The sequence below is a fragment of the Bacillota bacterium genome (genome assembly GCA_029961055.1).
In the GTDB taxonomy this organism is placed as follows: domain Bacteria; phylum Bacillota; class Sulfobacillia; order JAIMAT01; family JAIMAT01; genus JAIMAT01.
Genome location: JASBVM010000031.1, coordinates 1 through 44,047, shown reverse-complemented (window position 1 = coordinate 44,047; position 44,047 = coordinate 1). Strand labels below are relative to the sequence as shown.

Annotated in this window: 37 protein-coding genes and 1 pseudogene; 25 read left to right on the top strand and 13 right to left on the bottom strand. The window is 72.5% G+C overall.

Annotation, left to right across the window (positions count from 1 at the left end; genetic code table 11):
• From QJR14_08220 to QJR14_08145, 16 genes and pseudogenes are all read left to right on the top strand, one after another.
• Nucleotides 1–1,001 (top strand): DUF4097 family beta strand repeat-containing protein (locus tag QJR14_08220; GenBank protein ID MDI3317582.1); only part of this gene is annotated, 1,001 nt, incomplete at its 5' end.
• A gap of 49 nt (nt 1,002–1,050) precedes the next feature.
• On the top strand, nt 1,051–2,451 hold the full coding sequence (locus QJR14_08215; GenBank protein ID MDI3317581.1) for an MFS transporter: 1,401 nt from the start codon (nt 1,051–1,053) through the stop codon (nt 2,449–2,451).
• 378 nt (nt 2,452–2,829) lie between these two features.
• Nucleotides 2,830–4,068 carry a branched-chain amino acid ABC transporter substrate-binding protein gene (locus QJR14_08210; GenBank protein ID MDI3317580.1) on the top strand — a complete coding sequence of 413 codons (1,239 nt, stop codon included), beginning with the start codon at nt 2,830–2,832 and terminating at the stop codon, nt 4,066–4,068.
• A 117-nt stretch (nt 4,069–4,185) separates the two neighbouring features.
• Nucleotides 4,186–5,130, top strand: a complete 945-nt coding sequence (locus QJR14_08205) for a branched-chain amino acid ABC transporter permease (protein MDI3317579.1) — start codon at nt 4,186–4,188, stop codon at nt 5,128–5,130.
• Nucleotides 5,131–5,143: 13 nt separating this feature from the next.
• The gene (locus tag QJR14_08200) at nt 5,144–7,297 is read left to right on the top strand and encodes an ATP-binding cassette domain-containing protein (GenBank protein ID MDI3317578.1); all 2,154 of its coding nucleotides are present in this window, start codon (nt 5,144–5,146) and stop codon (nt 7,295–7,297) included.
• A gap of 13 nt (nt 7,298–7,310) precedes the next feature.
• Nucleotides 7,311–8,044 (top strand): annotated as a pseudogene (locus tag QJR14_08195) (ABC transporter ATP-binding protein).
• Between the two features lie 105 nt (nt 8,045–8,149).
• Entirely contained in the window at nt 8,150–9,484 is a 1,335-nt protein-coding gene (locus QJR14_08190; GenBank protein ID MDI3317577.1) for an aminotransferase class III-fold pyridoxal phosphate-dependent enzyme, read from the top strand.
• A 121-nt stretch (nt 9,485–9,605) separates the two neighbouring features.
• Entirely contained in the window at nt 9,606–10,211 is a 606-nt protein-coding gene (locus QJR14_08185) for an ECF transporter S component (protein ID MDI3317576.1), read from the top strand.
• The gene (locus QJR14_08180; protein MDI3317575.1) at nt 10,208–10,999 is read left to right on the top strand and encodes an energy-coupling factor transporter transmembrane component T; all 792 of its coding nucleotides are present in this window, start codon (nt 10,208–10,210) and stop codon (nt 10,997–10,999) included. The genes QJR14_08185 and QJR14_08180 overlap by 4 nt, the downstream gene beginning before the upstream one ends.
• Nucleotides 10,990–12,819: an ABC transporter ATP-binding protein gene (locus QJR14_08175; GenBank protein MDI3317574.1), complete on the top strand. Its 1,830-nt coding sequence runs from the start codon at nt 10,990–10,992 to the stop codon at nt 12,817–12,819. The genes QJR14_08180 and QJR14_08175 overlap by 10 nt, the downstream gene beginning before the upstream one ends.
• A gap of 338 nt (nt 12,820–13,157) precedes the next feature.
• Complete coding sequence (locus QJR14_08170; protein ID MDI3317573.1) at nt 13,158–14,414, top strand: ABC transporter substrate-binding protein; 1,257 nt, start codon at nt 13,158–13,160, stop codon at nt 14,412–14,414.
• Nucleotides 14,415–14,529: 115 nt separating this feature from the next.
• The gene (locus tag QJR14_08165) at nt 14,530–15,198 is read left to right on the top strand and encodes a DUF5668 domain-containing protein (GenBank protein ID MDI3317572.1); all 669 of its coding nucleotides are present in this window, start codon (nt 14,530–14,532) and stop codon (nt 15,196–15,198) included.
• A 52-nt stretch (nt 15,199–15,250) separates the two neighbouring features.
• Nucleotides 15,251–16,114 (top strand): branched-chain amino acid ABC transporter permease, encoded by an 864-nt coding sequence (locus QJR14_08160; GenBank protein MDI3317571.1) that lies wholly within the window; start codon nt 15,251–15,253, stop codon nt 16,112–16,114.
• Nucleotides 16,111–17,127, top strand: coding sequence for a branched-chain amino acid ABC transporter permease (locus QJR14_08155; protein ID MDI3317570.1), 1,017 nt, complete (start codon nt 16,111–16,113; stop codon nt 17,125–17,127). Before QJR14_08160 ends, QJR14_08155 begins: the two co-directional genes overlap by 4 nt.
• The gene (locus tag QJR14_08150) at nt 17,124–17,840 is read left to right on the top strand and encodes an ABC transporter ATP-binding protein (GenBank protein MDI3317569.1); all 717 of its coding nucleotides are present in this window, start codon (nt 17,124–17,126) and stop codon (nt 17,838–17,840) included. The genes QJR14_08155 and QJR14_08150 overlap by 4 nt, the downstream gene beginning before the upstream one ends.
• A 59-nt stretch (nt 17,841–17,899) precedes the next feature.
• On the top strand, nt 17,900–18,595 hold the full coding sequence (locus QJR14_08145) for an ABC transporter ATP-binding protein (protein MDI3317568.1): 696 nt from the start codon (nt 17,900–17,902) through the stop codon (nt 18,593–18,595).
• A gap of 265 nt (nt 18,596–18,860) precedes the next feature.
• Here the strand turns inward: QJR14_08145 and QJR14_08140 are convergent, their stop codons facing one another.
• Together QJR14_08140 and QJR14_08135 are read right to left on the bottom strand one after the other, a co-directional pair.
• Complete coding sequence (locus tag QJR14_08140; protein MDI3317567.1) at nt 18,861–19,823, bottom strand: trypsin-like peptidase domain-containing protein; 963 nt, start codon at nt 19,821–19,823, stop codon at nt 18,861–18,863.
• A gap of 180 nt (nt 19,824–20,003) precedes the next feature.
• Entirely contained in the window at nt 20,004–21,230 is a 1,227-nt protein-coding gene (locus QJR14_08135) for an MFS transporter (GenBank protein ID MDI3317566.1), read from the bottom strand.
• Nucleotides 21,231–21,453: 223 nt separating this feature from the next.
• On the opposite strand from QJR14_08135, the gene QJR14_08130 reads away from it, so the two are divergent.
• Nucleotides 21,454–25,011 carry a pyruvate carboxylase gene (locus QJR14_08130; GenBank protein ID MDI3317565.1) on the top strand — a complete coding sequence of 1,186 codons (3,558 nt, stop codon included), beginning with the start codon at nt 21,454–21,456 and terminating at the stop codon, nt 25,009–25,011.
• Here the strand turns inward: QJR14_08130 and QJR14_08125 are convergent.
• From QJR14_08125 to ribD, 9 genes are all read right to left on the bottom strand, one after another.
• Entirely contained in the window at nt 24,947–25,843 is an 897-nt protein-coding gene (locus QJR14_08125; GenBank protein MDI3317564.1) for a universal stress protein, read from the bottom strand. The genes QJR14_08130 and QJR14_08125 overlap by 65 nt on opposite strands.
• A 362-nt stretch (nt 25,844–26,205) precedes the next feature.
• Nucleotides 26,206–26,505 (bottom strand): MoaD/ThiS family protein, encoded by a 300-nt coding sequence (locus tag QJR14_08120; protein MDI3317563.1) that lies wholly within the window; start codon nt 26,503–26,505, stop codon nt 26,206–26,208.
• A gap of 56 nt (nt 26,506–26,561) precedes the next feature.
• The gene (locus QJR14_08115) at nt 26,562–28,412 is read right to left on the bottom strand and encodes an aldehyde ferredoxin oxidoreductase family protein (GenBank protein ID MDI3317562.1); all 1,851 of its coding nucleotides are present in this window, start codon (nt 28,410–28,412) and stop codon (nt 26,562–26,564) included.
• A 22-nt stretch (nt 28,413–28,434) separates the two neighbouring features.
• On the bottom strand, nt 28,435–29,538 hold the full coding sequence (locus QJR14_08110) for a Zn-dependent alcohol dehydrogenase (protein MDI3317561.1): 1,104 nt from the start codon (nt 29,536–29,538) through the stop codon (nt 28,435–28,437).
• 324 nt (nt 29,539–29,862) lie between these two features.
• Nucleotides 29,863–30,345 (bottom strand): hypothetical protein, encoded by a 483-nt coding sequence (locus tag QJR14_08105; protein MDI3317560.1) that lies wholly within the window; start codon nt 30,343–30,345, stop codon nt 29,863–29,865.
• Nucleotides 30,346–30,480: 135 nt separating this feature from the next.
• Nucleotides 30,481–30,978 carry a 6,7-dimethyl-8-ribityllumazine synthase gene (ribH, locus tag QJR14_08100; GenBank protein ID MDI3317559.1) on the bottom strand — a complete coding sequence of 166 codons (498 nt, stop codon included), beginning with the start codon at nt 30,976–30,978 and terminating at the stop codon, nt 30,481–30,483.
• Nucleotides 30,979–31,216: 238 nt separating this feature from the next.
• Nucleotides 31,217–32,395, bottom strand: coding sequence for a GTP cyclohydrolase II (gene ribA / locus QJR14_08095; GenBank protein MDI3317558.1), 1,179 nt, complete (start codon nt 32,393–32,395; stop codon nt 31,217–31,219).
• Between the two features lie 38 nt (nt 32,396–32,433).
• A complete protein-coding gene (locus QJR14_08090; protein MDI3317557.1) occupies nt 32,434–33,033 on the bottom strand; it encodes a riboflavin synthase in 600 nt (199 codons plus the stop codon).
• Nucleotides 33,018–34,199, bottom strand: coding sequence for a bifunctional diaminohydroxyphosphoribosylaminopyrimidine deaminase/5-amino-6-(5-phosphoribosylamino)uracil reductase RibD (ribD, locus tag QJR14_08085; GenBank protein ID MDI3317556.1), 1,182 nt, complete (start codon nt 34,197–34,199; stop codon nt 33,018–33,020). The genes QJR14_08090 and ribD overlap by 16 nt, the downstream gene beginning before the upstream one ends.
• Before the next feature lie 520 nt (nt 34,200–34,719).
• Between ribD and QJR14_08080 the strand changes: the two genes are divergently transcribed.
• From QJR14_08080 to QJR14_08045, 8 genes are all read left to right on the top strand, one after another.
• Nucleotides 34,720–36,420 (top strand): peptide ABC transporter substrate-binding protein, encoded by a 1,701-nt coding sequence (locus QJR14_08080; protein ID MDI3317555.1) that lies wholly within the window; start codon nt 34,720–34,722, stop codon nt 36,418–36,420.
• A 112-nt stretch (nt 36,421–36,532) separates the two neighbouring features.
• A complete protein-coding gene (locus QJR14_08075) occupies nt 36,533–37,486 on the top strand; it encodes an ABC transporter permease (GenBank protein ID MDI3317554.1) in 954 nt (317 codons plus the stop codon).
• Between the two features lie 75 nt (nt 37,487–37,561).
• Entirely contained in the window at nt 37,562–38,497 is a 936-nt protein-coding gene (locus tag QJR14_08070; GenBank protein ID MDI3317553.1) for an ABC transporter permease, read from the top strand.
• 145 nt (nt 38,498–38,642) lie between these two features.
• A complete protein-coding gene (locus QJR14_08065; GenBank protein ID MDI3317552.1) occupies nt 38,643–39,260 on the top strand; it encodes a hypothetical protein in 618 nt (205 codons plus the stop codon).
• A 236-nt stretch (nt 39,261–39,496) separates the two neighbouring features.
• Nucleotides 39,497–39,922 carry a nickel-responsive transcriptional regulator NikR gene (gene nikR, locus QJR14_08060; protein MDI3317551.1) on the top strand — a complete coding sequence of 142 codons (426 nt, stop codon included), beginning with the start codon at nt 39,497–39,499 and terminating at the stop codon, nt 39,920–39,922.
• Between the two features lie 43 nt (nt 39,923–39,965).
• On the top strand, nt 39,966–40,979 hold the full coding sequence (gene cbiM / locus QJR14_08055) for a cobalt transporter CbiM (GenBank protein ID MDI3317550.1): 1,014 nt from the start codon (nt 39,966–39,968) through the stop codon (nt 40,977–40,979).
• Nucleotides 40,976–41,884, top strand: coding sequence for a CbiQ family ECF transporter T component (locus QJR14_08050; GenBank protein ID MDI3317549.1), 909 nt, complete (start codon nt 40,976–40,978; stop codon nt 41,882–41,884). The genes cbiM and QJR14_08050 overlap by 4 nt, the downstream gene beginning before the upstream one ends.
• A 29-nt stretch (nt 41,885–41,913) precedes the next feature.
• On the top strand, nt 41,914–42,990 hold the full coding sequence (locus QJR14_08045; protein MDI3317548.1) for an ATP-binding cassette domain-containing protein: 1,077 nt from the start codon (nt 41,914–41,916) through the stop codon (nt 42,988–42,990).
• A 25-nt stretch (nt 42,991–43,015) separates the two neighbouring features.
• Here the strand turns inward: QJR14_08045 and QJR14_08040 are convergent, their stop codons facing one another.
• Nucleotides 43,016–43,258: a type II toxin-antitoxin system prevent-host-death family antitoxin gene (locus QJR14_08040; GenBank protein MDI3317547.1), complete on the bottom strand. Its 243-nt coding sequence runs from the start codon at nt 43,256–43,258 to the stop codon at nt 43,016–43,018.
• A gap of 227 nt (nt 43,259–43,485) precedes the next feature.
• Nucleotides 43,486–44,047 (bottom strand): hypothetical protein (locus QJR14_08035; GenBank protein ID MDI3317546.1); only part of this gene is annotated, 562 nt, incomplete at its 5' end.

Below are 44,047 nucleotides of genomic sequence, written 5' to 3'. Positions count from 1 at the left end.
GCGACCTGATGGCGGAACAGCCTGCCGCGTACGGAATCCATGGAGAGGTCCGCGAACTCGAGATCCGGGCCGGCCGCGCCGACGTGCGGGTGCGCGCGGGCGATGCGTGGCGCCTGGACCTCCCGCCCCAGGCCGAGGTGTCCCAGGAGGGCTCCAGGGTCCGGATCCAGATGCCGCGGCGCGCAGGCCTCCTCTTCGCGGCCTTGCAGGCGGCGGAGCTGGAGGTGACGGTGCCCGCCACGCTCGCCGGCTACTACGTCCGGACCACGGGCGACGTGGGGCTGACCGGGTTGGCCGCCTCGGGGCGCGTCGAGGTGAAGGCCGGCGACGTGCGGGCGGACTCCTGCTCGGGGGAGCTGGTGATCCAGAGCGGCGCCGGCGACGTGGAGGTGGTCGGTCACCGCGGATCGCTCACCATCCAGAGCGGCGCCGGCGACATCGAGGTGCGGGACGGGACCCTCGAGACGCTGAAGCTCCGCTCGGGCGCCGGCGACGTCGACTGCGCGGCGCGCATCTCCCGGCAGGCGACGATCCATACCGGGGCGGGCAGCGTCACGCTTCGGCCCGAGACGGACGGTGACGCCGAGATCGAGGTGCAGTCGGGGTTCGGCGACATCTCGCTCCACCTGGACGGGGTCCGGGGCGGCCGTCTCGAGATGCAGACGGGGGCGGGAAGCATCGACGGAGACGTCGGGATCCGCTTCGGCCGCCGGGGCGGGATCGGCGTCCACTCGGCGGACGTCCTCGGCCCCGGGTCCGGGCGCATCCGGCTGACGACCGGTGCGGGCAGCATCCGGCTCCACGGCGAGCCGCGGGCGGCGGAGGCTGCGCCGGCTCGGCCGGCCGGGCCGCCGGGACCGGCCGCAGAGGCCGGGCCGACCGGACCACGGGCACCGGCTGCGCCCGCCAGGCGCTTCGGCGACGCCCGCGAGGTCCTGGAGGCCCTGGCCCGCGGCGAGATCACGACCGACGAGGCGGACCGCCTCCTGCGGGAGATGTAGGCCGAGGTCGCTCAGGCGCGTCCAGGCGTCCGGAGGGGTGGGCAGGCCCATGTCGGTCCTCAGGCACCGGAACTTCGCCGTCCTCTTTGCGGGCCAGCTGGTCTCGCAGGCCGGTGACAACCTCTTCGTCATCGCCCTGCCGTGGTACGTCTACACGCGCACGGGTTCGAAGGCCGCGCTGGCGCTGGCCGGTCTGGCGGCGACCCTGCCCCGCCTGGCCGGGCTGGTCACGGGCGTCTGGGTCGACCGCTGGCCCAAGCGCCGTACCATGATCGCCGCAGACGTCCTCCGCGGCCTCCTCTGCGTCGTCCTGTTCGGCGCGACGGCCGGGGCGGCCCCGGTGGCCGGCATCCTCGCCCTCGTCCTCGGCCTGCAGCTGGTGGGCGCCTTCGCCACGCCGGCGTTCGGCGCCTTCCTGCCACGGGTGGTGCCCGCCGGGGAGCTCCCGGCGGCCACGGGGCTCTTCCAGTCCGGCACGGCGCTGGCGCAGCTGGGCGGGATGCTGGCGGGCGGGGTGCTGGTGGACGTCCTCGGGGCGCCGCTCCTCTTCCTCTTGGACGGGATCTCGTTCCTGGTCTTCGCCGGCAGCCTGCTCTTCCTCCGGGTGGACGAGGCAGGTGGGACGGCGCGCGGCGCGGGCGGCCTGCTGGCCGAGTGGCTGGAGGGGTTCGGGGTCGTGGCCCGGTCCCGCATGGTCCGGCGCTTCCTCTTGGCGGCGATGGTGAGCAACTTCGCCCTGGCGCCGACGGACCTCCTTCTGACCGCCTGGGTCAGGGGGCCCCTCCACGGGAGCGCCTCGCTCCTCGGCGTGATGAGCGGCGGCTTCTTCGCCGGCATGATGGCCGGCGGGGTGCTCTTGGGCCGGCTGGCCAGGCGCCGGAGCACCAGGAGCCTGGTGGCGGCCGGCCTGCTGGCGGTCGGCGTCTTCTCCGCAGCCTTGGGGGCGTGGGCCGACGCCGTCTGGGGGACGGGGGCGACCGTCGGCGTCGGGGTGGGGGCCGGTCTCGCGAGCGGGGCGCTGTCCGCCTGGTTCTTGCGCGCCGTCCCCCAGGCGATGCTGGGCAGGATGACCGGCATCGTCAACGGGTTGAGCACCGCCATGGTGCCCCTGGGCGTGGCGGTCTTCGGCGCGCTCATGGTCCGTCTGCCGCTGCCGCTGCTCTGGCTCGTCCTCGGTGCCATCCCGGCGGCGGCGGGGCTCGGCCTGGTCGCCCCGGTGGAGGACGATCTGGAGCGGGTCGTGAACAGCCAGGCGCCCGGGGTCAGGCTGGCGGCTCTGGGCAGGAGCCGCCGGAACGGGACGTCCTCCTGGAGGCCGGCTCCGGACGGGGCGGGGCCAGGGCTGCCTGCTGCGGATGCCGCCGGGCCCGTGCCCACCCGGGCGGTGCGGTCCGGCGCCGCGGACTTGCGGGCGCGCCACGGCTTCCTCTGGCTGCGCCCGCCCTGCTGAGGCGACGGCGGAAGCCGCCGCTCATCACGCCGAGGAGCGAAGCGCTCCTGAGAGGCCTCACGAAGCCCAGGCGGTCGGAAAGGAGGTCCGTCGGCGCCAGGGCGAAGTTTAGCCATCGCCGCCCAGAGGAAGCAGGACCATGCAGGACTGGGCGCAACCCCGTCGCGACAGGCGAAACGGCATTCACGCAAAGCGTCAATGGAGAGGTCCAAGCGGACGAATCAGACGGGTTTCAACACAAGGCGTTGCAGGAAAAAGCTCAACCCCGCCGTATATGCCACGCCAATACCGGCTCAGCAGGCGCACAAGGGAGCAAGACCCTGGGCGCGGGCCCCGGTTAGAACAGCAGTTCCACATCGTTGGGAGGATGGTGACTTCATGCCTCACCTTCGCTGGAACCGCGCCTTCGGCGCCGCCGGCCTTCTCGCCGCCCTGCTGCTGGCGGCCGCCTGTGGGGGCGGCGCACAGTCGGCCAACGGCGGCGGGAATTCAGGGCTCCAGGTGATCCAGATCGCCACCCAGAGCCCGCTCTCCGGCGACGAGTCGGTGCAGGGGATCGCGCTCAAGAACGGCGCTGCGCTCAAGCTGAAGCAGGAGTACGACCAGTTCAAGGCGATGGGCTTCGACGTCCGGCTCGACCCGCAGGACGACAAGGGTGACCCCAACACGGGCGTGGCCAACGCCCAGAAGCTGGCGGCCGATCCGCAGGTGCTGGCGGTGGTCGGGCACCTCGACTCCGGCGTGATGATCCCCTCGGAGGCGCAGTACCATCCGGCCCAGCTGCCCATCGTCTCGCCGGCCAACACCAACCCCGACGTGACGAGCAAGTACAAGTACCCCGAGATCAGCCGGATCTGCGGCCGGGACGACGTCCAGGGACCCGTGGGCGCCATCTTCGCGAAGGACCAGCTGGGCGTGAAGACGGTCTTCGTCATCGACAACATCACGGCCTACGGGACCGGCGTGGCCAACGCCTTCAAGCAGAAGGCCCAGGAGCTGGGCCTGCAGGTGGTCGGCTCCCAGTCGGTGGACAAGAGCGAGACCGACTACTCCAACGTGCTCACCCAGATCCAGCAGAAGAAGCCCGACCTGGTCTACTACGGCGGTCTCTACCAGGGCTTCGCCCTGATGCTCAACCAGGCGGCGGCCAAGGGGATCCACACCAAGTGGATGGGACCGGACGGCGTCTTCTCCAACGGTCTCGTGGCCACGGCGAAGGAGAACGCGATCGGCGTCTACGCCACCTCGGTGGCGGCGCCCACCGACCTGACGCCCGGCGGGAAGCAGTTCATCGACGCCTACAAGGCGGAGTACGGCGACAACCCCGACCCCTACGCCATCTACGGCTATGACGCCATGGGCGTCGTCCTCCAGGGGCTGAAGGACGCCATCCAGAAGAATGGCGGCAAGCTCCCCACCCGGGCCCAGGTGCGCGATGCGATCCGGGCCATCAAGGACTACCAGGGTGCGCTGGTCAAGGTCGGCTTCGACGACATCGGCGACAACATGTACGCGGGCTACTACGTCTACCAGATCACCAGCGCCAACGCCTCCACGACCGGAGACGCCAAGCTGCTGGCCCAGTACGACCCGAAAGGCCATCGGGTCGGCCAGTAGGGGGATGAGGCCGGGCGGCCTGCGGGAGGAGGCCGGGCGACGTTCCGGCCCCCTTCCGCAGGCCCCCGGCGTGGTCCCCGCATCGACGGGGGATCGATGGGAGGCGATCGGTTCGCAATGTCCACCACACTGCAGACGCTGCCGCAGCTGGTGCTCGACGGGCTCGTGGTCGGCTTCGTCTACGCCCTGATCGCGGTCGGCTACACCATGGTCTACGGGGTGCTCAAGCTGATCAACTTCGCCCACGGGGACGTCTTCATGGTCGGCGCCTTCGTGGGCACCGAAGTGCTCCAGGCGCTCACCGCGGGCGGGCACCCGCTCTCGCCCTGGCTCCTTCTCCTGGCCGCGGTGGTCCCTGCCGCGGTGGTGACGGCGATATTGGGCGTGGGCATCGAGCGCATCGCCTATCGCCCGCTCCGGCACGCACCCACGCTGATCGTGCTGGTCTCCGCCATCGGCGTCTCCTTCGTCCTGGAAGATCTCGTCCGGCTGGTGGAGAGCATCCATCTGGGGAAGTTCGTCCTCCCCGTCCCCACCGTCTTCGCCACCGTCTACCGCTTTCACCTCGCCGGGCTGTCCAACCCCCTCACCCTCCGCCTGAACAGCATCGTGGTGGTGGTGGCCGCCATCCTCATGATGGTCGGGCTGACGCTCTTCGTGGGGCGGACGCGGCCGGGGAAGGCGATGCGCGCGGTGGCGGAGGATCAGGCCACGGCGGCGCTGCAGGGGGTCGACGTCAACGCCATCATCGCCCTCACCTTCCTGGTCGGGTCGGCCATGGGGGGCGCCGCCGGCGCGCTCTTCGCCACCCAGTACACCCTGGTGACGCCCTACATGGGCTTCCAGATCGGCATCAAGGCGTTCACCGCGGCCGTGGTGGGCGGGATCGGCAACATCCCCGGCGCCTTCCTGGGCGGGATCCTGCTCGGCGTGCTGGAACAGGTGGGCGGCGGCTTCATCGGCACGAAGTTCCAGAACGTGGTCGCCTTCAGCGTGCTGGTGCTGGTGCTGGTCCTGCTGCCGTCCGGCCTGCTGGGCGAGCGGGTCCAGGAGAGGACGTGAGGTCGTGGCCGAGATGCGCCGTTCCCTCGGACGCTACCGGCTGCCGCTTCCCGGCGGCCGCACCGGGCAGCTGGTGACGCTCGCCGCCTACCTGGCGCTGAGCACCTTCCTGCTGCAGGTCTTCCCGCAGTCGATCATCGCCTTTCTGCTCTTCCTGGCCAACCTGGCGCTGGTCTTCGGCGCCCGCGCGCTGCCCGCCGGCTGGCAGGTCGGCATCGCGGCGGTGGAGATGGCGGTCGTCTTCCCGCTGGTCGCCGGGGCCAACCCCTTCTTCGTCGGCGTCGCCACCACCGTCGCCATCTACGTGGCTCTGGCGCTCGGGCTCAACATCGTGGTCGGGCTGGCCGGGCTCCTCGACCTCGGCTACGTCGCCTTCTACGCCACCGGCTCCTACCTCTGGGCGATCTTCTCCACGGGCCAGGCGGCCCACTTCCTGCCCTTCATCCACGGGCCGCTGGGCGGCGGCTGGTTCTGGCCCTTCCTGCTCTTCGGGCTGGCCGTGGGGGCGCTGATGGGGACGGCGCTGGGCATCCCCGTGCTCCGCCTGCACGGCGACTACCTGGCCATCGTCACCCTCGGCTTCGGGGAGATCATCCGGCTCCTGGCGGCCGGGCTGAACAAGATCACCAACGGCTCCATCGGTCTCCCCGGGGTCCGGCCGCCCCAGCTCTTCTCGGTCCAGCTGGGGCAGCCCATCGACTACTACTTCATCACGCTGGTGCTGGTGGGCGTCATCATCCTGGTGGCCCAGCGCCTGGAGGAGTCGCGCATCGGGCGCGCCTGGACCGCCATGCGCGAAGACGAGCCGGCGGCGCGGGCCATGGGCATCCCCCTGGTCGCCACCAAGCTGCTCGCCTTCGCCTCCGGCGCCTCCTTCGCCGGCGTGATGGGCGTCATCTTCGCCGCCAAGCAGGGGTACGTCGACCCGACCAGCTTCACGTTCATGGAGTCGATCGGCGTCGTCGCCATGATCGTGCTGGGCGGCATGGGGAGTCTCCCGGGCGTCGCCCTGGGGGCTGCGATCGTCACGCTCCTCAACGTCCAGGTGCTGGGCGGTCTCTCGGACTGGCTCAACGGCCTGGGTGCGCGCTTCGGCTTCACGATCCCGCCGGAGCTGAACCCGGCGCAGTACCACCAGCTGGTCTTCGGCCTGATCCTGGTGGTGATGGCCATCCTGCGTCCCTCGGGCCTCATCCCGGCCCGCCGCCGCCACGTCCGGCTGACCGCGGCCGGCGCCGCGACGGCGGGCGGAGCGACCGCCCCGCTCGAGGCGGCCGGGGCGGTGCTGGCCGACCCGCCGGCGCCCGCGCCGGCCGGTTCGCGCCGGCCGGCCGCCGGCGCGGAGGCGCATCCCCGAGGCGGGCGCGGGCAGGAGGAGAGCCCCCAGGGGGCCGGGGAGGAGGTCCTCCTGGATGCCCGCGGCGTGACCAAGCGCTTCGGCGGACTGGTCGCCATCGACGCGGTGGACATGGTGATCCGGGAAGGGCAGATCCACAGCCTGATCGGGCCCAACGGGGCGGGGAAGACCACCTTCTTCAACATGATCACCGGGGTCTATCGGCCCGACGCGGGCCAGATCCTCTTCCAGGGGCGGCCCGTCGCCGGCCTCCAGCCGGAGGAGGTGGCGCTCCGCGGCATCAGCCGCACCTTCCAGAACATCCGCCTCTTCCGCGAGATGACGGCGCTGGAGAACGTGCTGGTCGGCCGCCACATCCATCTCCGCTCCGGCCTGGTGGACGTCCTCTTCCGCACCCCCCGCATGCGCCGGGAGGAGTCGGAGGCGGTCGACCGGGCGGCGGAGCTCCTCCGCTACGTCGGCCTGGCGGGTCTGGAGAACGAGCTGGCCCGGAACCTGCCCTACGGGAGCCAGCGACGGCTCGAGATCGCCCGCGCCCTCGCCTCGGAGCCGCGGCTGCTCCTGTTGGACGAGCCGGCGGCGGGCATGAACCCGCGCGAGACCGGCTCGCTCCTGGAGCTGATCGAGGAGCTCCGCTCGGGGATGGGGCTGACGATCCTGCTGATCGAGCACGACATGAAGGTGGTCATGAGCATCTCGGACGTGGTGACCGTCCTGGACCACGGCGCCAAGATCTGCGAGGGGACGCCCGACGAAGTGCGGCGAGACCCGCGGGTGATCGAGGCCTACCTCGGGCGGAGCGCGGGTTGAGGCGGCGGGCGAGATGAGGAGGTGGCGGGTCATCGCAAGGCGTCCTGTGCTCGAGTTGGAAGACGTCCATACGTTCTACGGTCCCATCGAGGCGCTGAAGGGGATCTCCCTGCAGGTGGGGGAGAGATCGTCACCCTCATCGGCTCCAACGGCGCGGGGAAGACGACCACGCTCCGCTCCATCTCCGGGACGGTCCAGCCCCGGCGCGGCCGCATCCTCTTCCTGGGGGAGCCGATCCAGAGCCTTCCGCCGCACCGGATCGCGGCGCTGGGCGTGGCCCACGTGCCGGAGGGGCGCCACGTCTTCGCCCGCCTGACGGTGCAGGAGAACCTGGAGATGGGCGCCTACCTGGTCCGGGACCGCGCGCAGATCCGCCGACGGCTGGAGTACGTCTACGCCATGTTCCCGCGGCTGGTGGAGCGGCGACGCCAGGCGGCCGGCACCATGTCCGGCGGCGAGCAGCAGATGCTGGCCATCGGCCGGGCCCTGATGAGCGGGCCGCGGCTGCTGCTGCTGGACGAGCCCTCCATGGGCCTCGCGCCGGTGCTGGTGGAGCAGATCTTCGAGACGATCCTGCAGCTGAAGCGGGACGGGATCACCATCCTCCTGGTGGAGCAGAACGCCAACCAGGCGTTGCGCGTCGCCGACCGCGGCTACGTGCTCCAGACGGGCCGGATCACCCTGGCCGACGAGGCCGCCCGGCTCCTGGACAACCCCGAGGTGCAGGAGATGTACCTGGGCGCCTGAAGGGGTGCGCGGGCAGGTGTCCGAGCCGGTGCCTGAGAAGGTGCCCGAGCGGGCGCCCGGACCGAGCGGGTGCCCCCATCCTGAGGGAAGGAAGGTGGAAGAGCCTTGTCCTTCTTCTCCGAGCGCTACCGGGAGATGACCCCCGGTTCGAGGCGGCTCTACGAGCGCGCGCGCCGCGTGACGCCGGGCGGCGTCAGCCACAACCTGCGCTACTTCGCCCCCTACCCGCTCTTCGTCGAGCGGGCGGACGGCGCCTACGTCTGGGACGTGGACGGCAACCGCTACGTCGATCTCTGGATGGGCCACTACGCCCACATCCTGGGCCACCGGCCGCGGCCGGTGATGGAGCGCTTCCTCGCCCAGGCGGCGGAGGGGGCGCACTGGGGGATCGTCCACCCGCTCCAGGTGGAGCTGGCGGAGACGCTGGTCCGGTTGCTTCCTGCCGCCGAGGAGGTCCGCTTCTGCGTCAGCGGGACGGAGGCGACCATGTACGCGGTCCGCCTCGCCCGGGCCTTCACCGGCAGGAAGGTGGTCCTCAAGGCCCGCGGCGGCTGGCACGGCGGCAACAGCGACCTGGCCCGGGCGGTCCACGCGCCCATGGAGCTGCCGGAGAGCGCGGGCCTGCCGCCGGGCGTGGACGAGGCGGTGGACGCCTTCTCGTACAACGACTTCGAGGACACCCGGCGCGCCGTGGAGCGGTACGGCTCGGAGCTGGCGGCGGTGATCCTCGAGCCGGTCCAGAACGCCTTCGTCCCGCCCGAGCCCGGGTACCTCCAGCGGGTCCGGGAGCTGACCGAGCGCGCCGGGGCCCTCCTCATCCTGGACGAGGTGATCACCGGCTTCCGCCTCGGCCTGACCGGCGCCCAGGGGCGCTACGGGGTGAGGCCCGACCTCTTCACGCTGGGGAAGGTGGTCGGCGGCGGCATGCCGGTGGCGGCGATCGCCGGGCGGCGAGAGATCCTGGAGCTGGCCAGCCCGACCAGCGGCCGCCGGAAGGGGGAGGCGGTCCTGGCGGGGGGCGGCACCTTCTCCGCCATGCCGGCGGCCATGGCGGCCGGCTTGGCCATGGTCCGCCACCTGGAGGAGCGCGCGCCGGCGCTCTACGAGGAGCTGGAGGCGAAGGGGGAGCGCCTCCGCCGCGGCCTCGAGGAAGCCTTCGCCGCCGCCGGCCTCCCGGCGCGCGTCTTCGGCGTCGGCTCGCTCTTCTCGGTGGCCTTCCCCGACCCGCCCGAGGCCGAGATCCGGAACAACGAGGACGTGGAGCGGAGGACGGACCTCTTCCGCCGCGACCACGCGTTCCGCCTGGGCATGCTCGCCCATGGGGTCTACCTGGTCAACGGGGGCGGCGCGCTCTCGGCGGCGCACGGCGAGGAGGAGATCGAGCGGGTGGTGGAGGCGGCCGCCCGGGTGGCCGAGGAGATGGTGCTCCACGGCGAGTAGCCGGAGCCGGCGGGGCGGGGGAGACCGCAAGGGAACGGGGCGGCGTCCGGCCAATACTCCCTCTCAAATCAGGGCAGGCGGGCCGAGCCGAGCCGGCCCGGCGCCCAGGGGGTGCCCGCGCATGGCCCAGGAAGGCAAGGTCTGGTCGTTTCGCCTGACCACGCTCTCGCTCGCCCTCATCCCCGTGGCGGTGGGGATCAACTACGTGGGCAAGCTCTTCGCCGCCACCCTCAAGCTTCCGCTCTGGCTGGACTCCGTCGGCACCATCCTCTCCGGCATGCTGGCCGGGCCCTGGATCGGCGCCCTCTCCGGAGCCGTCAACAACGCGATCTACGGCCTGACCGCGGACCCCGTCTCCTTCTGGTACCTGATCACGAGCCTCGGCATCGGCCTTGCCGCCGGCTACCTGGCCTTCGCCGGCTGGATCCGGACGCCGGCCCGGGCGCTGGTGACCGGCCTGATCGTGGCCGCGGTGGCGGCGGTCGTCTCCACGCCGATCAACGTCCTCCTCTGGCACGGCCAGACCGGCAACGTCTGGGGGGACGCGATCTACGCCGTCCTGGTCCGGTCGGGCTGGCCGGTCTGGCTGGCTTCCTTCGTCGATGAGGCGGCGGTCGACCTGCCCGACAAGGTGGTGACGGTCTTCGTCGCCTACCTGGTCTACCGGGCCCTGCCGGAGCGCTTCGTCCGGTCGTTCGGACCGGTCCGCGAGATCGAGCGGCTGTGAGGGCGCGCGGCTCGAGCCTCTACGTCCCCGGCGACAGCTGGCTCCACCGGCTCGACCCCCTGACCAAGCTGGGGCTGGCGCTGGCGGCCGTGGCGCTGGTCTTCGTGCTGCCGGCCCCGCCGGCCAGTCTCGGCCTGTGGCTCCTTCTGGCGGCGGTCCTGGGCTCGGCCGGCCTCCTGCGCGCGCTCCTGCCCGTCCTGGCCGGCGCCGGTTTCCTGGCGGTGACGTTCTTCGTCGTCCAGGGGCTGGTCTACCCGGGCAACCTCCACCCCGTCCTCCGGGCCGGGCCGCTCGTCCTCTACCGCGAGGGGCTCCTCCTCGGGCTCCTCCTGGCGCTCCGCCTCTTCGACATCCTGACCGCGACCGCCCTCCTGGTGATGGCGACGCGGCCCTCGGACCTGGTGGAGGCGCTGGTCCGGCGCGGTCTCTCGCCGCGCCTGGGCTACGTGATCGTGGCGGTGCTGCAGGTGATCCCGGCCATGGTGGCCACCGCCTCCACCATCCTCGACGCGCAGCGCTCGCGCGGCATGGAGACGGAAGGAAGCCTCGCCGTCCGCCTCCGCGCCCTGCTTCCTCTCGTCACGCCGCTCGTCACCGGCTCGCTCCTCGCCGCCCACGAGCGCGCGCTGGCGCTGGAGGTGCGCGGCTTCTCCGCCCGGGGCCCGCGGACGTTCCTGCGCGAGGAAGCGGTGGGGCGCGGGGCGCTCCTCCTCCGCGGCCTGGCGGCGCTCTTCCTTCTCCTGGCGCTCCTGCTGCGGGTGGCGGGCGGGGTGGGCCGATGGCCGTAGAGGCCGTGGTCGAGGTCCGCGACCTCCGCTACCGGTACCCGGGCGCCGCGAAGCCGGCGCTCGACGGCGTCAGCCTCCAGCTCCGCCGCGGCGAGGTGGTCGGCCTGATCGGCCCCACCGGCGCCGGCAAGTCGACGCTCTGCCAGGCGCTGGTGGGGCTGGTGCCGCAGTTCTACCGGGGTGCCGTGGGCGGCAGCGTCCGCCTCCTCGGGCGTGACGCCCAGACCACGCCCGTCGCCGAACTCAGCCGCCACGCCGGCCTCGTCTTCCAGAATCCCTTCACCCAGATCACCGGCGCCCGCTTGACCGTCTACGAGGAAGTCGCCTTCGGCCTCGAGAACGCGGGCATCCCCCGCGAGGCCATGCGCCGGCGGATCGACCGGGTGCTGCGCCTGCTCGGCCTCGACCGCCTGGCCGAGCGCAACCCCTTCACCCTTTCGGGCGGCCAGATGCAGCGCCTGGCCATCGCCTCGGTGCTGGTCCTGGAGCCCGAGGTGCTGGTGCTGGACGAGCCCACCTCCCAGCTCGACCCCGCCGGGACGCGCGAGGTTTTCGAGGCGCTGGAGACCATCCGCCGCGGCGGGACCACCGTGCTCATCGCCGAGCAGAAGGTCGAGCGCCTGGCCGCCTGGGCCGACCGGCTGCTCCTCCTCGACGCGGGGCGGCTGGTGGCGGAGGGGAGTCCCCGCCAGCTCTTCTCCCGCGAGGACCTGGAGGCGCGGGGCGTCGCCCGCCCACCGGTGACCGCCGCCTGCCGGGCCCTGGGCTGGCGCGCGCGGGACGGGCTCTACCCGGTGACGGTGGAGGAGGCGGCGGACCTGGGAAGGGAGGTTCTGGGCGAGGCTCCGGCAGCCGGCGCCGGCGCCGGCGCCGCCGGCGTTTCCCGTGCGGGTCCCGCCGGGGCCGGGGAGGCGCGGGCGGGGGAGGGCCAGCCGGACGGCTCCGGCCTGGTCATCCGGCTCCGCGGCCTCCGCTTCCATTACGACCCGTCCGAGCCCGTCCTCGACGGCCTCGAACTGGAGTTCGGCCCCGGCGCCACCGCGCTCGTCGGCCAGAACGGCGCCGGCAAGTCGACGCTCCTCCGCCTCCTCAACGGTCTCCTCAAGCCGGTGGCCGGGACGGTGGAGGTGGGGGGCGTCGACACGCGCACCACCACCGTCGCCCGCCTGGCCCGCCGGGTCGGCCTCGTCTTCCAGAACCCCTCGGACCAGCTGTTCAAGCCCCGGGTCCTGGACGAGGTGATGTTCGGCCCGCTCAACCTGGGCGTGGCGCCTTCCGAGGCCCGCCGCCGCGCCCGCGACGCGCTGGCCTCCCTGGGCCTGGAGTGGGCGGCCGAGCTCAACCCCTACGACCTCGGCCTCGGGGAGCAGAAGCTGGTCGCCATCGCCTCGGTCCTCGCCATGGAGACGCCCGCCCTGCTCCTGGACGAGCCGACCATCGGCCAGGACTTCCGCGGGCTCGAACGGCTGTTCGCCCTGATCGGGGGGCTGGTCCGGGCGGGGCGGACCGTGCTGCTCGTCAGCCACGACATGGAGTTCGTGGCCCGCTGCGCGCAGCGGGTGGTGGTGCTCCACCGGGGCCGGGTGCTGGCCGACGGCTCCGCCGAGGCGCTGCTGGGCGAGGCGGAGCTCCTGGCCCGGGCCGGCCTGGAGCCGCCCCAGCCGGCGATCCTGGGCGCGCGGCTCGGGCTCGCGGCGCCGACGCCGACCGTGGCCCGGCTGGTGGAGGAGGTGACGGGCCTCCTGCGCGGTGGAGGGCGCCCCGGGCATGTCTCTCCTGGAAAAGGTCCGTGTCCCGGGAGAGGCCAAGGTGGGGGGTAGGGGACGGTGTCGCCGCCCGGGGGGCTCTGCGGCGACCATGCCCGGTAGCGGGTTCCTTCGTCCGTCTTCCGCATACCCGTGGGTGGCCGGCGGCCGAAACCAGCACCCGTCGAGCGATCCTGGCCTTTACCACCCACGTCTTCCTCACCCGGCGGTGGCCCCCGCTTCGTTGGAAGCGATGCCGCGGGGCGCCGGGGAACGCCGCGGGGCGCCCCGAAGGGAACCGCACAACCTGCGCCGCGTTCCAAGGCGAAACGGGCTTGCTGCGGGAGGAAAGAGACGGAAAGTGTCCAATCAGCGCTTGTACGCCACGTCGTCCATCCGGGAGGGATGCGCGCTTGCTCCGACACGCCCGTCTTGCGGGGGTCGTCCTCGTCGCCGCGGCGCTCCTCGCCGCCTCGTGCGGCGGCCAGGGCGGATCGAAGCCCTCGTCCTCTGCGTCCCCGGCTTCGTCCTCCTCGAGTTCCGCCGGAGCCTCCGGGGGCACCATCAAGATCGGCTTCATCACCTCCGAGACCGGCTCGCAGGCCGCCTTCGGCCAGGCGCATATACGCGGCTACGAGATCGCGCTCGAAGAGATCAACGCCAAGGGCGGTGTGCTCGGCAAGAAGATCGAGCTGGACAAGTGCGACGACACGTCCAAGCCCGACCAGGCGGTCCAGTGCGTCTCCAAGCTGGTCGACCAGGACCACGTGCCGCTCATCATGGGGTCCTACTCGAGCGAGAGCACGTACGCGATCGTCCCGGTCATGACCCAGAAGCAGATCCCCCTGATCATCCCGACCGCGGTCGCGGACAACGTGATGCAGAGCGGCTCGCCCTGGATCTTCCGCATCTGCGCCGGGTCGGGCGACTACGCGCGGGCCATGGTCGACTTCCTCAAGCATAACGGCGATCCCAAGACCATGGCGATCATCTACGAGAACACCAACTTCGGGCAGTCCAACGACAAGTCCATGCGGAAGGCGGCGGCCGACGGGGGCATCCGGGTGATCGACGAGGAAGGGTACAACGCCGGCTCCCCCGACTACAAGGCGATGCTCCAGAAGGTGAAGGCGAAGCATCCGGACGCCATCTACTTCGCCAGCTACCTCCTCGACGCGGTGACGCTGATGCACCAGGCGCGCCAGGTGGACCTGAACGCGAAGTACTTCACGGCGGCCGGCACCGGCTTCAGCGCGGCCGAGTTCCCGACGCCGGACAAGGGTGCCGGGAAGGACGCCGAGTACACCTTCTCGGTCAACCAGTGGCTGCCGGACGTCAGCTGGCCCGGCGCCAAGGAGTTCGACCAGAAGTTCTTCGCGAAGTACGGCTCGCACCCGGCCTACCACGCCACCGAGGCGTACGCCTCGCTTTACGCGGCGGCGGCGGCCATCGAGAAGGCCGGCTCGCTCGACCCGGCCAAGATCCAGCAGGCGTTGCACCAGATCGACATCCAGACGGCCTTCGGTCCGGTCCGCTTCGGCGAGAGCGGCCAGAACCCGCACCCGGTCCTGATCTCGCAGGTGCAGAACGGGAAGTTCGCAACCGTCTGGCCGACCGACGCGGCTTCGGCCAAGCCGATCTACCCGACGCCGGCCTGGAACCAGCGCTGACGCGCGGGCCGAGGAGAGTGGGTGGCGCCGGCGGAAGGGGTCCGGAGCGCCACCCGCTTCCTCTGTGGTTCGGGAAGGAAGGCGCGGGCGTGCGAGGGAGGCGTTGACGGCGTCGATGACGACAAGGCGATGGATCGGCCTCTTCCTGCTGGCCCTCGGAGTCGGCTACCTTCTCGACGCGCTCGGGGTCTGGGACTTCGGCGTGGTCTTCCGAACCTACTGGCCGTCGGCCGTCGTCCTCTTCGGCCTCGTCCAGTTGGTGACGCGGCCAGCCTCGCGAGGGTTGTCGCTCATCCTGATCGCCGTCGGCCTCTACCTGCAGGTCGACGCGCTGCACCTCCTGGGCGTCGACGTGGGCCGCCTCTTCTGGGCGGCGGTCCTGGTCGTCGCCGGGCTCTGGCTGCTGGCGGGGCGCGGGGGGTCGCGCCGATGGGCCGGCCTCGCGCTCGACACGGTGGACCTGATCGGCTTCTTCGGAAGCACCGAAACCCCGATCCTGTCGCAGGCGTTTCGGGGAGGCAGCGTGACCGCGATCTTCGGAGGCTCGGTGCTGGATCTCCGCCGCGCCCGGCTCGCCGCCGAGGGGGCGGAGATGGACCTGGTGGCCGTCTTCGGCAGGGTCAGGCTCCTGGTTCCGGAATCGTGGCGGGTGGTGGCCGACGGGCTCCAGGTCTTCGGAGGGTGGCGGAACGAGACCCGTCTCGCCGACCAGCCGGGGACCGCCGGTGCCACGCTGCGGGTGACCTGCTTCCCGGTCTTCGGCCGGATCGTGATCCAGAACTGAGAAGCACCCGGCGGGACGGAGACTCCGAGCCGGGCGCGGGGGAGGCGGGCGTTTGGTCATCCTTCAGACCGTGCTCAACGGGCTGTTGACCGGCGGGCTCTACGCGCTGATCGGCATCGGCATGGCGGTCGTCTTCGGCGTCATGCGCATCGTCAACTTCGCGCACGGCGCGCTGGTCATGGTCGGGATGTACGCGGCCTACTTCGCCTTCACGCTCCTGGGCATCAACCCCTACTGGGGCTGGCTCCTCGCGGCGCTGGCGCTCTTCGCCCTCGGCTGGCTCCTCTACCGGGGGCTGGTCCGGCCGGTGATGGGCCAGTCCGACTTCATGCAGATCCTGCTCACCACCGGGATCTGGCTGGCGCTGGTGGACCTGGCGCAGCTCCTCTTCGGCGCGGACTACCGCCAGATCAACCTCGCCATGGCCAACGCCGTCGTCCGCGTCGGGACGCTCCGGCTGAGCGCGGGCTATCTCCTCTCCTTCGCCGTGGCGGCGGTGGTGATCGGCCTCGTCTACGTCGTGCTCTACCGCACGGAGCTGGGGCGGGACATCCGCGCGGTGGCGCAGAACCGCGACGTGGCGCCGCTGATGGGGATCGACGTGGAGCGGGTCTCGGCGGCCGCCTTCGGCCTGGGGGCGGCCTGCGCCGGCGCCGGCGGGGCGCTCCTCCTGCCCCTCTTCTACCTCTACCCGACGGTGGGCGACCCGCTGCTGCTCCGCTCCTTCGTGATGGTGGTCCTGGGCGGCATGGGCAGCGTGGAGGGGGCGGCGCTGGGCGGCCTCATCCTGGGCGTGGCGGAGGGCCTGACCGGCTACTTCTGGACCGACAGCTACTCGCAGGTGGTCGACTTCGTCCTCTTCCTGGCCATCCTCCTGCTGCGGCCGAGCGGGCTGCTGGGGAGGCAGCGGGCATGAGCGGCGGGCGGCGGCGGCTCTACCTGGGCAGCCTGGTGGCCTTGCTGTTGCTGCTGCTCGTCCCCTTCGGGGTGCAGAACAGCTACTACCTCCAGGTCCTCTTCCGCATCTTCGTCTTCGCGGCGCTCGGCCTGGCCTGGAACCTGGTGGGCGGCTACGCGGGGCAGCTGAGCCTCGGACACGTGGCCTACTTCGGCGTGGGCGCCTACGCCTTCACCCTGCTCGTCCGGGACCTCCACTGGAACCCGTGGTGGAGCGTGCTGGGCGGGGTGGGCTTCTCGGTGGTGGCCGCTCTCCTGATCGGCTCGATCACCTTCCGCCTGCGCGGCCCCTACTTCACGCTGGCGACCATCGCCACGGCGGAGATCCTCCGCCTGCTCGTCCTCAACCTGAAGGACCTGACCGGGGGCGCCGTCGGCCTGCCCACGCCGGCCCTCTTCGCCGGCGCGTCGACCGACCGGGCCTTCTACGCGGCGGCGGTGCTGCTGGCGGCGGTGGCCTACGCCCTCAACCTCTGGGCGGACCGCTCCCGCTTCGGCTACTACCTGATGGCCATCCGCGAAGACGAGGACACGGCCATGGCGGTGGGCGTCAACCCGGCGCGGACCAAGCTGCTGGCGCTGCTGCCGAGCGCCGCCATCACCTCGCTGGCGGGCTCGCTCTACGCCAGCTCGTTCCACTACATCCAGGCCGACTACATCTTCTCCATCGACATCTCGAACCAGGCGGCCATCGTGGCCATGCTGGGAGGCGCCGGCACCGCCCTCGGGCCGGTGCTCGGCTCGGTCATCCTGACCACCGCCTCCGAGCTCTTCAAGGAAGTCTTCCAGACGGCGCACCTCCTGATCTACGGGATCCTGATCATCCTCGTCGTCCTCTTCCTGCCCGGGGGGGTGATCGGCTTCTTCGGGAGGCGGAGCCGGCGGCGCGCGCAGAGGGAGCCCGGCCCCTTCGCCGGAAGCCTGAGTGGGGAGGAGGGATCGCCACGCCATTCCTCGAGCTCGAGCACGTGACGAAGCGCTTCGGCGGCCTCGTCGCCACCCACGACGTCAGCTTCACCGTCGAGCGGGGCGAGGTGGTCTTCATCATCGGGCCCAACGGGGCCGGGAAGACGACGCTCTTCAACCTGATCACCGGCTACCTCCGTCCGGACGCCGGCGTGATCCGCTTCCGCGGCCTGCCGATCCAGGGGCTGCCCCCCTACCGGATCACGGCCATGGGGGTGGGGCGCACCTTCCAGATCCCGAAGCCGCTGGCCCACCTGAGCGTGGTCGAGAACGTGATGCTGGGCGCCTTCCTGCGCGCCGGCACCTACGCGGAGGCGGAGCGGCGGGCGCTGGAGGTCCTGGAACGGCTGGAGATGCGGGAGCTGGCCCGGGTGGAGGCGGGCAGCCTGCCCGTCGCCTCGCTCAAGCGGCTGGAGGTGGCCCGGGCGCTGGCCACCGGCGCGGAGCTCCTCCTCCTGGACGAGGTGGTGGCGGGGCTGAGCCCCGCCGAGGCCGACGCCTTCGTCGGCATCCTGCGCCGCCTCCCCGAGATGGGCGTCACCGCCGTGGGCGGGGTGGAGCACATCATGCGCGTGGTCGTCTCCATCGCCGACCGTGTCATCGTCCTCGACCACGGGACGCGGCTCGCCGCCGGCCGCCCCGAGGAAGTGGTCCGCGACCCGGCCGTCGTCGAGGCCTACCTCGGCACCAAGTTCGCCCGGAGGGAGGAAGCGCCGTGACCCTCTCGACTCCGACCCCGCCCCCGTCGGCGACCTCGCGGCCGGGCCCGCTCCTCTCGGTGCGCGGCGTCACCGCCTTCTACGACGAGTTCCAGGCGCTCTGGGGCGTCGACCTGGAGGTGCGCGAGGGCGAGGTGGTGACGCTCCTGGGCGCCAACGGCGCCGGCAAGACGACCACGCTCCGGGTCATCTCCGGCCTCCTCCGCCCGCCCTCGGGCGGCGTTCGCTTCGCGGGCCGGGAGATCACGGGCCTTCCTGCCCACCGCATCGTCGAGCTGGGCATCGCCCACGTCCCCGAGGGGCGGCAGCTCTTCCCGCAGATGAGCGTGGAGGAGAACCTGCTCCTCGGCGGCCGCATCGCGCGGGTCCGCCCGCGGCGCCAGGCCAACCTCGAGCGGATGGTGGACCTCTTCCCGATCCTGGGCGAGCGGCGGCACCAGGCGGCCGGCACCCTCTCCGGCGGCGAGCAGCAGATGCTGGCCATCGCCCGGGCGCTCATGTCGGAGCCGCGGCTCCTCCTCCTGGACGAGCCGTCGCTCGGCCTCGCCCCCCGGGTGACCGAGGAAGTCTTCGCCACCGTCCGCTCCATCGCCGCCCGCGGCGTCACCGTCCTGCTCGTCGAGCAGAACGTGCTCGAGGCGCTGGAGATCTCGGACCGGGGCTACGTCATCGAGCACGGGCGGATCGTCCGTTCCGGCCCGGCCGCCGAGCTGGCCGGCGACCCGGGCATCCGGGAGGCGTACCTGGGGTTGTAGGGGCTGCAGGGGTTGTAGGGCCGGCGGCGGCCGGGTGGAGCGTGTTGGAGCGCGTGCGGGCCTGTGTCCCGGAACCTGGGGGGCGGCGCGTGCCCGCGGAGTCGGGGGGTAGGGGGCGGTCCGGGCCGGGTGCGCAACAGGTGCGGTGGTCGTGGGGTACGGGGTTCTTCCTGCCGCTCCGAACCTACCGGTACGTCCAGACCGTCGGAACGCAGCTTGCCTGAACCACCCCCGGCGCCCCCAAGCCGCTCGGACCCGCCCGCCTTCAGCGCGCCATCGGCAGCTCGGCGAGGCGCACCTCGCGCCGCAGGACCGTCCCGTCGCGGAGCAGCTCCAGCTCCACGCGCTCGCCGGCGGCCCGGCCGTAGAGGAGCGCCCGGATCTCGGCGGCCGAGGAGACGGCCCGCCCGTCGGCCTTGTAGATCAGGTCCCCCGGCATCAGCCCCGCCTCGTCGGCCGGGCTGCCCGGCAGGACGGTCAGCACCTGGGCGCCGCGGTGCGCGGGAAGCCCCAGGGCGCGCGCGACGGCGGGGGGAAGGACCGCTTCCTCCGCCTCCACGCCGAGCCAGGGGTGGAAGGCGCGGCCGCGGCGGATCAGCTGTTCGGCCAGGGGGAGGGCGATGTCCGAGGGGATGGCGAAGCCGAGCCCCTGGCCGGCGGCGAGGATCGCCGTGTTGACGCCCACGACCCGCCCGTCCAGCGTGGCCAGCGCGCCGCCCGAGTTGCCGGGGTTGATGGCGGCGTCGGTCTGGAGGAGGCCGTCGAGGAAGACGCCGCGCGCGACCGGGAGCGACCGCCCGGCGGCGCTGATCACGCCCGAGGTGACGGTCCAGGAGAGACCGAAGGGGTTGCCGACGGCGACCACCAGGCGGCCGGGCCGAAGGTGGGCGGCGGAGGCGAAGTCCGCCAGGGGCAGCGGCTCCAGGGCGCCCTGCAGGCGGACGACCGCCAGGTCGTAGAGCGGGTCGGCGCCCAGCACCTGCCCGGCGAAGCCCTGGCCGTCGTGGAGCTTCACCTCCAGCGAGCGCGCGTTCTCCACCACGTGGGCGTTGGTCAGCACGAGCCCCGGTTCGCGCCAGAGGATGCCCGAGCCCAGGCCCTCGCCGCTCCGGCCGCCCGCCCGCAGGAAGCGGTTCCGGATCTGGACGACGGCCGGGCCGACGCGCTCGGCGGCGCCGCTGATCGCCTGCGAGAGCTCGTCGAGCTCGGGATCGGGGAGGGAGGTCATGGAGAGGGTCACTTCCTTTCGTCACGTGTCGTCACGTGCCGTTCACGGAGCCGGTCGGGGCCTCCATGTGCTCCCATCCTGGACCGGCGGCCGATGAAAGTCAAGGAAGGTCAAAGGCCTGCGGCGCGGCGCCCGCGTGCTCCGTGAAGGCGCCCGCGGCCGGTCGCCCGGCCGGGCACGTCACGCTGCCCCGGCCAGCGTCCGGTCGTGCGGGAGCGGCAGGGTGAGAAGGGCGCCGGCCACGGGCAGCCAGGCCAGGACGGTGAAGACGGCGCCGAGGCCGGCGCGGTCGGCGAGCGAGCCGAGGAGCATGGCACCGAGGCCGCCCATGCCGGCGCTGAAGCCGACCATCAGGCCGGAGGCGAGGCCGACGTTGGAGGGCAGGAGCATCTGCCCGTAGACCACCGTGACGGCGAACGAGGAGAGGATGCTGAAGCCGAAGGCGACCAGCGTCGCCACCGCCAGCAGACCGCTGGCCTGCGGCACCAGCCAGGCGAAGGGGATCGAGAGGAGCATCGAGCCGAGGAGAAGCCACTTCCTGCCGATCCGGTCGGAGAGGAGTCCGCCCAGGTAGGTGCCGGCGGCGCCCGCCAGGAGGAAGACGAAGGTGAGGAGCTCGCCCCGCGCCAGCGGGATGTGGCGCTGGCTGTAGAGCATGGGCAGGAAGCCGGCGACGCCGATCTGGGACCAGGAGCGCATCACCACCACCAGCACCAGGAGCGCCAGCGCCCAGGGCCGGTTCCGGCCGGCGCGGGCGGCGGGCTGCAGCGCCTCCCGGTGGAGCAGCCGGCCGTACCAGGGGAGGACCGCGCCGGTGAGGAGGAGCGCGGCCAGGGCGAGGATCAGGAAGCCCAGCAGGCCGCGGAGCCCCGTCCGCAGGATGAGGAGCGAGACCGCCAGCGGGCCCAGCGCCATCCCCAGGTTGCCGCCCACCTGGAGGACGGCCTGGGCGGCGCCCCGGGCGGGGCCGGCCGCCAGGTGGGTGGCCCGGGAGGCCTCCGGGTGGAAGAGGCCCGAGCCGAGCCCCGCCAGCGTCACCAGGGCGAGCACCCAGCCGTAGGAGGGCGCGGCCCCGGTCAGCGCCACCCCCGCCACGCAGAGGGAGACCCCCAGCGGCAGGAACCAGCTTCTCGGCAGGCGATCGGTCACGTAGCCGAAGAGCGGCTGCATCACCGACGAGGTCAGGTTGGAGACGAGGAGGACCGCGCCCGCCTGCGCGTAGCTCAGGTGGAAGGCGGACCGGTAGAGGGGGAGGAGCGCCGGCACGACGCCGGCGAGCATCAGGTCGTTGAGCAGGTGGGCGCCGCTCAGCGCCCAGACGGCGCGCGGCACCCGGGTCGCGGGCAGGGGCCGGTCGACGGCGGCCGAGGTGGCGTTCGTAGGCTCGCTTCCTTCCGCGGGGAGCACCGGTTGGCCGCCGGGCTCCGTCCAGGTGATGGCACAGGTCGCACGAGTTCCAGTGAAAGAGTAGGAAGTAACGTACACCGGCCGCCGGCTTCCCGGCAAGGGCGCGCGGTGCCTCGGAGACGGAGCCGGAGGAGCGGGGGGTATTGACTTGGAGTAAGGTGACCCGCGAGAATCCGGGCAACCGGAACCGGACTTCCGCGGTTCGTCGCGAGGGGGCGGAGGGGTGGAGAGGAAGCGCGACTTCCACCGGGTCCTGGTGGCCAACCGCGGGGAGATCGCCACCCGCGTCTTCCAGGCCTGCACGGAGCTGGGCAAGAGGACCGTCGCCATCTACGCCGAGGCGGATCTCGCCTCGCTCCACCGGGTCAAGGCGGACGAGGCCTATCCCCTGGGCGCGGGGCGCTCGCCCGTGGCGGCCTACCTGGACATCGAGGGGATCGTCCGCCTGGCGCGGGAGAAGCGGGTGGACGCCATCCATCCGGGATATGGCTTCCTGTCGGAGAACGCCGACTTCGCCCGCGCCTGCCGCCGGGAGGGGATCGCCTTCATCGGGCCGGAGCCCGGGCACCTGGAGCTCTTCGGCGACAAGCTGGCCGCCCGGCGCCTGGCCCGGGAGGCGGGGGTGCCCGTCCTTCCCGGCACGGAGGAGCCGGTGACGGGCGACGGGGAGGCGCTCGCCTTCGCCCGGGAACATGGCTTCCCGCTCATGGTCAAGGCGGTGGCGGGCGGGGGCGGGCGCGGAATCCGCCTGGTGCGGACGCCGGAGGAGCTGCGCGAGGCGCTCGCCGCCGCGCGCCGGGAGGCGGCCGGCGCCTTCGGGCGCGCCGACCTCTACCTCGAGGTGGCGCTGGAGCGGCCGAAGCACGTGGAGGTCCAGATCCTGGCGGACGCCTCCGGCGCGGTGATCGACCTGGGCGAGCGCGACTGCTCGGTCCAGCGGCGCCACCAGAAGATGGTGGAGATGGCGCCGGCGGTCGGCCTCGACCCGGGGCTGCGGCGCGAGCTCCGGCAGGCGGCGGTGGAGCTGATGCGGCGCGCGCGTTACGTCAACGCCGGCACGGTCGAGTTCCTGGTCGGCGCGGACGGCCGCTTCGCCTTCCTCGAGGTGAACCCGCGCATCCAGGTGGAGCACACGGTGACCGAGCTGGTGACCGGCGTCGACCTGGTCCAGGCGCAGATCCGCATCGCCGAGGGCTGGAGGCTGGGCGAGCTGGGCGGCATCCTGCCCGACCCCGAGCGGGTCGAGCCGCGCGGGGTGGCGATCCAGTGCCGGGTGACCAGCGAGGATCCGGCCCGGGACTTCCTGCCCGACACGGGGCGGATCACCGCCTTCCGCGCGCCGGGCGGCTTCGGCGTCCGCCTGGACGTGGGCGCGGGGCATCCCGGGGCGGAGGTCACCCCCTGGTACGACCCGCTCCTGGTCAAGGTGAGCACCTGGGGGAGCAGCCTGGAGCAGGCGGCGGCCAAGATGGACCGGGCGCTGCGCGAGTTCCGCGTGCGCGGGGTGCGCACCAACCTGCCCTTCCTGGAGAACGTGGTCCGGCATCCCGACTTCCTCGCCGGGCGGGCGACGGTCGACTTCGTCGAGAGCCACCCGGAGCTCTTCCGCTTCCCGGTCCGGCGCGACCGGGGCTCGAAGCTCCTCCGGTACATCGGCGAGGTGACGGTCAACGGCGCCGCCTTCGCCGGCGTGCCGGCGGGCGCTCCCCGCCCGCGGGCGGGGAGCGCGGGCGCCGCGGGCCCCGGGGAGGCCGGCCGCGCCCGCACCCCCGGCGCCGCGCGCGAGGAATCCACGCGCTCCCCGCGCCGGCTCCTGGAGGAAGAGGGCCCGGAGGCGCTCGCCCGCTGGGCGCGGGAGCGGCGGGAGCTGCTCCTCTGCGAGACCAGCCTGCGCGACGGCCACCAGTCGCTCCTGGCCACCCGGGTGCGGACGCGCGACCTGGTGGCGCTGGCGCGGGCGGCGGCGCCGGCGGCGGGCCGCCTCTTCGCCATGGAGGTCTGGGGCGGCGCCACCTTCGACAGCGCCTACCGCTTCCTGCGCGAGGATCCCTGGGCGCGGCTGGAGGCGCTCCGCCGCGAGCTGCCCGAGACGCTCTTCATGATGCTCCTGCGCGGGCAGAGCCTGGTGGGCTACGGCGCCTACCCCGACAACCTGGTCCGCGCCTTCGTCCGCGAGGCGGCCGGGGCGGGGGTCGACCTCTTCCGGATCTTCGACAGCCTGAACGACCTGGAGAACATCCGCGTCGCCGTGGAGGCGGTGCGCGAGGCGGGCAAGGTGGCCGAGGTGGCGATCTGCACCACGGGCGACCTGCTGGAGGAGGGAAGGCGGCGCTACGACCTCGCCTACTACGTCCGCCTGGCGCGGGAGGCGGAGCGGGCGGGGGCGCACTTCCTCGCCATCAAGGACATGGCCGGGCTGCTCAAGCCCGAGGCCGCGCGGCGGCTGGTCACCGCCCTGCGCGAGGCGGTCGACCTGCCCATCCACCTCCACACCCACGACACGGCGGGGACCGGCGTGGCGACGGTGCTGGCCGCGGCCGGGGCCGGCCTCGACCTGGCCGACGCGGCCGTGGGCGCCATGGCGGGCGGCAGCTCGCAGCCCAGCCTCCAGGCGATCCTGGCCGGGCTGGAAGGAAGCGGGCGCCACCCCGGCCTCTCGCCCCGCGACCTGGAGGCCTGGGACGGCACCTGGCGGAGCGTCCGCCGCGCCTACGCCCCCTTCGAGGCGGAGCCGGGCGGCCCCGACGCCTCCGTCTACCGCTTCCAGGTGCCGGGCGGCCAGCTGACCAACCTGCGACAGCAGGCCCAGGCGCTCGGCCTGGGCGACCGCTGGCAGGAGGTGCTGGAGGCCTACGCGGCCGTCGACCGGCTCCTGGGCGAACCGGTCAAGGTGACGCCCAGCTCCAAGATGGTGGGCGACTTCGCCCTCTGGCTGGTCCAGCGGGGCATCCGGCCCGAGGAGCTGGAGGAGCGGGCGGAGGAGCTGGACTTCCCCGCCTCGGTGGTCGACTACTTCCGCGGCCTCCTGGGCCGGCCGCCGTACGGCTACCCGGAGCGCCTCCGCCGCGCGGTGCTCAAGGGCCAGCCGCCGCTGGAGGAGCGGCCCGGCGCGGCGCTGCCGCCGGCCGACCTCGAGGCGGCCTCGCGCCGGCTCGCCCGCCTGATGGGGCGGATCCCCACCTCCCGCGAGGTGCTCTCCTGGCTCCTCTTCCCGCAGGTCTTCGAGGAGTTCGTGGCCCACCAGCAGCGCTACGGCGAGACCTCCGTCCTGGAGACGCCCGTCTTCTTCTACGGCCTCGCCCCGGGCGAGGCGACCACCGCCGAGATCGAGCCGGGGAAGCTCCTCGCCATCCGCCTCAACGCCGTGGGCGAGGCGGACGACCGGGGGGAGCGGACGCTCTTCTTCGAGCTGAACGGCTCGCCCCGCGAGACGCGGGTGACCGACCTGCAGCGCGCGCCCGCCCGGACCCCGCGGGCCAAGGCGGACCCGGCCGACCCCGCCCAGGTGGGCGCCGCCCTGCGCGGCCGGCTCGCCCGCCTGCGCGTCCAGCCGGGCGACCGCGTCCACCGCGGCCAGCCGCTGCTCGTCCTCGAGGCGATGAAGATGGAGACCACGCTGACCGCGCCCATGGACGGGCGCGTCGCCCGGGTCGAACTCCGGGAGGGCGAGGAAGTCGAGCCCGGCGACCTCCTCCTCCTGCTCCAGCCGGAGGAAGCTACGCGCGCCGAGCCGGCACCACCAGCACCGGCGTCGGGCAGCGCTGCAGGACCGCGTAGGTGACGCTGCCCAGGACCAGGCTCGCCAGCTCACCGGTGCCCCGGCTCCCGAGCACCAGGAGGTCGGCGCCCCAGCCGGTGGCGAAGTCCACCAGCGTCTCGGCCACGGAGGCCTCGCGCAGCTCCAGGGCGTGCACCTCGGCGGGAGGATGGCCCTCGCCGAAGGCCCGGGCCGCCTCCTGCGCGGCCTCGCCCGCGCGCCGGAGCGCCCGCCGGTGGGCCTCCTCCCAGGCCTCGTAGCCGGCCAGGCCCGAGGCGACGGTAGGGCCGGCGAAGCGGGCGACCGAGACGACCGCCGCCTCCGCGCCGGTCAGGTGGTCCGCCGCCCAGCGGGCGGCCGCCAGGGAGGTGGGGGACCCGTCGCTGGCGACCACCAGGCGGAGGCGCTCCGGCGTCCCGCCGGCCTGCGCGGCCGCGGCCGGCCGCGCCCCCGCCGCCTCCGCCGAGAGCGGCAGGACCAGGACCGGCACCGGGCTCCGCTGCACGACGCCGTGGGAGATGCTGCCCAGCATCAGCCCCTGCAGCTCGCTCAGCCCCCGGCTGCCCATCACCACCAGCTCGGCCGAGTGCGCCCGCACCGCCTCGAGGATGGCGCCCACGACGCCGGGAAGCGCCCGCGCCTGCCTCGTCTCCGTCTTCACGCGGCCGGGCAGCCGCGCCTCCAGCGGCGCCGCCGCCGCCTCCACCGCGGCCCGCGCCACCTCCGGCAGCGTCCGCCAGACGGAGAGCACCACCGCCTCGTCCAGGTCCGGGAGGCGGAGAGCCGCCCACCTCGCCGCGGCCAGCGCCGTCTCCGAGCCGTCGGTGGCGACCAGGATGCGCATGGCGATCCCCACCTCCTCCGTGTCCCTGCCAACGTACACTACGGCCGGCCGGGCGGGAAGCGGGCCCGACGGATGCGCCCGCAGCCGCCACGGACCCAATCCCATGCGGCCTTTCAGGCCCGCGCCGCTACGCCTGCTGGGGCCGGCCGTACGCCGGTCCCGGCCATCCCGCCCCCGTCAGGCGGCGGGCGGCGCCGTCCTGCGCAGGAGGGGCACCCCATCGGGGATTGCTGGTGCCATCGCGGCGGGGTTCGCGGATCCGGTGGGCGAGCTTGCCGCATCGAAGGCGAGCGGCGGACGCACACTACTGCCCCGGGACCAGCCGCGTGGAAGCCCGGGGCAGCATTCTTGCATGGGGAGCGGGCATTCTGTCGTCAACCACCTGCCAAGGCCATCAGGAGGTCGACTCGGTCCCCGTCCGCCAGGGGCATCCCCAAGTCCGAACCGGTGAGCCACCGCCCGTTCACCATGACGCGGGCTGCGTCGTGGCCCGCTCCGGTCAGGAGCTCGGAGATCGGTTCAGACGCCTGCTCGTCGAGCCTGAGAAGGAGGCCGCGCACATCCGTACCTGCCGGAACGTCGCAGACGGTCGACCGGAATCCGGCCCGGGCGCGGAAGGCACCATGCAGGTAGACCGTGACCTGCATCACAGCCGGCGGGATCCGATCGTCCATCCCAGGCAGCCCCCCCGAGAGCTCGCACCCGAAGACCACCGGCGTCGGCGCTCACCCTAGGCGCGTGCCGCCGCCAAGGCCTCGGCCACGTCCGTCATGCCGAGCTGCGCAAGCTTCTCCCGCGTGGGCACCCCGAACTTGTCCCAGCCGCGGGCGGCATAGTACTCGTCCAGCATGAGATCCATGTTCTCCACCCGATGCCCCTCGGCGGGTCCTCTCTGCAGCGGTTCGGTACGGAGCCGCTGCGGGAGGTAGTCATCCTGACGCCCGAACCCCTCGCGGACGTTGAACGCCCGCTCCAGGTTGCAGATGCGTTCGCCGACCTGCCACAGGAAGGACTCTTCGGCGAATTCCTCGATCCCTGTAGCCGCCTTCATCAGGCGACCGAAGATGGGAACGTCGATCCAGCCGAAGGAGACCGGAAAGGTGCAGGCGATGCCGGTTTCGAACAGGGCGGTCATGTCCTGGTTGAACTTGGTGAGGGCACCTTTCCCCGACTCCTCGAAGCGGTCCACCGCGTAGGGGACGGGGACGCCAAACACCTCCTGGGACGCGTATCCCATGTTGTGGTTGGCACCGGTGGCGGCCGTGGCCAGGTTGAGGCCATGGGCCTTGGCGCCCCGTGGGTCGTAGGCGGGGAGCTCTTGGCCTTTCACATGCATGGCGTAGGACTCGGCTCCGCGGCCGATCCTGCGCGCAGCCCGCAGCGAGCCCTCCGCCAGGAGGTCGCCCAGACCCCTCCGTTCGCCGATCTGGCGGATCAGCTCGATCATCACCTCGTGGTTGCCCCAAGTCAGTTCGAGGCCGCCCGTGTCCTCCGGCGTGAGGATGCCGCGTTCGTAAAGCTCGAAGGCGAATGCGATGGTCGCGCCGGTGCTGATGGTATCCAGGCCGTAGTCGTCGCAGAGCTGGTCGGCCAGGATGGTGGCCTCCGGGTTGTCCGCGCCGACCATGCCGCTGAACGCCCAGATCGACTCATACTCCGGACCCTCGCTGACGGCTCCGGCGTACGGCCCCGACGTGACCTCGAAGACGTTCCCGCACTGGATCGCGCACGACAGGCATCCACTGTTGCCCCTCTTGTAGGGCACGTAGTTGGGGCCAGCGATGGTCTGCTCGTAGTTCGGGAGCTGGCCCTCACGGAAGTTCTTCACGGGGAAGATTCCGGTCACGTTGGTGAACTCCGCCATGCATGTACCCATCTCGGAGAACTGTTCAAACACCTCGCCCGTATAGTGGGCGAGCTGCTCCTTGACAGCCGACGTAAACTCCGGCCGGTCCTGGACCTTCGGAGTCTCTCCCCGGTGGAGGACGATCGCCTTGAGGTTCTTCGAACCCATGACGGTACCCACACCGTTGCGGCCGGCGATCCTCCGGTCGCTGACGATGCCGGCGAACCGCACGAGCCGCTCTGCGGCCGGACCGATGCATGCGATCCGTACTTCCTTGCCGTGCCGATCGCGCAGGAGCTGCTGGGCCTCGGTCGTGCTCTTGCCCCAGAGATCCGCGGCGTCGTGGATCCGGACGTGGGTGCCGTCGATCTCGACGTAGCACGGGCGCTCCGCCCGACCCTCGACGATGACGAGGTCGTACCCGTTGCGCCTGAGGTAACCGCCGAAGTCACCGCCGCCGGAGGACCGACCATAACCTCCCGTGAGAGGGCTCTTGGTCACCGCCATCCACCGGGAGGATGACGATGCGCTCGTTCCCGCCAGCGGACCGGCTGCAAAGAGAAGCTTGTTCCCGGGTCCCAGAGGATCCGTGCCCGGCTTGACCTCGTCGAAGAGGAAACGGGCGGCGAGTCCTCTTCCCCCGACGTATTGGCGGAGATAGCGCTCCGGAACCTCCGAGATCTCGGTCTGCCCGGTACCGAGGTCGACCCGTAGATAGCGACGCGCGTGGCTCATGCCTCGAGACCTCCTTGAGATTCTAGAACACGATGACACTGCGTGCGACTTCACCGTGGTGCATGGCTTCGAACGCGTCGTTGATCTCGCTGAGCGAATACCTGCGGCTGACGAGACGATCCAGAGGAAGCTTCCCATTCATGTACAGGTTGACGAACCGCGGTATGTCGACCGTCGGCCGCGTGAACCCGCCCACCACACCGTGTACGTTCTTTCCAAAAAGAAAGCCCAACGCATCCGCGCTGAAGCGCGTTCCTACAGGCGCGCCGCCGACGATGTAGGCGTGCCCGCCGGGGTGGATGGCCTCGATCACTTGCTCCATGGTATCCTTGCGGCCTATGAACTCGAAGGCATAGTCCACGCCGAAGCCATGGGTCAGATCGCGTATCTGCTGGACAGGGTCGGCCTGAGCCGCATTGACCAGGTGAGTAGCGCCGAATGAGGCTGCCATCTCGAGCTTGTTCGGCAGAACGTCGACGGCAATGATCGGATCGGCGCCGGCAAGGCGTGCGGCCATGATGCCGCTCAAGCCCACCCCACCGCACCCGAACACGGCCACACTGGCACCGGGTTCGACATGCGCGGCGTTCAGGACCGCGCCGATCCCGGTAGATGCTCCACAGGCCAGCGGTGCAACAACGTCGAGAGGGGCGTCGTCACGGACTTTGGCGGCTCCCAGCTCGGTCACGACCGCATATTCGGCAAAGGAGGACTGCGCGAAGAAGTGATTGACAGCGCTGCCGTCCTGCCTCAGCCTGTATGTCCCGTCGAGCATCTTCCCTGCAAACAGGACGGGAGCCGCTACCTGGCAGAGCCACGGCTGTCCGGTGACACAGCTTGCACACTTGCCGCAGGACGGCATGACCGAGAGGACCACGTGATCCCCCACGTGGAGAGTGGTCACGCCGGGGCCCACCGCATCGACGACTCCGGCGCCCTCGTGCCCCAGCACGATGGGCATGGGAACGGGAATCGCACCGGAGATGGCACTGGCGTCTGTGTGACAGACGCCTGTGGCCACCATGCGGACCCGGACCTCGCCCGGACCCGGATCAGCCAAGTCGAGGTCCTCGATTTGCAGCGATGTGTTGGGTTCCCTCAGAACAGCGGCTTTCACAGGCTGCACCTCCCTGCTTTTGAGTGGGAGCGGTGAAGTGCGACAATCTGTTGCCTACAACCAGAAGCCGTGCCGTGAGGAGGTCACCGCTCCGTACGAGGTGGAGGGCGATTGGCGACGACCGCGCACATTCGTCAGGTTATTGCTATCATGTGGTAGATCTTTTCGTCAAGCGGTCAACAGCTGTAGGGCTGTAGGCTTGAACCTGTGGGGGAGCGTGGGTCAAGAGGAAAAGAGAGGGAACCCGTCCAACGCCGGTGCGGTTCAGGCCTCGCGCCGCGTGCCGCGGGACGGCGTCGACCCTGTGCAGCCACGCGCGGGCAGGACTGCAGGCTACGGTTCCTCCGACCTGCCCGACCCCGTGAATCCGAAGAGCCGCGCCAGCCGCCCTGTCGCCAGCGTCTCCACTTCGCCGGGCTGCCAGGATGGCCGGCGCTCGGCGCGGCGGAGGATCTCGGCGACCTCCTGCGGCGCCACCGGCCCCTCGGGGTGGCCGAGGAAGGGCGCGCAGAACGAGTACCAGCCCAGCCGGACCAGGCGGAGGGCGGCCACCCGCGCCCCGTTTCCGTTCCGGCCCAGCAGGCTGTTGACGTCCAGTGCCAGCCAACCGCCGGCCTGGCGCAGGTAGCGGCTCAGCTCCGCCTGCCGACGGACCTCCGGGTGCCGCTCCGGAGCGAAGAGGAACGGCTGCCAGCCGCCGCGCCGCAGGTCGCCGATGCGCCGCGCCGGCGCCTTCAGGTCGTGGGAGAAGGGCAGGTCGAGCAGCAGGAAGCGCGTCCCCGGCAGCACGGCGCCCGCGCGCCGATCCGCCTCCATCCCAGCCGCCTGCGCCAGAGGAAGGCACACGGCCTTCCGCACCTCCACGCCCGGCGCCAGCGCCCCGCAGCTCGACGTGGCCCGGCAAGGCGGCGCCGCGGTCGGAAGCGGTGCAAGCGGTCGTCGCGGCCGCGTTCACCCCCCGGCAGCCGCCGCGCCTCGCGGGTCGGGCGGCAGCGTCCGCATCAGGTTGGCCATCTCCAGCGCCGCGCGGGCCGCCTCGGCGCCGCGGTTGCCGGCCCGGAGGCCGGCGCGGTCCAGCGCCTCCTCCACCGTCTCCGCCGTGATCACCCCGAAGAGCACGGGGACGCCGGTGGAGAGGGAGGCCTGCAGGAGCCCCTGGGCGGCGCCGCCCGCGACGAAGTCGAAGTGGGGGGTCTGGCCGCGCAGGACGGCGCCCAGGGCGATGACGGCGTCGTAGCGGCCGGAGCCGGCCAGGCGCCGGGCGACGAGCGGCAACTCGAAGGCGCCCGGAACCCAGGCGACGTCCAGCGCTTCCTCGGGCAGGCCGTGCCGGCGGAGCTCCGCCTCGGCGCCGGCCAGGAGCCGGGCGGTGACCAGATCGTTGAAGCGGGAGACGACCGCGGCGAGGCGCAGGCCGTCGCCGGTCAGGCTTCCTTCAAAGGTCGCCATGGCGTTCCTCCTTCTCTGGTTTGCAGCCGCTGGCGCGCGGGGACGACGTCGGGGGCGCCGGCCGGTGCGCGGGGACGGCGTCGCGGGCGCCATGAGGGTTCCATACGAAGGGGGACCGCAAACGATATCATGATGGCACCAGAGCCATCATGATAGCAGTTCGTGTCCTGCCACCGGGGACACCCCCCTGGCCTCCGCTCCGCCCCCGCCAACCGCCAGCCGCCCCGCCCCCCAGCGCTCAGAGCCAGTGCCCCAGCTTCCGCCGCTTCGCCTCCAGGTAGGCTTCGGCCCAGGGCGAGGCCGGCACCCGGAGCGGCAACCGCTCGACCACCTCCACCCCGTAGGCGCGCAGCCCCTCCACCTTGGCCGGGTTGTTGGTCATCAGGCGGACCGCCCGCACGCCCAGCGCCCCGAGGATCTGGGCGGCGACGCCGTAGTCGCGGGCGTCGGCGGGATGGCCGAGCGCCAGGTTGGCCTCCACGGTGTCCAGCCCCTGATCCTGGAGTTCGTAGGCGCGGATCTTCTCGGCCAGGCCGATGCCGCGCCCCTCCTGGCGCAGATAGAGGAGGAGGCCACGCCCCTCGCGCGCCACCGCCTCCATCGCCGCATCCAGCTGGGGGCCGCAGTCGCAGCGGAGCGAGCCGAGCGCCTCGCCGGTCAGGCACTCGCTTTGGAGGCGGGCGAGGACCGGCCTCCCGTCGTCCACGCGGCCGCGGACCAGCGCCAGGTGGGTCCGGGGCGCGAAGAGCTCCCGGAAGGCGTAGACCCGGAACTCGCCGTGCGCCGTAGGAAGCGCCGCCGAGCCCGCCTCCCGCACGGCGCGCTCGTGGCGGAGGCGGTAGCGGACGATGTCCGCCACGCGCACGATCGGCAGGGCGAACCGGCGGGCCAGGCGGAAGAGCTCGGGTTCGCGCGCCACGCGGCCGTCGGGGCGGAGGATCTCGCTGATCACGCCGGCGGGCCGGAGCCCGGCGAGGCGCGTGAGGTCGACCGCCGACTCCGTGTGCCCGCGGCGGGTGAGCACGCCGCCCGCACGGGCGCGGAGCGGGAAGACGTGGCCGGGCCGGACCAGATCCTCGGGGCGGGTGGCGGGATCGACCACCGTGCGGACGGTGCGGGCGCGCTCCTCGGCCGAGATGCCGGTCCGGACGCCCTCGCGGGCGTCGACCGAGAGGGTGAAGGCGGTGCCCATGGGGTCCCCGGGCGGGTCGACCATCAGCGGCAGGCGGAGCTCGGCGCAACGCTCCTCCGTCAGGGGCAGGCAGATCAGGCCGCTCCCGTGGCGGAGCAGGAAGGCGACTTTCTCGGCGCTGGCGGCCTCGGCGGCCAGGACCAGGTCGCCCTCGTTCTCGCGTTCCGCCTCGTCGACGACGATCACCGGGTCGCCCCGGCGGAGCGCGGCCAGCGCGCTCTCCACCGGGTCGTACGCCGGCTGCCGGAGCTTCTCGCCGACGCTCACGGCCGGACCACCTCCGCGCCCGCGAGGAGGCGCGCCAGATAGCGCGCCAGCAGGTCGACCTCCAGGTTGACCGGATCGCGCGGGCGGCGCTCGCCCAGCGTGGTCCTCCGGGCGGTGGTCGGGGTGAGGGAGACGGCGAAGACTTCTTCCTCCAGGGCGGCGACGGTCAGGCTGACGCCGTCGACGGCGACGGAGCCCTTCCGCGCGAGGAAGGGGCGGAGCTCCTCCGGCGCGCGGATGCGGAGCCACCAGGCATCGCCCTGGCGCTCGCGCGCCACCACCTCCCCCACGCCGTCGACGTGCCCCTGGACGAGGTGCCCGCCCAGCCGGTCGCCGAGCCGGAGCGCCCGCTCGAGGTTGACCGGCGCGCCCGGGCGGAGGCGCCCCAGCGTCGTCACGCGGAGCGTCTCCGGCATCACCTCGAAGGCGAGGCGACCCCGCTCGGCCTCGAGCACCGTGAGACAGACCCCGTTGACGGCCACGCTCTCGCCCGGGTGCGCCCCGAAGCCGGGCGCCTCGACCCCCAGGAAGCCGCCGCCCGGCCCGACCTCCACCGCGCGGCAGCGGCCCAGCTCCTCGATCAGTCCTGTGAACATACAGGCTCTCCCCCTTCCGCGGTGCCGTCTCCCGGCGGCTCTCCCAAGGGCTCGGCGACGATCAGCCAGTCCTCGCCCACCGGCTCGCAGGCGACGGGACGGAGGCGGAGCGCCTCCGCCATCCGCCGGACGCCCGGATCGCCCACCGGTCCGAGCGCCGCGCTTCCTCCCGCGATGCGAGGGGCGACGAAGACCATCAGGCGGTCGACGACGCGCGCGGCCAGGGCGGCGCCGTGGATCGTGGCGCCCCCCTCCAGGAGCACGTGGAGAAGCCCCCGCCGCCCCAGCTCGGCGAAGAGCGCCCGGAGGTCGACGCGCCCGTCGCGGTCCGGTAGAAGCAGGATCTCGGCGCCCGCGGCGCGGAGCGCCTCGAGCCGCTCGGCGGGCGCGTGGCGGGTGGTGGCGATCCAGACGGGCGCCTCCGCCGCCGTCCCGAGGAGCCGGCTTTCGAGCGGGGTGCGCGCCCGGCTGTCCAGGACGAGGCGGATGGGGTTCGGCCTGCCCTCCGGCCCCTCCTCCGCCAGGCGGACGGTGAGGAGCGGGTCGTCGGCCAGGACGGTCTCGACGCCCACCGCCACCAGGTCCACCTGGGCGCGCAGCTCGTGGACGCGCCGCCGGGCGGCCTCGCCGCTCACCCAGCGGCTGTCCCGGGCGGCGGTCGCGATCCGCCCGTCCAGCGTCATGGCGTACTTCATCGTCACGAAGGGCCGCCCGAGCCGCCGGTGGGTGAGATAGGCCTCGTTCAGCCGGCGGGCCTCCTCCCCCATCAGCCCCACGGCCACCTCGACCCCGGCTGCGCGGAGCTCGGCCAGGCCCTGCCCGGCCACGCGGGGATCGGGGTCTTCCATGGCCGCGACCACCCGCCGCACGCCGGCACGGATCAGCGCCCGCGTGCACGGAGGCGTCCGGCCCCAATGGCGGCAGGGCTCCAGCGTCACGTAGAGCGTGGAGCCCCGCGCCCGGTCACCCGCCGCCCCGAGCGCCCGGACCTCCGCGTGCGGCGCCCCGGCCCGCTCGTGGAAGCCCTCGCCCACCACCTCGCCGTCGCGGACGAGAACCGCCCCCACCATCGGGTTGGGCCGGGTCCTCCCGCGCCCGCGCTCGGCGAGCTCGAGCGCCCGGCGCATCCAGCGGCGCCCGGCTTCGTCGCCGGGGCTTTCGACCACGGTGCCACCTCCTCGGGCTTCGGGGAGGGGAGAGCAAGGCCACAGAGGGACAGCCGGCGGGGGAGAGGGCGAGACGCAGCCCGCCCGCTCTCGTGAAGGAGCGTGCCCCGGCCAGGAGGTTTCCTGCCGGGGCACGGTTCCAGCACAGGGACCCGGACGTGCGGATGCACGCCTCAGGAGCCCTCCTTCTCCCATCCGGACTCTACCGTCGGCGCCGGATTGAACCGGACTCCACCGCTCGCGCGGGTCGCGGGCTCGTCGCCCCGGCCCCGAGGGGCCTCGGACGCCTCACCGCCGGTCGGGAATTGGGCCTTCGCCCTCACCCTGCCCCGAAGGAGGTACTGAGTAGGTTTGTCGTCATCCTAGTCGAAGGGGCCGGGGATGGCAACGGTGGGTTCGGCGGCAAACCGGCGGAACCCGTATCGCCGGCACCAAGGAGGACATCGACCGGTCCGCGTGGTATTGGAGCCGCTACATTCCGGAACTTGCGGCAGGCCGTCGTTCCAGAATTCGGAAGGTGGTGGGGGACGTGCAGCTGCGTGGAAACGGGCGAAAGGACGGTCAGCCGCGCCGGGGAGGGCTGCGAGGCGCTCTGGGCGGGATGGTGCTCCTGGTGGCGCTGGCGCTGGCCACCGCCGCCTGCGGTGGGGGCAGCCCGCCCGCGACGGGCGGCAGCCCGGCCGGCGGAGCGGGAGGAGCCGCCCAGGGTGCGGGTACCATCGTGGACGGGCTCTACGAGGAGCCGGATCTGCTCAACCCGACCATCGGCGCCAACATGACCTACTCGACGCTGGTGGAGCTGACGATGTTCCCAGGCCTCTTCACCGTCGACGACCACGGCCGGCTGATCCCGGACCTGGCCACGGAGGTGCCCACCGTCCAGAACGGTGGCATCTCCAAGGACGGCCTGACCTACACCTTCCACCTGCGCGACGCCAAGTGGTCGGACGGCCAGCCTTTCACGGCCCAGGACGTGGATTTCACCTGGCGCTTCATCATGAACCCCAAGGTGGCGCCCCGGACGACGGCGGGATTCGACCACATCGCCTCGAGCAAGATGATTGACGACCACACCATCCAGTTCCGGCTGAAGGAGCCGTTCGCGCCCTTCGCCTCCGCCTGGGTGGCGCCGCTCATCCTGCCCTATCACGTGTTCAAGGATCTCTCTCCCGACCAGTACATGACCGCGGCCTACAACAAGGCCCCCACCGTCACCCTGGGCCCCTTCAAGTTCAAGGAGTGGAAGTCGGGCGATCACATCACCGTGGTGGCCAACCCCGACTTCTGGCGGGGCGCGCCCAAGGCCAAGGAGATCGTCTTCAAGATCATCCCCGACCAGAACAGCCTCTTGGCCGCCATGCAGTCCGGAGAGGTCAACGTCTACTACTTCGCGCCGATCACGCAGCTCGCCCAGCTGAAGGCGATCCCCGGCGCCCAGGTGGTGGTCCATCCTCAGCTGGCCTACGAGAGCGCCGTGCTCAACCTGCGCAACCCGATCCTGCAGGACGTGCGCGTCCGCCAGGCGCTGGAGTATGGGCTTGACCGGGACGTGCTGGTCAAGGACGTCTGGAAGGGGATGGGTACGACCGTGGCAGGCGACCAGCCGCCCGGATCCTGGGCTTATGACCCGGGCTTGAAGCCGCTTCCCTACGATCCCGCCAAGGCCAACCAGCTCCTGGACGAGGCCGGCTGGAAGAAGGGTGCGGACGGCTACCGGTACAAGAACGGCCAGCAGTTGAAGCTGACATACTCGACCACGGCCAAGAACCCATGGCGGGCGCAGACGGAGCAGATCGCCCAGGCACAGTGGAAGCAGCTCGGCGTCAACCTGCAGATTCGGAACTACGACGCCACCACCTACTTCGGCACCATCCTGCCCAAGGGCCAGTTCGACATCGGCGAGTATATGTACACCAACGCCTACGATCCGTACTTCGGCACGCAGGTGCAGTACGCCACAGGTGCGCCGAGCAACTTCGGCAAGTACAGCAACGCCAAGGTGGACCAGCTCCTGGCCATGCAGCTGCGGACGCCGGATCAGGCGCAGAGGAAGGCGATCTACGCGCAGCTCGAACGGATCCTGGCCTACGAGGATCCGCCCGCGCTCTTCTACTACTCGCCCATGGAGATCGACGTTTCGCGCGGGATCGACGGCTACAAGCCCGGTCCGGTCCTTCCTGACACCTGGAACTCGTGGGAGTGGGCATTGAAGACGAAGTAGCCCGAACAACGGGGGCGCGACGACGCCGGGCGGCCTCGCGCCGCCCGGCCGCCGCGCTGCGGCGTGCTGACGCGGGGGCTTTCCACCAACCGGTCAGGGAGGAGGTGGAGAATTGGGGCGCTATCTGGCTCGGCGGCTGATCCAGGCGGTGCCGGTCCTCTTCATCGTCAGCCTGATCACGTTCTTCGTGATGCACCTGATGCCGGGCGGGCCGCTGGCCGCCTACATGAACAGCCCCGGCCTGACGGCGGAAGGGCTGGCGCGCCTCAAGCACTACTTCGGCCTCGATCGGCCGCTCTATGTCCAGTACCTCTCCTGGCTCGGCGAGCTCGTGAAGGGGAATCTGGGCACCTCTTTCGTCAACGGTCAGCCCGTGCTGGGGCGGATTCTGGAACGGATCCCGGCCACGCTGGCGCTGATGCTGCCGTCCTTCCTGCTGTCGGTGATCCTGGCGGTGCCCATCGGGGTGGTCGGTGCCGTGAGGAAGTACTCCTGGATCGACTATCTCCTCACGATTTTCGCCTATTTCGGCATCGCCATGCCGACATTCTGGTTCGGGATCATGCTGGTCATTTTCTTCGCCGTTCGCCTCGGCTGGCTGCCCGCCCAGGGCTGGCTGACGCCGGGCATGGGCTTCTCGTGGACGGATCTCCTCCGCCACCTGATCCTGCCCATGACCGTGCTGGCGCTCTACTCCGTCGCCAGCTGGAGCCGGTATCTCCGCTCCAGCCTGCTGGAGACGCTGGGCAAGGACTTCGTGCGTACGGCCAGGGCGAAGGGGTTGGCGGAGGCGACGGTGGTCCTGCGCCATGCGCTGCGGAACGCGCTCATCCCGCTGGTGACGGTCCTGGCCATGGACATGCCGACGCTCTTCTCCGGCGCCCTGATCACGGAGACCGTCTTCGCCTGGCCCGGCATGGGCAACCTCTTTTACGTCTCGCTGACCAAGCGCGATTATCCGGTACTGATGGGGATCCTGGTCTTCGTCTCCTTCCTGGTGGTCGTCTTCAACCTGCTGGCGGACGTTCTCTACGGGTTGCTGGACCCCAGGATCCAGTACGAGTAGCGCCTCGTACGGCCTGCGCCGGCCGGGGCAGCGCGCTCCGACCTGGAACCATCTTGGCCGCGAAGGAGGGGAAACATGGCGCAGACTCCGATCCGGGAGCCGGCGGGAGTACCCGGGGCCGTCGGGGCGACGGCGCCTTCCCTCGGAAGCGTATCGAGGCGGCCCCTCTGGCTGCAGGTGGGGCGGCGTTTCGTCCGCCACCGCCTGGCCCTCACGGGCGGGCTGATCCTGCTCCTCCTGGTGCTGGCCGCCGTCCTCGCCCCCTGGGTGGCCCCGTACAAGCCGGACGCCCAGGACCTGGGCGCCATGCTGGTGCCGCCCAGTCCGAAGCACTGGATGGGCACCGACGACCTGGGGCGCGACCTCCTCTCACGGGTGATCTACGGGGGGAGGATCTCGCTGGCGGTCGGCTTCTTCGCCATGGTGGTGGCGATCCTGGTGGGGGGGACCGTGGGCGCGGTGGCGGGCTTCGCCGGGGGCCTCGTGGACAACCTGCTGATGCGGGTGACCGACGCGGCGCTCTCGATCCCCTACCTCTTCGTCCTGCTGGTGCTCTCCGTCCTGATCACGCCCTCCACCCCCGGCCTGATCGTCATCATCGGCCTGACGCAGTGGATGTATCCGGCTCGCATCCTGCGAGCGGAGTTCCTCTCCCTTAAACAACGGGAGTTCGTGGAGGGCGCGCGGGCGCTGGGAGCGCCCACCGGCCGGATCATCCTCCGCCACATCCTGCCCAACGCGCTCTCCTCGCTCCTGGTCAACGCCACGCTGGCGGTTGGCCAGTCGATCATCATCGAGTCGGTGATGAGCTGGCTCGGCCTGGGGATTCAACCGCCGACGGCCAGCTGGGGCTCCATGCTCTCGGACGCCCAGACGTACGTCACGTCGGCTCCCTGGCTGGCTCTCTTCCCGGGGCTGATGATCTTCCTGACCGTCCTCTCCTTTAACCTCGTGGGTGACGGGTTGCGCGACGCCCTGGACCCGAATGCGGTGGACCACCGGGCAGCGTGAGGGGACTGCCCCGCGCCGGCGTCGCGACGGATCCGATCTCCGCGCTCGGGGACAGGGGCGTCGGCGCGACGGTCGCCCGGACGGGCGCCGACGGGGACGCCCCCATCCCGGCCCGGCAGGAGTACGCTGTGCGGGTGGAAGGAAGGTGGCGGTCCTGCATCCGTCCGGCGGTCCGCTCTGGGCACGCTTCCTCTCGGTGCTCTTCCAGCCTTACGCGGTGTTGAGCTACTGGCTTCTCCTGGTGGCCGTCCTTCGCCCCGGGGAGGCCCGCGTGGCGGCTGCGGCCTGGGTCGCCTCGGTCGCGCTGCCGGTGGCCGCCCTCCTCGCCGGGAAGCGCCGCGGCTGGTGGGGTGGCTCCGAGCTGGTCAGCCGGACCGAGCGCTTCTCCTACCTGCCCGTCAGCTGGGCGGGCTCGGCCCTGGGCTGGCTGATCGCCCGCCGCTGGGCGCCGGGCTCGCTCCTGGCGGCCAGCCTGGAGGCGGTCGCGGCGTGGCTGGCGGCGGTGGCCCTCCTGACGCTGGCCTGGAAGGTGAGCCTCCACACCGGCGCGATCGGGCTGATGACCGGCGTGGCGGCGTGGATGCCGGCCGGGGTCGGCGCGGTCCCGCGCCTGGCGGCGGTCGCGCTGGGCACCGCGTTGGCCGTGGCCGTGGCTGCGAGCCGCCTCGCCCTCCGGCGGCACACGCCCGCCCAGCTGGTGGTCGGCTTTCTGATGGGGTTGGCTGCCGCGCTCGTGCCCGTGGCGGCTGGCAGTGTGCCCTGACGGCGGGCGCGCGTCGGGGCCGATCTCGGTTGGGACGCGAGGATGCAGGAGCGGCGGGGCCAGGCGAGGTCGCCGAGCGGTTGCGCACGCCTTCAGCCGTCGTTTCTTTCTCAAGCGACAGCCCGCAGGGTCCGCTGTCCGGGCCGCGAAAACCCTGCTATAACACGAATGAGATGATTCGTGCTACGCGAAGGGCCTGCGGGAGGGCCCCTCGCGCCCGCAGGGAGGTCCGCCGATTGGACACAGGACCCGTGCAGCGTTTCGGCGTCTCGATGGAGGCGGCGCTTCTCGGCCGTTTCGACGCCTACGTCCGGAACCACGGCTACGCCAACCGCTCGGCGGCCCTCCGCGACCTGGTCCGCGACCGCCTGGTGGAAGAAGCCTGGCGCAACGAGTCGGGCGAGGTGGCCGGGGCGGCCATCCTCCTCTACGACCACAGGAAGAGCGGCCTCTCCGACGAGCTCACCGAGATCCAGCACCACCACGCCCGGCTCGTGGTCAGCACCAGCCACGTCCACCTGGACGCCGCCAACTGCCTGGAGGTGGTCATCCTCCGGGGACCGGCCGCCGAGGTGCGGGAGGTGGCCGAGCAGTTGCGGACGGTGCGCGGAGTCCACCACGGGCGGGTGCTGGTGACGGCGGTGGGCGACGACATGCCGTGACCGGACCCTCTCCGGACCATGACCGGAAAGGAAGTGGACCCCCATGCACATCCCCGACGGGTACATGAGCCCCTCCACGTATGCGGTGATGGGCGCCGCGGCGGCGCCCTTCGTGGCGCACGCCGTCTCCCGCGTCCGCCGGGAGAGCGGCGATCGCCACGTCCCGGCCATCGCCCTGGGCTCGGCCTTCGCCTTCGCGCTGATGATGCTGAACGTGCCGGTGCCGGACGGGACCACCGCCCACGCGGTGGGCGGCGCGCTCCTGGCGGTGGTGCTGGGACCCTGGGCGGCCGTGCTGGCGGTGACCGTCGTCCTCATCGTGCAGGCGGTCTTCTTCGGCGACGGCGGCCTCCTCGCCCTGGGGGCCAACGTCTTCAACATGGCGGTGCTCGAGCCGCTGGCAGGCTACGCGGTCTACCGGCTCCTCAGCGCCCGCCGACCCGGGCGGCGTCCCTGGGCGGCGGCGCTGGGCGCCTTCGTCGGCATCAACCTGGCGGCGCTGGCGACGGGGGTGGAGCTGGGAGTCCAGCCGCTCCTCTTCCGTTCCGCCAGCGGTACCCCGCTCTATGCGCCCTACCCGCTCCAGGTCGCCGTCCCGGCCATGCTCCTGGCGCACCTCCTGGTGGCCGGGCCGGTCGAGGCGGTGGTCACCGGGCTGGTGGTCGGCTTCCTGGTGCGGAGCGGCGCCGGGCTCTACGAGCCGCACGCGGCGACGGGCGCGCGCCTGCCCCGCTGGGCCTGGGCGGGGCTCGGGCTCCTGGTCCTGTCGACGCCGCTCGGCCTCCTCGCCCACGGCACCGCCTGGGGCGAGTGGGGGGCGGAGGAGCTGAAGGCGCAGCTGGGTTACGTTCCCGAGGGGATCCGCCAGGCGGCCTCCGCGTGGCACGGCCTGCTGCCCGATTACGCGCTGCCCGGCTTCGGCCACGGCTGGGGGGAGGTGGCCGGCACCTGGCTGGTGGTCCTCCTGGGCATCGTCCTGGTGGCGCTGGCCGTCCGCCTGCTCCTCGCCGGCCGCAGGAGGCGGGTGGCGCACCCGGGGTCCGGGACGGCGCGATGAGCGACCCGGCGACCGGCCTGCCGCCTGCCCTTCCGCACTGGCTCCGGGGCGCCGCCGCGCCCGAGGAAGCGCCGCCCGTGGCGGGACGCCGCATGGGCGGGCAGCGCTTCGCGGAGAAGACGGTGGAGGCGGCGCGCGCCTTCCTCGTCGACATGCTCGGCGGCGGGCCTGCGGGCGGCGAGCTGGGGGGCGGCTGGCTGGCCCGCGTGGACGCCCGCTGGAAGCTGGTCGGCCTCTTCGCCCTGGTCCTGCTCGTGGGGCTCGTGCACCAGGTGCCGGCGCTGCTGGCGCTCCAGCTGCTGGCGGCGGTGCTGGCGGCCAGCTCGGGGCTGGCGGTGGGGCGCTTCCTGCGCCGCGTCTGGCTGGGCCTCCCGCTCCTGACGGCCGTCACGGTGCTGCCGGCCGCCACCAGCTGGGTGACGCCGGGCGAGCCGCTCCTCCGGCTCTGGGGCGCCGCGGGGGCGGCGCCGCTCCGGCTGGGGCCCGTCGCGCTGCCCGGAGCGCTGGCGCTGACCCGCCCGGGCGTGGAGGGGGCGCTCCTGCTCCTCCTGCGCGTGGGCGACTCGCTCGCCTTCGCGCTCCTCCTCAGCTGGACCACGCGCTGGTCGGAGCTGGGGCGGGGGCTGCGGGCGCTCCGCGTGCCCGGGCTCCTGGTGACGCTCCTCACCATGAGCCAGCGCTACCTGGTGGTGCTGGCGGGGCTGGTGGAGGAGCTCTTCCTGGCGCGGCGGGCGCGGCCCGTCGCGCCGCCACCGGCAGGCGTGGCCGGCGCCACCCGCTCGGCCCGGGCGGGCCAGCGCTTCGTGGCCGCGGCGGCGACGGTCCTCCTCCTCCGGTCGCAGCAGGTGGCGGAGGAGGTCTACCTGGCGATGAAGGCGCGCGGGTACGGGCTGCGAAAAGGGTGAGCGGCGGCGGTGGCGGGAGGACGAACGGGATGACGGAGAGCGCGATCTTTCGCGCCGAGGCGGTGGAGTTCCGGTATCCGGGCGGCTTCCCGGGGCTGGACGGCGTGACGCTCGAGATCCGGCGCGGCGAGGGACTGGCGCTCCTGGGGGCCAACGGCTCGGGGAAGTCGACGCTCCTCCGGCTCCTGGCCGGACTCGACTTCCCGTCGGGCGGGCGGGTGCTGGCCTGGGGGCGGGAGCTGACGCCGGCGCTCCTCGACGACGTCGCCTTCGGACCGGCCTTCCGGGCCCGCGTCGGCGTCCTCTTCCAGAACGTGGACAGCCAGCTCTTCAACGCCACCGTCCGCGAGGAGGTGGCCTACGGGCCGGTCCAGCTGGGTCTCCCCGCGTCCGAGGTCGAGCGGCGCGTCGCCGACGTGCTCCGCCTGCTGGAGCTGGAGGAGCTGGCCGACCGCCCGCCCTTCCGCCTGAGCGGCGGCGAGAAGAAGCGCGTGGCGCTGGCCGCCGTGCTCGCCTCCAACCCGGAGGTGCTCCTCCTGGACGAGCCGCTGACCGCCCTGGACCCGCGCAGCCAGGACGCCATGATCGACCTGCTGCGGACGCTGGCGGCCACCGGGAAGACGCTGGTGGTGGCGACGCACGATCTGGAGAGCGCGCGCTTCCTGGCGGGCCGGGCCGCGGTCCTGGGGGAGGACCACCGGCTGGTGGCGGCAGGTCCGGTGGACCGGGTGCTGGAAGACGAGGAGATGCTGGTCGGGGCCAACCTGGTCTCGGGGCGGCGCGCCGCGACGCGGGCGAGGGGAGGAGGCTCGAGACCGCGGGACGCAGGGGAGCCCGGGATGCGGGGGACGATGCGCGTGACGCTCCTCGGCAGGCCGGGCTGCCATCTCTGCGAGGAGGCGGAGGCGCTCCTCGGCCGGCTGGCGCGCGAGCTGGAGCGGCGCGGGCGGCTGCTGGCGCTGGAGGTGCGGAACATCGAGGAGGATCCCGCGCTGCACGAGCGCTACTTCCTGGAGATCCCGGTGGTGCGGGTGGAGGGGCGCGACGTGCTGGCCGGCCGCATCGAGGAGGAAGCGCTCCGCCGCCTCCTCTCGGGGGAGGGGTAGCGGGGCCGGACGCAGCCCGGCGCCCTCATGCGTCGCGCCCCGTCTCGATCAGCTCGCGGAGCGTCAGATCCTTCCCCAGGCGCCGTCCCCTGCGGAATTCCCGGATCTCCCGGGCGACTTCCTCTGCGGGCCGCCCGTGCGCCACCGGCACCCACTCGGCCACGGGCACGCCGTGCCTCGTGATGGTAAACCGCTCGCCCCGCGCGACACGGTCGAGCAGTTCGGAGAGCTTGGCCTTGGCTTCGTAGGCTCCCACCTGTCGCGACATGCCCGCCGTCTCTCCCCCCTTCGACTGGTCGAAGACCAGTCTAAAGCCGTCACCCGCGCCGTCCACCTGCTTGGCCGCGGCCTTGGACAACTGTGCGCCCCCGTCCGCATGGGGTCGGTGGGGGGCTGGCCAGGGCCGGGCATGCGGCCGCCGACAGTCCGACGGGGCTTCGGGCTCTCCGACGCCCGGACCGCCGCCCCGCCGGCCGCGGCCGGCGGGGCACGCCTTCACTCGCAGTTGCAGGGCGGCGTCTGGACGTCGTCGATGCGGAGCGTCCCGTCGCCGGCGGGCACCAGGTGGAAGGTGAAGCGGCCCTCCTGGCGCGCCGTCGCAGGCGACCCCTCCGGCGGCGGCAGGAGCGCCTCCAGGGCGACCGTCGCCGAGCCGTCCGGCGCGCGGCGCTGCACCTCCGTCCGCACCACCGTGGCCTCGCCGGCGTCGCCGCCCAGGCGGCGGAAGAAGGCCAGCCGGTAGGTGGTCCCGTCCGCCCAGAGCGGCACCTGCGCCCAGTATCGCTCGCCCTCGGCGAAGGGCGGCTCGGCCAGGATGAAGAGGCGACCCTGGCCGTAGAAGATGGGCTGTCGGATGCGGAGCGAGCCGCCCTGCACCGTGCCCGGAGCCATGTTCGCCCAGACCTCGCCCGTCACCAGCTCGCCCGCCGGCCCGGGGGCGAAGGTCCGTTCCAGCAGGTGACGGGTCGCCGTCATCCCGGCGTCGCGCAGCAGCCAGGCGGCGCCGGACGGCGGCGTCGCGCCGCCCAGGCGGGCCGGGTCGCCCAGGAGCACGGGC

Bases quoted from the DNA above. Each gene is read 5' to 3' on its own strand.
- QJR14_08215 (MDI3317581.1), top strand. From the start codon at position 1,051: ATGTCGGTCCTCAGGCACCGGAACTTCGCCGTCCTCTTTGCGGGCCAG.
- QJR14_08210 (MDI3317580.1), top strand. From the start codon at position 2,830: ATGCCTCACCTTCGCTGGAACCGCGCCTTCGGCGCCGCCGGCCTTCTC.
- QJR14_08205 (MDI3317579.1), top strand. From the start codon at position 4,186: ATGTCCACCACACTGCAGACGCTGCCGCAGCTGGTGCTCGACGGGCTC.
- QJR14_08200 (MDI3317578.1), top strand. From the start codon at position 5,144: ATGCGCCGTTCCCTCGGACGCTACCGGCTGCCGCTTCCCGGCGGCCGC.
- QJR14_08185 (MDI3317576.1), top strand. From the start codon at position 9,606: ATGGCCCAGGAAGGCAAGGTCTGGTCGTTTCGCCTGACCACGCTCTCG.
- QJR14_08175 (MDI3317574.1), top strand. From the start codon at position 10,990: ATGGCCGTAGAGGCCGTGGTCGAGGTCCGCGACCTCCGCTACCGGTAC.
- QJR14_08165 (MDI3317572.1), top strand. From the start codon at position 14,530: ATGACGACAAGGCGATGGATCGGCCTCTTCCTGCTGGCCCTCGGAGTC.
- QJR14_08155 (MDI3317570.1), top strand. From the start codon at position 16,111: ATGAGCGGCGGGCGGCGGCGGCTCTACCTGGGCAGCCTGGTGGCCTTG.
- QJR14_08140 (MDI3317567.1), bottom strand. From the start codon at position 19,823: ATGACCTCCCTCCCCGATCCCGAGCTCGACGAGCTCTCGCAGGCGATC.
- QJR14_08120 (MDI3317563.1), bottom strand. From the start codon at position 26,505: ATGGACGATCGGATCCCGCCGGCTGTGATGCAGGTCACGGTCTACCTG.
- QJR14_08115 (MDI3317562.1), bottom strand. From the start codon at position 28,412: ATGAGCCACGCGCGTCGCTATCTACGGGTCGACCTCGGTACCGGGCAG.
- QJR14_08105 (MDI3317560.1), bottom strand. From the start codon at position 30,345: ATGGAGGCGGATCGGCGCGCGGGCGCCGTGCTGCCGGGGACGCGCTTC.
- ribH (MDI3317559.1), bottom strand. From the start codon at position 30,978: ATGGCGACCTTTGAAGGAAGCCTGACCGGCGACGGCCTGCGCCTCGCC.
- QJR14_08090 (MDI3317557.1), bottom strand. From the start codon at position 33,033: ATGTTCACAGGACTGATCGAGGAGCTGGGCCGCTGCCGCGCGGTGGAG.
- QJR14_08070 (MDI3317553.1), top strand. From the start codon at position 37,562: ATGGCGCAGACTCCGATCCGGGAGCCGGCGGGAGTACCCGGGGCCGTC.
- cbiM (MDI3317550.1), top strand. From the start codon at position 39,966: ATGCACATCCCCGACGGGTACATGAGCCCCTCCACGTATGCGGTGATG.
- QJR14_08050 (MDI3317549.1), top strand. From the start codon at position 40,976: ATGAGCGACCCGGCGACCGGCCTGCCGCCTGCCCTTCCGCACTGGCTC.
- QJR14_08045 (MDI3317548.1), top strand. From the start codon at position 41,914: ATGACGGAGAGCGCGATCTTTCGCGCCGAGGCGGTGGAGTTCCGGTAT.
- QJR14_08040 (MDI3317547.1), bottom strand. From the start codon at position 43,258: ATGTCGCGACAGGTGGGAGCCTACGAAGCCAAGGCCAAGCTCTCCGAA.